At 53.5% G+C, this 57,671-nt stretch carries 55 protein-coding genes and 1 tRNA gene (2 of these 56 cut by a window edge); 33 read left to right on the top strand and 23 right to left on the bottom strand.

The window, feature by feature from the left end:
- Positions 1-509 carry the 3' portion of a GNAT family N-acetyltransferase gene (locus EX31_RS13400; protein ID WP_037035206.1) on the top strand. 46 nt of this gene lie to the left of the window's left edge, so 509 of the gene's 555 nt are visible here — the last part of the coding sequence; the start codon falls outside the window, past its left edge; it ends in the stop codon at positions 507-509.
- Positions 510-671: 162 nt separating this feature from the next.
- Positions 672-1,856: a sugar transporter gene (locus EX31_RS13405; protein WP_037035209.1), complete on the top strand. Its 1,185-nt coding sequence runs from the start codon at positions 672-674 to the stop codon at positions 1,854-1,856.
- Positions 1,857-1,931: 75 nt separating this feature from the next.
- Here the strand turns inward: EX31_RS13405 and EX31_RS13410 are convergent, their stop codons facing one another.
- Positions 1,932-2,348 carry a DUF2000 domain-containing protein gene (locus EX31_RS13410; protein ID WP_013574124.1) on the bottom strand — a complete coding sequence of 139 codons (417 nt, stop codon included), beginning with the start codon at positions 2,346-2,348 and terminating at the stop codon, positions 1,932-1,934.
- Between the two features lie 132 nt (positions 2,349-2,480).
- Here EX31_RS13410 and EX31_RS13415 point away from each other — a divergent pair, with 132 nt between their 5' ends.
- Positions 2,481-2,957 (top strand): Lrp/AsnC family transcriptional regulator, encoded by a 477-nt coding sequence (locus EX31_RS13415; RefSeq protein ID WP_037035211.1) that lies wholly within the window; start codon positions 2,481-2,483, stop codon positions 2,955-2,957.
- A gap of 55 nt (positions 2,958-3,012) precedes the next feature.
- Here the strand turns inward: EX31_RS13415 and EX31_RS13420 are convergent, their stop codons facing one another.
- The 4 genes from EX31_RS13420 to EX31_RS13435 form a co-directional block, all read right to left on the bottom strand.
- Complete coding sequence (locus EX31_RS13420) at positions 3,013-4,116, bottom strand: amidohydrolase (RefSeq protein WP_037035214.1); 1,104 nt, start codon at positions 4,114-4,116, stop codon at positions 3,013-3,015.
- 47 nt (positions 4,117-4,163) lie between these two features.
- Positions 4,164-4,631 (bottom strand): YjiG family protein, encoded by a 468-nt coding sequence (locus EX31_RS13425; RefSeq protein ID WP_013574121.1) that lies wholly within the window; start codon positions 4,629-4,631, stop codon positions 4,164-4,166.
- Positions 4,624-5,304 (bottom strand): nucleoside recognition domain-containing protein, encoded by a 681-nt coding sequence (locus tag EX31_RS13430; protein WP_015689416.1) that lies wholly within the window; start codon positions 5,302-5,304, stop codon positions 4,624-4,626. Before EX31_RS13430 ends, EX31_RS13425 begins: the two co-directional genes overlap by 8 nt.
- A gap of 365 nt (positions 5,305-5,669) precedes the next feature.
- Positions 5,670-6,809, bottom strand: coding sequence for a M20 family metallopeptidase (locus tag EX31_RS13435; RefSeq protein ID WP_037035216.1), 1,140 nt, complete (start codon positions 6,807-6,809; stop codon positions 5,670-5,672).
- Positions 6,810-6,937: 128 nt separating this feature from the next.
- Between EX31_RS13435 and EX31_RS13440 the strand changes: the two genes are divergently transcribed.
- Both EX31_RS13440 and argG read left to right on the top strand, forming a co-directional pair.
- The gene (locus tag EX31_RS13440; protein WP_037035253.1) at positions 6,938-7,843 is read left to right on the top strand and encodes a LysR family transcriptional regulator; all 906 of its coding nucleotides are present in this window, start codon (positions 6,938-6,940) and stop codon (positions 7,841-7,843) included.
- 150 nt (positions 7,844-7,993) lie between these two features.
- On the top strand, positions 7,994-9,355 hold the full coding sequence (gene argG, locus EX31_RS13445; protein WP_015689414.1) for an argininosuccinate synthase: 1,362 nt from the start codon (positions 7,994-7,996) through the stop codon (positions 9,353-9,355).
- A 71-nt stretch (positions 9,356-9,426) separates the two neighbouring features.
- Here the strand turns inward: argG and EX31_RS13450 are convergent, their stop codons facing one another.
- The 7 genes from EX31_RS13450 to xerD all read right to left on the bottom strand — a co-directional run bounded on the left by EX31_RS13450 (position 9,427) and on the right by xerD (position 16,662).
- Entirely contained in the window at positions 9,427-9,678 is a 252-nt protein-coding gene (locus EX31_RS13450; RefSeq protein WP_013574116.1) for a helix-turn-helix domain-containing protein, read from the bottom strand.
- A gap of 546 nt (positions 9,679-10,224) precedes the next feature.
- Positions 10,225-10,298, bottom strand: a tRNA-Gly gene (locus EX31_RS13455).
- 151 nt (positions 10,299-10,449) lie between these two features.
- The gene (lysS, locus tag EX31_RS13460; protein ID WP_013574115.1) at positions 10,450-11,979 is read right to left on the bottom strand and encodes a lysine--tRNA ligase; all 1,530 of its coding nucleotides are present in this window, start codon (positions 11,977-11,979) and stop codon (positions 10,450-10,452) included.
- 9 nt (positions 11,980-11,988) lie between these two features.
- A protein-coding gene (gene prfB / locus EX31_RS13465; protein ID WP_156106975.1) for a peptide chain release factor 2 occupies positions 11,989-13,087 on the bottom strand; the annotation gives its coding sequence in 2 pieces (ribosomal slippage) (positions 11,989-13,011 and positions 13,013-13,087; 1,098 coding nt in all).
- Between the two features lie 130 nt (positions 13,088-13,217).
- Positions 13,218-14,951, bottom strand: coding sequence for a single-stranded-DNA-specific exonuclease RecJ (gene recJ, locus EX31_RS13470; protein ID WP_037035218.1), 1,734 nt, complete (start codon positions 14,949-14,951; stop codon positions 13,218-13,220).
- A 6-nt stretch (positions 14,952-14,957) separates the two neighbouring features.
- Positions 14,958-15,677, bottom strand: coding sequence for a bifunctional protein-disulfide isomerase/oxidoreductase DsbC (gene dsbC, locus EX31_RS13475; protein ID WP_037035219.1), 720 nt, complete (start codon positions 15,675-15,677; stop codon positions 14,958-14,960).
- Between the two features lie 25 nt (positions 15,678-15,702).
- Positions 15,703-16,662, bottom strand: a complete 960-nt coding sequence (gene xerD, locus EX31_RS13480; protein WP_072012276.1) for a site-specific tyrosine recombinase XerD — start codon at positions 16,660-16,662, stop codon at positions 15,703-15,705.
- A 99-nt stretch (positions 16,663-16,761) separates the two neighbouring features.
- On the opposite strand from xerD, the gene fldB reads away from it, so the two are divergent.
- On the top strand, positions 16,762-17,280 hold the full coding sequence (fldB, locus tag EX31_RS13485; protein WP_013574110.1) for a flavodoxin FldB: 519 nt from the start codon (positions 16,762-16,764) through the stop codon (positions 17,278-17,280).
- 45 nt (positions 17,281-17,325) lie between these two features.
- Here the strand turns inward: fldB and EX31_RS13490 are convergent, their stop codons facing one another.
- Positions 17,326-17,778, bottom strand: coding sequence for a protein YgfX (locus EX31_RS13490; protein WP_013574109.1), 453 nt, complete (start codon positions 17,776-17,778; stop codon positions 17,326-17,328).
- Entirely contained in the window at positions 17,759-18,025 is a 267-nt protein-coding gene (gene sdhE / locus EX31_RS13495; RefSeq protein ID WP_037035260.1) for an FAD assembly factor SdhE, read from the bottom strand. Before sdhE ends, EX31_RS13490 begins: the two co-directional genes overlap by 20 nt.
- A gap of 278 nt (positions 18,026-18,303) precedes the next feature.
- Here sdhE and ygfZ point away from each other — a divergent pair, with 278 nt between their 5' ends.
- Positions 18,304-19,296 carry a tRNA-modifying protein YgfZ gene (gene ygfZ / locus EX31_RS13500; RefSeq protein WP_013574107.1) on the top strand — a complete coding sequence of 331 codons (993 nt, stop codon included), beginning with the start codon at positions 18,304-18,306 and terminating at the stop codon, positions 19,294-19,296.
- 48 nt (positions 19,297-19,344) lie between these two features.
- Here the strand turns inward: ygfZ and EX31_RS13505 are convergent, their stop codons facing one another.
- Entirely contained in the window at positions 19,345-19,875 is a 531-nt protein-coding gene (locus tag EX31_RS13505; protein ID WP_013574106.1) for a class IV adenylate cyclase, read from the bottom strand.
- Between the two features lie 184 nt (positions 19,876-20,059).
- Here EX31_RS13505 and pfkB point away from each other — a divergent pair, with 184 nt between their 5' ends.
- The 3 genes from pfkB to EX31_RS13520 all read left to right on the top strand — a co-directional run bounded on the left by pfkB (position 20,060) and on the right by EX31_RS13520 (position 22,618).
- On the top strand, positions 20,060-21,004 hold the full coding sequence (pfkB, locus tag EX31_RS13510) for a 6-phosphofructokinase II (protein ID WP_037035220.1): 945 nt from the start codon (positions 20,060-20,062) through the stop codon (positions 21,002-21,004).
- Positions 21,005-21,163: 159 nt separating this feature from the next.
- A complete protein-coding gene (locus tag EX31_RS13515) occupies positions 21,164-21,604 on the top strand; it encodes a DUF1198 domain-containing protein (RefSeq protein ID WP_013574104.1) in 441 nt (146 codons plus the stop codon).
- Positions 21,605-21,730: 126 nt separating this feature from the next.
- Entirely contained in the window at positions 21,731-22,618 is an 888-nt protein-coding gene (locus EX31_RS13520) for an AraC family transcriptional regulator (RefSeq protein WP_037035221.1), read from the top strand.
- A gap of 64 nt (positions 22,619-22,682) precedes the next feature.
- On the opposite strand, the gene EX31_RS13525 is transcribed toward EX31_RS13520, so the two are convergent.
- Both EX31_RS13525 and EX31_RS13530 read right to left on the bottom strand, forming a co-directional pair.
- Positions 22,683-23,018: a DUF2002 family protein gene (locus tag EX31_RS13525; protein ID WP_013574102.1), complete on the bottom strand. Its 336-nt coding sequence runs from the start codon at positions 23,016-23,018 to the stop codon at positions 22,683-22,685.
- A 126-nt stretch (positions 23,019-23,144) separates the two neighbouring features.
- Positions 23,145-24,341: an MFS transporter gene (locus tag EX31_RS13530; RefSeq protein WP_051931030.1), complete on the bottom strand. Its 1,197-nt coding sequence runs from the start codon at positions 24,339-24,341 to the stop codon at positions 23,145-23,147.
- A gap of 272 nt (positions 24,342-24,613) precedes the next feature.
- On the opposite strand from EX31_RS13530, the gene EX31_RS13535 reads away from it, so the two are divergent.
- Positions 24,614-24,919 (top strand): ElaB/YgaM/YqjD family protein, encoded by a 306-nt coding sequence (locus EX31_RS13535; protein WP_013574100.1) that lies wholly within the window; start codon positions 24,614-24,616, stop codon positions 24,917-24,919.
- A gap of 152 nt (positions 24,920-25,071) precedes the next feature.
- Here EX31_RS13535 and mngB read toward each other — a convergent pair whose 3' ends face one another.
- A complete protein-coding gene (gene mngB / locus EX31_RS13540; RefSeq protein ID WP_037035222.1) occupies positions 25,072-27,699 on the bottom strand; it encodes a mannosylglycerate hydrolase in 2,628 nt (875 codons plus the stop codon).
- 50 nt (positions 27,700-27,749) lie between these two features.
- Positions 27,750-29,678, bottom strand: a complete 1,929-nt coding sequence (gene mngA, locus EX31_RS13545; RefSeq protein ID WP_037035223.1) for a PTS 2-O-a-mannosyl-D-glycerate transporter subunit IIABC — start codon at positions 29,676-29,678, stop codon at positions 27,750-27,752.
- Positions 29,679-29,865: 187 nt separating this feature from the next.
- Here mngA and EX31_RS13550 point away from each other — a divergent pair, with 187 nt between their 5' ends.
- Positions 29,866-30,585: a GntR family transcriptional regulator gene (locus EX31_RS13550; RefSeq protein ID WP_037035224.1), complete on the top strand. Its 720-nt coding sequence runs from the start codon at positions 29,866-29,868 to the stop codon at positions 30,583-30,585.
- On the opposite strand, the gene EX31_RS13555 is transcribed toward EX31_RS13550, so the two are convergent.
- The gene (locus tag EX31_RS13555; protein ID WP_037035227.1) at positions 30,586-32,037 is read right to left on the bottom strand and encodes a MocR-like pyridoxine biosynthesis transcription factor PdxR; all 1,452 of its coding nucleotides are present in this window, start codon (positions 32,035-32,037) and stop codon (positions 30,586-30,588) included. It lies immediately after the preceding gene.
- Positions 32,038-32,160: 123 nt separating this feature from the next.
- Here EX31_RS13555 and EX31_RS13560 point away from each other — a divergent pair, with 123 nt between their 5' ends.
- The 6 genes from EX31_RS13560 (at position 32,161) to mgrA (ending at position 37,814) form a co-directional block, all read left to right on the top strand.
- Positions 32,161-32,592: a carboxymuconolactone decarboxylase family protein gene (locus EX31_RS13560; RefSeq protein WP_013574098.1), complete on the top strand. Its 432-nt coding sequence runs from the start codon at positions 32,161-32,163 to the stop codon at positions 32,590-32,592.
- 257 nt (positions 32,593-32,849) lie between these two features.
- The gene (gene nrdH / locus EX31_RS13565; RefSeq protein WP_013574097.1) at positions 32,850-33,089 is read left to right on the top strand and encodes a glutaredoxin-like protein NrdH; all 240 of its coding nucleotides are present in this window, start codon (positions 32,850-32,852) and stop codon (positions 33,087-33,089) included.
- A 10-nt stretch (positions 33,090-33,099) separates the two neighbouring features.
- Complete coding sequence (gene nrdI / locus EX31_RS13570; protein ID WP_013574096.1) at positions 33,100-33,504, top strand: class Ib ribonucleoside-diphosphate reductase assembly flavoprotein NrdI; 405 nt, start codon at positions 33,100-33,102, stop codon at positions 33,502-33,504.
- The gene (gene nrdE / locus EX31_RS13575) at positions 33,486-35,648 is read left to right on the top strand and encodes a class 1b ribonucleoside-diphosphate reductase subunit alpha (RefSeq protein ID WP_037035229.1); all 2,163 of its coding nucleotides are present in this window, start codon (positions 33,486-33,488) and stop codon (positions 35,646-35,648) included. The genes nrdI and nrdE overlap by 19 nt, the downstream gene beginning before the upstream one ends.
- A 21-nt stretch (positions 35,649-35,669) precedes the next feature.
- The gene (gene nrdF / locus EX31_RS13580; protein ID WP_013574094.1) at positions 35,670-36,653 is read left to right on the top strand and encodes a class 1b ribonucleoside-diphosphate reductase subunit beta; all 984 of its coding nucleotides are present in this window, start codon (positions 35,670-35,672) and stop codon (positions 36,651-36,653) included.
- Between the two features lie 117 nt (positions 36,654-36,770).
- Positions 36,771-37,814: an L-glyceraldehyde 3-phosphate reductase gene (gene mgrA, locus EX31_RS13585; RefSeq protein ID WP_013574093.1), complete on the top strand. Its 1,044-nt coding sequence runs from the start codon at positions 36,771-36,773 to the stop codon at positions 37,812-37,814.
- A gap of 47 nt (positions 37,815-37,861) precedes the next feature.
- On the opposite strand, the gene EX31_RS13590 is transcribed toward mgrA, so the two are convergent.
- Positions 37,862-38,422: a C40 family peptidase gene (locus EX31_RS13590; protein WP_037035231.1), complete on the bottom strand. Its 561-nt coding sequence runs from the start codon at positions 38,420-38,422 to the stop codon at positions 37,862-37,864.
- 194 nt (positions 38,423-38,616) lie between these two features.
- Complete coding sequence (locus EX31_RS13595; protein ID WP_013574091.1) at positions 38,617-39,972, bottom strand: 2-hydroxycarboxylate transporter family protein; 1,356 nt, start codon at positions 39,970-39,972, stop codon at positions 38,617-38,619.
- Positions 39,973-40,291: 319 nt separating this feature from the next.
- On the opposite strand from EX31_RS13595, the gene EX31_RS13600 reads away from it, so the two are divergent.
- From EX31_RS13600 to emrB, 13 genes are all read left to right on the top strand, one after another.
- Entirely contained in the window at positions 40,292-41,944 is a 1,653-nt protein-coding gene (locus tag EX31_RS13600) for an ATP-binding protein (protein ID WP_037035233.1), read from the top strand.
- Positions 41,937-42,650 (top strand): response regulator, encoded by a 714-nt coding sequence (locus EX31_RS13605; protein WP_037035235.1) that lies wholly within the window; start codon positions 41,937-41,939, stop codon positions 42,648-42,650. Before EX31_RS13600 ends, EX31_RS13605 begins: the two co-directional genes overlap by 8 nt.
- A 588-nt stretch (positions 42,651-43,238) precedes the next feature.
- The gene (gene proV, locus EX31_RS13610; RefSeq protein ID WP_013574088.1) at positions 43,239-44,435 is read left to right on the top strand and encodes a glycine betaine/L-proline ABC transporter ATP-binding protein ProV; all 1,197 of its coding nucleotides are present in this window, start codon (positions 43,239-43,241) and stop codon (positions 44,433-44,435) included.
- Positions 44,432-45,631: a glycine betaine/L-proline ABC transporter permease ProW gene (proW, locus tag EX31_RS13615; RefSeq protein ID WP_037035236.1), complete on the top strand. Its 1,200-nt coding sequence runs from the start codon at positions 44,432-44,434 to the stop codon at positions 45,629-45,631. The genes proV and proW overlap by 4 nt, the downstream gene beginning before the upstream one ends.
- Before the next feature lie 105 nt (positions 45,632-45,736).
- Positions 45,737-46,735 carry a glycine betaine/L-proline ABC transporter substrate-binding protein ProX gene (proX, locus tag EX31_RS13620; protein ID WP_037035238.1) on the top strand — a complete coding sequence of 333 codons (999 nt, stop codon included), beginning with the start codon at positions 45,737-45,739 and terminating at the stop codon, positions 46,733-46,735.
- Positions 46,736-46,759: 24 nt separating this feature from the next.
- Positions 46,760-47,755 (top strand): glycine betaine/L-proline ABC transporter substrate-binding protein ProX, encoded by a 996-nt coding sequence (gene proX / locus EX31_RS13625; RefSeq protein ID WP_013574085.1) that lies wholly within the window; start codon positions 46,760-46,762, stop codon positions 47,753-47,755.
- 188 nt (positions 47,756-47,943) lie between these two features.
- Complete coding sequence (locus EX31_RS13630) at positions 47,944-49,128, top strand: MFS transporter (RefSeq protein ID WP_037035239.1); 1,185 nt, start codon at positions 47,944-47,946, stop codon at positions 49,126-49,128.
- Between the two features lie 174 nt (positions 49,129-49,302).
- Complete coding sequence (locus tag EX31_RS13635; RefSeq protein ID WP_037035240.1) at positions 49,303-50,064, top strand: AzlC family ABC transporter permease; 762 nt, start codon at positions 49,303-49,305, stop codon at positions 50,062-50,064.
- Positions 50,054-50,392 (top strand): L-valine transporter subunit YgaH, encoded by a 339-nt coding sequence (ygaH, locus tag EX31_RS13640; RefSeq protein ID WP_013574080.1) that lies wholly within the window; start codon positions 50,054-50,056, stop codon positions 50,390-50,392. The genes EX31_RS13635 and ygaH overlap by 11 nt, the downstream gene beginning before the upstream one ends.
- A gap of 174 nt (positions 50,393-50,566) precedes the next feature.
- Positions 50,567-51,088, top strand: coding sequence for a transcriptional repressor MprA (gene mprA, locus EX31_RS13645; RefSeq protein ID WP_013574079.1), 522 nt, complete (start codon positions 50,567-50,569; stop codon positions 51,086-51,088).
- Between the two features lie 23 nt (positions 51,089-51,111).
- The gene (locus tag EX31_RS13650) at positions 51,112-52,566 is read left to right on the top strand and encodes an efflux transporter outer membrane subunit (RefSeq protein ID WP_037035242.1); all 1,455 of its coding nucleotides are present in this window, start codon (positions 51,112-51,114) and stop codon (positions 52,564-52,566) included.
- A gap of 25 nt (positions 52,567-52,591) precedes the next feature.
- Positions 52,592-53,767, top strand: a complete 1,176-nt coding sequence (gene emrA / locus EX31_RS13655) for a multidrug efflux MFS transporter periplasmic adaptor subunit EmrA (protein WP_013574077.1) — start codon at positions 52,592-52,594, stop codon at positions 53,765-53,767.
- Positions 53,768-53,784: 17 nt separating this feature from the next.
- A complete protein-coding gene (gene emrB, locus EX31_RS13660; protein ID WP_013574076.1) occupies positions 53,785-55,320 on the top strand; it encodes a multidrug efflux MFS transporter permease subunit EmrB in 1,536 nt (511 codons plus the stop codon).
- 75 nt (positions 55,321-55,395) lie between these two features.
- On the opposite strand, the gene EX31_RS13665 is transcribed toward emrB, so the two are convergent.
- On the bottom strand, positions 55,396-56,499 hold the full coding sequence (locus tag EX31_RS13665; protein WP_037035243.1) for a tRNA/rRNA methyltransferase: 1,104 nt from the start codon (positions 56,497-56,499) through the stop codon (positions 55,396-55,398).
- A gap of 244 nt (positions 56,500-56,743) precedes the next feature.
- Between EX31_RS13665 and trxC the strand changes: the two genes are divergently transcribed.
- Together trxC and EX31_RS13675 are read left to right on the top strand one after the other, a co-directional pair.
- A complete protein-coding gene (trxC, locus tag EX31_RS13670) occupies positions 56,744-57,163 on the top strand; it encodes a thioredoxin TrxC (protein ID WP_013574074.1) in 420 nt (139 codons plus the stop codon).
- 129 nt (positions 57,164-57,292) lie between these two features.
- On the top strand, positions 57,293-57,671 hold the 5' portion of the coding sequence (locus EX31_RS13675) for a tRNA-uridine aminocarboxypropyltransferase (RefSeq protein WP_037035245.1). 326 nt of this gene lie beyond the right edge of the window; 379 of the gene's 705 nt are visible here — the first part of the coding sequence; the start codon lies at positions 57,293-57,295; the stop codon falls past the right edge of the window.

Here is a 57,671-nt window from a genome sequence, read left to right on the forward strand (position 1 = left end):
GGCCGGAAGACACGGCTGTCGTTCATGCTTATTTTCGCGATAACGCCGCGCATCTCGCGCCGTGGGAGCCTTTGCGGCCAGCGAACTTTTACGCGCCTGAAACCCTGCGGGTCCGTCTGAGCAATGCTTTTGATGAAGCGGCCTGCGGTACGGCATTCCAGTTTGGCATCATCAGCCGTGAAACCGGTGACATGCTCGGTGCCTGCAATTTTACCGGCATCGCCCGCGGCCCCTTTCAGGCCTGCCATCTGGGATATTCGGTCGCGGAAAACCAGCAGGGAAAAGGACTGATGCATCGGTCGCTGACAACCGCCATTGATTACCTGTTTCGCGAGCAGGGTCTGCACCGCATTATGGCCAGCTATATTCCGGACAATCATAAAAGTGAGCGCGTACTACTGCGCCTGGGCTTTGAACGCGAAGGGTATGCGAAGTCATATCTGAAAATTGCCGGTTGCTGGCAGGATCACGTACTGACTTCCCTGATCAATCCTCACGACAATGCGTGAGGAACATCACAGTTACCATCACTAAAATTGTCGCCTGAAGATTTATCTGATAGGCCAATTTTCTGTTTCATTTTTCGAACAAATAAAACACACTATGCGTTCAACAGGCATCTGGCAGACAGATGCCTGATTTCAACATCTTCTTATAAGTCATAAATTTCAATGCAATCAGATACCGTTTCGCGCAGGACAGCATGGCTTCGCGTTGTGATGATGGCTATTGCCGCATTCATCTTCAATACCACTGAATTTGTGCCCGTCGGATTACTCTCCGACATCGCCGCCAGTTTCAATATGCAGACAGCACAGGTTGGCCTGATGCTGACCATTTACGCGTGGGTGGTCGCGCTGATGTCGCTGCCGCTGATGCTGCTGACCCGCAACGTTGAACGAAAGCGCCTGCTGATCATCATCTTTTGCCTGTTTATCGCCAGCCATGCGTTATCTGTCGTCGCCTGGGATTTCTGGAGTCTGGTGGCCTCGCGCGTCGGTATCGCCCTCGCCCACGCCATTTTCTGGTCGATCACCGCCTCACTGGCGATCCGTGTGGCACCGGCCGGTAAAAAAACGCAGGCACTCAGTATGTTAGCGACCGGCACCGCACTGGCGATGGTGCTCGGCTTGCCGCTGGGTCGTCTTATCGGTCAGTATCTTGGCTGGCGAACCACCTTTATGAGCATCGGCATCGTTGCGCTGATGACACTGATTTGTCTGATTAAACTGCTGCCGCCGCTGCCAAGTGAACATACCGGCTCACTGAAAAGCGTGCCGATGTTGTTCCGCCGTCCGGCGCTGGTCGGTATGTATCTCCTGACTGCGCTGATAGTGACCGCTCACTATACGGCATACAGTTATATCGAACCGTTTATCCAGAGTGTTGCCAACATGGGTGAAAACTTCACCACTTTCCTGCTGCTGATTTTCGGCGGCGCGGGTATTCTCGGCAGCATTGCGTTCAGTTTGCTTGGCAACCGTTTCCCGGCAGCCATGCTCAGCGGCCCGATCCTGCTGGTCACGCTTAGCATGCTGCTGTTGTTTGTGGCGGTGATGAATCCGGTCGCGATTTCAGTGCTGTGTATTATCTGGGGACTGGCGATGATGATTCTCGGCCTGGCAATGCAGGTGCGCGTGCTGGCGCTGGCGACCGACGCCACCGACGTGTCAATGGCGCTGCTTTCCGGTATTTATAACATCGGTATCGGTGCCGGCGCGCTGATCGGCAATCAGGTGAGTCTGCATCTGGAAATGAGCAACATCGGCTACGCCGGTGGCCTGATCGGCTGCATTGCGTTCGTCTGGTGTCTGACGATTTTCAAACGCTATCCGCAACTGAAAGCGACGAGCTGAATACGGATTAGCGCAAAACTCAGACCGAATACCATCCCTGTATTCGGTCTTTTTTATATCTGTATCTTCAACACATTAGCGCAATAACTTCAGGTTTCCCGTCAGCGATTTAATCCACTTTTCCGGCCCCACCAGCCCGACACCGTCGATCACTTCATCGTATAAATCCCGCAACGGGAACGTCATTTCGTATTGCTCAAACTGATGCATCGTGCGCGCAAATGCCGGGAACGGCACCACGCTGCGCTCGCCTGCTGCGTCCAGTGCTTTAAACATCAGCGCCTTAATGTGATCGGGCGTGGCCTGCAGAATCGGCAGCGGAGTTTTAGAGATAGTATCGGTCGTGACACCCTTTGCGTCAGTCAGCGAACTGCCCGCCAGCATCGGGAATTTTGCCGCTAATCCGATGCCAATTACGCCTGCCGTGTTCGCCAGTAATCCCGGCGGAAGTTCGGGATTGAGAATAATTGCCACCCGCAGTTTATCTGCCATTTTTGCGCCCTTTTCATCATTATTGATGACAAAAATGATAGCGCCTGGCCGCTGAAAGGTGCTTTCTTTTCCCGCCGTAAAATGCCCTAATCTGGTTATCTCTTTCTTAAAATCACATTTAAAAGGCAGATTATGTCCGTATCTGAAATTTCACCGGCAGACCTTCGCATTCTCAAACAACTTCAGGGTTCGGGCCGAATGACCAATCAGGAGCTGGCGGAAAAAGTGGGCATGGCCGCTTCTCCCTGCTGGCGGCGCATGAAACAGCTGGAAGACAGCGGCATAATCACCGGTTATCAGGCGAACATCGACAGGAAAAAAATCGGGCTGGGGTTGCTGGCGTTTATCCGGGTGAAAATCGACAGTCACAGCGAGGAAGATGCGCAACGTTTCGAGCAGGAAGTGGGGGCGCTGCCTTCGGTGATTGCCTGTTACGCGATTGCCGGTGATGCGGATTTTCTGTTGCAGGTGGTCGCTAAAGATCTCGACAGTTTTTCCAGTTTCGCGATGGAAGTGGTGCGTCGTCTGCCGGGCATCAAAGAGATGCAAACCTCGTTTGTGCTCAGGGAAGTGAAACCGCTGGATGTGCTGCCGCTGGAGGGAATGTAAGGCAATGCCCGACAAAAGCCGGGCATGTTTTTAAAACAATGACGCGCCGTAATGCTTATCCCAGCACTCTTTTCACGCAGCCTTTAAATACCCTGACACCAATCTCCAAAGCGTCGAGATCAAAGCGCATATCAGGATGATGCAGCCCGGGCGTGAGATTCGCGCCCAGTCCCCAGAACCCGGTTTTAATGGCCGGACGCTGGCGTGAATAGTGGAAGAAATCTTCACTGCCCGGTGTAAATTTCGGTTCAGTCAGGCCCTCTGCACCTAAAACTTCTGTAACAGATTCCGCGATAATCGCGGTTACGTCACTGTCGACTTCTGCCGCAGGCATCTCTTTCATCACATGAATTTCCGCGGTGGCACCCAGCGCCGCCACGCTGTGCTCAATCGCACGAAGCACCTTTGCTTTCAGTTCATCCATCGGTTCATTGTGCTGCGAACGCAAATCCCAGCACACGCGGGCTTCCGCTGGCACAGAATTCGTCACACCCGCATCGCACAGGAAACGGGTGGCTTTCACGCTGTATGTCAGGCTCGGTGCCAGATGAATAGTATTCACTGCCTGAACCGCCGCCACGGCGGCATCCAGCGCGTTAATGCCCAGGTGCGGGCGCGCCGCGTGAGAAGGAACGCCGGTGATAATCGCCTCCACCGTCGCACAGGCAGAGTAATACATCGCGGGCACCGCCTGCCCCATCGGGCATTCTTCAAGTGGCCGCACATGGAACCCCAGCAGCATATCCACATCATCAATGGCGCCCCCTTCCACCATGGCCAGGGCGCCGGTGCCCAGCTCTTCAGCGGGCTGGAACAAAATTTTCAGGCGGCCTTTTTTAACCATACCTTCTTGCATGATTTCCTGCGCCGCTGCGAGCACGACAGAGGAGTGACCATCGTGGCCGCAGGTATGGCGCGCCACCAGCTCGCCATCAATGATATGGCCGAGTGCATCCATATCGGCACGCAACGCCATGACCGGACCGGGCTTGCCGCTGTCGATTTCAGCAATAATTCCTGTGGTGCCGTTCACATGACGCGTGACGTTAAACCCCGCATCTTCAAGCGCCTGCGCGATATAAGCCGATGTTTTAAATTCGGTAAAACCCAGTTCAGGGATGAGATGTAAATGTTGATAATGTTCAATAGCTTTCGACACGGGTAAACACTCCGGTAAATTCATTTTCAAAACAGTGCAATCGAAAATCAGGCAAAAATTCGCATCAGGATCATCGAAATAATGGCGTTCAGTACGCTGGTCAGCATCAGCAGAGGCCAGTATTTTTTCGGCACATCCGCCACGCCAAGCAGGCGTCCCATGTATTGCAACTGAGAACCCATCAGGAAAATTGCCGGTGCCAGGATGGTAATCTGCGTCATATCCAGCGTGCCTTTGGTCAGCAAACTGATAGCTACACCCGTACCCGCCGAAGACGATAGCCATGATGTAAGCAGCACGGTAACGGCTTCACCGGGCAATCCCAGCAACCCCATGAGTGGCGCGAAAATGTGCCCCACCAACGTCATTACGCCGAGCAGATTGAGCATTTCTGAAATGACGTAAGCCATTACCACGTTAGGCATCAGATTATTGATAGCAATATTGAAACCTTTACGGGCACCGACCACGAAAATATCGAACGGGTTTGAGGAAACTCGGGTGGCATTACTCATTTTCAAAATCTCTTTTATAAACGGTGTTCAACACAAAGCGGACAAATACCGCGCCGACAAATTTCATCACGAACATCACCACCAGCGGAATAATCACCGGCATGGTTAATGATGCAAACATAGCGGAACCGATGGAGAAATAGTTGTTGATCAGACCGGCACCGGAATATTGCCATGCGCCCATGATCACCACATCTTTCTTTGTGACCTGTTTATTATCGTAAAGCTCTTTACTTAATGCAGCGCCGGCGTCAGTGCTTTGCAGATCGGTAATTAACGCCAGACCGGTGTGGCCGGGAATGCCTAATATCGGCTTAAGCAGTGGTGTTAATAATTTATGTGCAGCCCGGATAGCCCCGTAGTGCGTAAATATTTCTAATAATCCCAGTGCCAGCATGACCGTCGGCACCAGAGATAAGGCAAAAAGGAAACCGGCTTTCGCACTGACACCGCCCGCCCCGACAAACGTGCTGGTTTCACCTTTCATGGTACCGAACGAACCGCCCAGCGTGGTGAAGTCAAAGGCTCCCAGCCACGCCATGCCATCCACCTTTAAAAATGCACCAGAAAACAGCAGGATAACGACAATAAGCGACACGTATGCCCCCTTACCGACTTTCCACTCATCCACCTCAGGGGTGGCTCTCTGTTCTGATATTCGTGTGTCACTCATACTAACGTTCCTTCTCTGGTATCTGTCTGCAATAAAAAATCAGGAATACAATTCCTGTCAGTTTTCAATCAATGTCATGTGAGAAAACAGGTTATTCATTCAGCACCTGATTTCTGCTCATTTTTATTTTTAACCACAGACAAGAGAGCAGGAAACGTGCCAACTTTCACTTTTTAATAAACAGTAAAAATAGTTAAAAAACAGATAAAAAATAAAAACGAAAAATAGCCCTCATCGTAATAAAGGCTTTTTAATAAAATCATTCAATCGCGATGAAATAACCGGGAATTCATTGCACCATTTTGGTTTATGACGCACCAATAAAGGGCCCGGGTATTTTATTTCATGCACTGTTTATCAACATGTCATATGGCTACTTCCCCGCTGCCCAGAATTATTTCAGCAAGCAATGCTGCCCGCAGCGGAATATCATCAATAATAATATGCTCGTCCCGGGCATGAATGCCGGAGCCTGTCGCACCCAGTCCGTCGAGCGTGGGGATACCCAGCGCCGACGTAAAATTACCGTCGCTGCCGCCGCCGACCGCTTTGCCTTTCAGCGTAATTCCCAGTCGTTCAGCAGCATGCTGCGCCTGCAAAAAAAGCGCTAAATTCTGCGGTGTCTGTTCCATTGGCGGGCGGGACATCCCGCCGGTGACCACCACCTGCGCACCGGCAAGATGCGGCTGGCAATCCTTGATGGCCGCTTCCACGCGCGCGGCCTCTGCCATATTGGTCACACGTAAATCCACACCCAGTACGGCATGATCGGCGACCACGTTAATTTTACCGCCACCGCTTGCCAGACCGACGTTGACCGTCGTGCCAGCCTCTGGGGCATTCAGGCTGTGAAGGGCTAAAATCTGATGCGCCATTTCCTCAATCGCGCTGATGCCATCTTCCGGATTGTTGCCCGCATGGGCCGAACGACCGGTGATTTTCACTTCAAACCGGCCGGATCCTTTACGGGCAATTTTGGCCTCATGGGTGCGCGCCACAGCCGGTTCAGCCACCAGAACCCGTCCGGAATCAGCAGCACATTGTTCAATCCATTTACGCGATGACGGGCTGCCGAGTTCTTCATCCGAAGGACAAATAAACTGAATGCGATGCGGCGACAGCACGCCGGTTTGTACCAGCGCCCGCACCGCCCAGATTGCCTGCACGAGCCCGCCTTTCATATCCAGCACACCGGGCCCATACAACCGGCCGTCTTTTTCCACCATCTCCAGCTCACCGCATTCCCACACAGTATCGAAATGGCCAAGAATACTGGTCACCTGCGTCCCGTGACCGACACTGAACAGCAGATGATTGCCGAGTTTTTCCTGCGGGCAAACCTGCGCCTGCACATCCAGCCGCTCCGCCATGATGCTTTGCAGGACGTCTCCGCAACGGTCAACCGCCACTTTATTCAGCGAAGGGGATTCGGCCTGAACCAGGCGCTTTATATCACTGAGGATCAGCGAGGCATGTTGTTGCAGATAGTCATACACGGTTGGCATGAAATTTCCCGATGTCTGTTTTGTCGTCAATTTTGATTATCTACAACCCATCACATAATATAAATGTCGTTTCAATGACTATATTGTTGCCTTTTGGTCAACAGACACCAGGAACACCGATGAGCCAGATGTTTCACGAGAAGCAGATCAGTTATCTCTACGAGGTGGGGATCCAGGGCGGGATCCGCCGTGCGGCCGATATTCTTGGCGTCAACGCTTCGGTGATCAGCCGTCAGATCGCCCTGCTGGAACGCACACTGCAACTGCCCTTACTTGAACGCAGCGGACGCACAGTGGTGCTGACCGATGCAGGAAAACTGCTGGCGGATGATTTTTTTGAAAGCCGGATACGTCGCGAAAAACTGGAGCGACATTTAAAAGATTTGCGCTATATGAAAGGCGGCGCAGTCACCATTCGCGTCGGTGCCGGACTGGTTGATACCTTTGTCGAACACGTACTGAAAAACTTTGCGACATCCTATCCCAATGTTTTTGTGGAAATTGTCGCAGGGAATATGCAGGAAACACTGGCGTCGATTGTCCAGGGTGAGGCCGATATGGCACTGGCGTTTGGCCCGATTGGTAACCCGGAACTGAAGCGCCACAGTTTTCCGTGGGGGCCGATCTGCGCAGTGGTCAATCCGCAGCACCCGATCGCACATCTGAAAACAGTCTCGATCGAAGAACTGAACAAGCACCCGCTGATTTCGCTCAGTGAGACGTTTGGTTTGCAACGCCACATGAACGCGATGTTCCAGAGCAAAGGTTTTTTGTTCACCCCTGCCTACCGCTGTAACCTGTTCTCGACGGCCATGAGCCTGAGCATTTCAGGCATGGGGATTTCCTTTATGAGCGCACAGGCGGCAGGCGAACGCATCGAGCACGACATTCTGGTGGCGGTTCCCATTGATCACCCTATCGCCACCGAAGCCCAGTGCCATTTATTGCGCAATTCAGACCGGCGTTTCACGCCCGCAGCGCATCATCTATGGCAGTTACTGCTGAATTTTTTCCAGAAACAGAATGAGCGATAAGGCGTTTTGCAGTGCATGACAATTAGATAGTTATGCGGTAAAATTTACATAAATATGCAAAATGTCTTTTACCCAACGCCGGTTTTGCGATATCAATATAGGCATTGAAACTTTTAGCAGACAGACCCCCATTCATACAGGATTTAACCGATGACAACTATTCTCAAGCACCTTCCTATCAATCAGCGTGTGGGGATTGCATTCTCCGGCGGTTTGGACACCAGTGCAGCCCTGCTGTGGATGCAGAAAAAAGGGGCGATTCCTTATGCCTACACGGCCAATCTGGGTCAGCCTGATGAAGAAGATTACGATGCCATTCCGCGTAAAGCGATGGAGTACGGTGCAGAGAAAGCCCGCCTGATTGACTGCCGTAAACAACTGGTTGCAGAAGGGATTGCCGCCATTCAGTGTGGCGCATTCCATAACACTACGGCGGGCGTGACTTACTTCAATACCACGCCGCTGGGCCGTGCCGTGACCGGCACCATGCTGGTTGCCGCAATGAAAGAAGACGGCGTCAATATCTGGGGCGACGGCAGCACATATAAAGGTAACGACATTGAACGTTTCTACCGTTACGGTCTGCTGACCAATGCTGAACTGAAGATTTATAAGCCGTGGCTGGATACCGACTTTATCGATGAACTCGGTGGCCGTCATGAGATGTCCGAATTCATGATTCAGTCCGGTTTCGATTACAAAATGTCGACCGAGAAAGCCTACTCCACTGACTCCAACATGCTGGGCGCAACGCACGAAGCCAAAGATCTGGAATTCCTCGATTCCGGCGTCAAAATCGTTAACCCGATTATGGGCGTGAAATTCTGGGACGAGAATGTGGTCGTGAAAGCGGAAGAAGTCTCCATCCGTTTTGAGCGTGGTTATCCTGTCGCACTGAATGGCGTGACCTTTGACGACAGCGTGGAGCTGATGATGGAAGCCAACCGCATCGGCGGTCGTCATGGCTTGGGGATGAGCGACCAGATTGAAAACCGTATTATCGAAGCCAAAAGCCGTGGCATCTACGAAGCCCCGGGAATGGCGCTGCTGCACATCGCTTACGAGCGTCTGCTGACCGGTATTCATAACGAAGACACCATCGAGCAATATCACGCAAATGGCCGTGTACTGGGTCGTCTGCTGTATCAGGGCCGTTGGTTCGATCCGCAGGCTCTGATGCTGCGTGACTCCGCACAGCGTTGGGTCGCCAGCGAAATCACCGGTGAAGTGACTCTGGAACTGCGTCGCGGTAATGACTACACCATCATGAATACGGTGTCTGAAAACCTGACTTACAAACCAGAACGTCTGACCATGGAAAAAGGCGATTCTGTGTTCTCACCGGATGACCGTATTGGTCAACTGACCATGCGTAATCTGGATATCACCGATACCCGCGAGAAGCTGCAAAACTACGTTGAGACAGGCTTGCTGACTTCTTCCGCCTCTACCGGTTTACCGCAGGTGGATAACAATAATCTGCCACGCGGATTGCAGGTGAAGAATAAGTAATTGCTGTTAGCGTAAACGAGCGGGCAGGATCATCATCATTACTGATGCCCTGCCCGCTCAATAATTTGCACCTAATGATTTCGTGTACGGCGTTCAATTAACTGATGTGTTTTCGGGTTGTAATAACGGCTCGGCCAGATCACCGCAGGATGCACGCCAATTGCCTGACCAATCAGTATTTCCCCTTTCGGCCACGGACGTGAAAGCGCGTTCGATAACGTCGAAGAACTTAACCCCGCAGCCCGTGATACCGCCGCCAGTGTCGTACCCTTCTTGCGTAACGCCGCAATAATATCTGCCTGATGCCAGTCTTGATTATTCATGAGTTTGTGCTCCTGAGGTCAGGATCACAGGGGAATGGGGGAAAGGTAAAAAGGTGAATAACTGATACAGGTTCATTGAGAACTCCATCTAACTAAGCTGATGTTTTCGCACAACAGAAATTGTGCCGTTTCCAGTAGAGTTCGAGTTCTCACGCCCGGCTGCGGATTTTGCCGCAGCGACGCGACTATAGCGTAAAGCGCGTGACTAAACCAAGTGGCTAAGAACGAAACTGAGGTGATGATTCCAGATAAATTTAATGGTTTGCAAGGAGTTGCAGGGATTGCAGGTGTGCTCCTCCTCCTGCGAAGGGGGAGGCTGGGTGGGGGTTTAGCAAACCCTAAAACAGTCGATGTTTCCGCATTGCGATCTGACCTTAATACCCCACCCCAACCCTCCCCTTCGCAGGGGAGGGAGCTGATTTGCATCATTTTTAAACTTTTGAGTTCAAAATTTAGACATGCAGAAACGACGTACAGGAAATACGAATAATCGGGATTGGGTAGTGAATTTTTTGGGGTATTGAACAGATTTGAGGAAGAAGCTTTTGGAGCGGGTGAAGGGAATCGAACCCTCGTATAGAGCTTGGGAAGCTCTCGTTCTACCATTGAACTACACCCGCATCGGTGTGCGACTGGCATTATAACCGGTTACGACGGCGGAGCAAGACGTGATTGCGGATAAGCGCTGGAGTTTTAAGCAGTTAGCATATGCCGTGATCTGTGGCATGAAAAAGGGCGCCGGAGCGCCCTTCTGGTGTTTCTGAGGAAAACTTATTTCTGTGTCTGCGGACGCATTGCCGGGAACAGGATGACGTCGCGGATGGTGTGGCTGTTAGTGAACAGCATAACCATACGGTCGATACCAATGCCCAGACCGGCAGTCGGTGGCAGGCCGTGTTCCAGCGCTGTCACGTAGTCTTCGTCGTAGAACATCGCTTCGTCGTCGCCTGCATCTTTCGCAGAAACCTGATCAGCAAAGCGCTGTGCCTGGTCTTCTGCGTCGTTCAGCTCAGAGAAACCATTACCGATTTCACGGCCACCGATGAAGAACTCGAAACGGTCAGTGATTTCAGGGTTCACGTCATTACGGCGCGCCAGCGGAGAAACCTCTGCCGGATACTCGGTAATGAAGGTTGGCTGGATCAGCTGTGCTTCGGCGGTTTCTTCGAAGATCTCGGTCACGATACGGCCCAGACCCCAGCTCTTCTCGATTTTGATACCGAGTGATTCTGCGATAGCGGTCGCTTTTGCCAGATCGTCGAGATCAGCCACGTTAGTTTCCGGACGGTATTTGCAGATCGCTTCACGCATGGTCAGCTTGGCGAATGGCTTGCCGAAATCGAAAGTTTGGTCGCCGTACTGCACAACGCTGCTGCCCAGAACAGATTCAGTCAGGGTGCGGAACAGAGTCTCGGTCAGAACGATCAGGTCTTTGTAATCCGCGTACGCCATGTAGAGTTCCATCATGGTGAACTCTGGGTTGTGACGCGGAGAAACGCCTTCGTTACGGAAGTTACGGTTGATTTCGAACACGCGATCGAAGCCACCGACAACCAGACGCTTCAGATACAGTTCCGGCGCGATACGCAGGTACATGTCGATATCGAGCGCATTGTGGTGAGTGATGAACGGACGCGCCGCCGCACCGCCAGGGATCACCTGCATCATCGGGGTTTCGACTTCCATGAAGCCGTTTTCCACCATAAAGCTGCGGATGCCAGACATGATCTGAGAACGGATTTTGAAGGTCTTACGGGAATCTTCGTTAGCGATCAGGTCGAGATAACGCTGACGGTAACGCGCTTCCTGATCCTGCAAGCCGTGGAATTTGTCCGGCAACGGACGCAGTGCTTTGGTCAGCAGACGCAGTTCAGAACAATGGATCGACAGTTCGCCGGTCTTGGTTTTGAACAGTTTACCGGTCGCACCCAGGATATCGCCCAGATCCCATTTCTTGAATTGCTCGTTGTAGATGCCTTCTGCGAGGTCATCACGCGCAACGTAAAGCTGGATACGGCCACCGACATCCTGCAGGGTCACGAAAGATGCCTTGCCCATAATACGGCGGGTCATCATACGGCCACCCACGGTGACTTCGATGTTTAATGCTTCCAGTTCTTCGTTGGTCTTTTCGCCATATTTCGCATGCAATTCATCAGAGATGCTGTCACGACGGAAATCGTTAGGGAAAGCGATACCGGATTCGCGCAGTAAAGCCAGCTTCTCACGACGAGATTTCAGCTCGTTGTTAAGATCTGGTACGTTTTCTGCGCTTTGCGCTGCTGGTTGTTGCTCAGACATTTTGGTTCCTCATAACCCGGCTTTCAAACTTGCCTCAATGAATTTATCCAGGTCGCCATCCAGTACGGCCTGCGTATTTCGCGTTTCGACGCCCGTGCGTAAATCTTTAATACGGGAATCATCCAGCACGTAAGAACGAATCTGGCTGCCCCAGCCGATGTCAGACTTGTTGTCTTCCAGCTGCTGTTTGTCCGCATTTTTCTTTTGCATCTCATACTCATAAAGCTTCGCACGCATCTGCTTCATGGCCTGATCTTTGTTTTTATGCTGGGAGCGGTCGTTCTGACACTGGGTCACAATATTGGTCGGAAGGTGGGTAATACGTACCGCAGATTCCGTTTTGTTGACGTGCTGACCACCCGCACCGGACGCACGGTATACGTCGATACGCAGGTCGGCAGGGTTAATTTCGATTTCGATGTCGTCATCCACTTCCGGATACACAAACGCGGAACTGAACGAGGTATGGCGGCGGCCGCCGGAATCAAACGGGCTTTTACGCACCAGGCGATGAACGCCGGTTTCCGTACGCAGCCAGCCAAACGCATAATCACCGATGATCTTGATGGTCGCGGATTTCAGGCCAGCGACTTCACCGTCAGATTCTTCAATAACTTCAGTTTTGAAACCTTTGGCTTCTGCCCAACGCAAATACATACGCAGCAGCATGCTCGCCCAGTCCTGGGCTTCCGTACCACCGGAACCGGCCTGGATATCGAGGTAGCAGCTCGCGCTGTCGTATTCGCCGGAGAACATGCGGCGGAATTCAAGCTGTTCCAGTTTGGCGGTCAGTACGTCGAGTTCGGCAACCGTTTCGTTGAAGGTGTCTTCATCCTCGGCTTCAACAGCCAGTTCCAGCAGGCCGGTCACATCTTCCGCGCCCTGCAACAACTCATCGATGGTTTCAACAATAGCTTCCAGTGAGGAACGTTCTTTGCCCAGCGCCTGTGCGCGTTCTGGCTCGTTCCAGACGTCCGGCTGTTCCAGCTCGGCGTTTACTTCTTCGAGGCGTTCTTTCTTGGCATCATAGTCAAAGATACCCCCGAAGAACGACTGTCCGCTCGGACAGGTCCTGAATGCGGTTTTTAACCGGATTAATTTCAAACATGATTTTTCGCGTCTTACGTTAGATTCGGAGTTGGCCCAATGCCATTCGAACCGCAGATTCTAACGGAATTAGCGGTCTTTTTATAGCAAGGAGCCGTTTTTTTGCAGGGTTTATTACCGGCGTAAATCGCTTATTTCGGCCATAAATGTTCGATAATCAACTGAACGCTGCGATTTCCCCGAAATTCATTGATATCCAGCCGGTAGGCCAGTTGCACTTCGCGGATGCTGCTGTCCGGCCAGAAAGTCGGATCGATATTAAAAGCAATACCATCGAGCAACGGACCGCCGCCGACGGGTTCAATCATCAGCTTGAGATGACGCTCTTTCAGCAGTTTCTGTTGCAGGATACGGAACCTGCCGTCAAAGGTCGGTTCCGGGAACGCCTGTCCCCACGGGCCGCCGTCGCGCAGCATTTCAGCCGTATCAATCGTCAGTTCACGGGCCGACAGCTCGCCATCCGACCAGACCACACCTTCCAGATGCGAAGGATCCAGCCATTCACCGACCAGTGCAGCGAAACGATCACGAAATTCGTCGAACTTGCTCTCTTCCAGCGACAAACCGGCTGCCATCGCGTGTCCGCCGAATTTCATCATCAGACCGGGATTAAGCGTATCGAGACGTTCCAGCGCATCGCGCATATGCAATCCGGCAATCGAACGACCGGACCCTTTCAGAATGCCTTCACCCGCCGGTGCGAACGCAATCACCGGGCGATTAAAACGCTCTTTCAGACGTGATGCCAGAATGCCGACCACCCCCTGATGCCACTCAGGATGATACATCGCCAGCCCGAACGGCAGCGCGTCGGTACTGCTTTCCAGCTTGTCACACAGCGCCAGCGCTTCGACCTGCATGCCCTGCTCTATCTCACGGCGGGTCTGGTTCAGCGCATCCAGATCGCTTGCCAGCGCACGCGCCTGACCGATGTCTTCACTGAGTAACAGCGCCACGCCAACCGACATATCATCAAGACGTCCGGCGGCATTCAGCCGTGGTCCAAGCGCAAAACCTAAATCACTGGCGCACAGCGTACGGGCTTCGCGCCCGGCCACTTCCAGCAACGCGCGGATCCCCGCACGGCATTTTCCGGCACGAATGCGGTTCAGCCCCTGATACACCATGATGCGGTTGTTGGTATCAAGCGGCACAACGTCCGCTACCGTGCCGAGCGCCACCAGATCCAGATGCTCCGCGAGATTGGGGATCGCCAGACCGTTTTGTTCAAACCAGCCACTTTCGCGTAATGCACTGCGCAGCGCCAGCATCAGATAAAACGCCACACCGACACCCGCCAGCGATTTGGACGGAAACTCGCAACCGACCAGATTCGGGTTAATGATCGCTTCGGCATCCGGTAATATTTCGCCCGGCAAGTGGTGATCGGTGATCAGCACCTGAATGCCTTTTTCATGGGCGAGCGTCACGCCCGCGTGAGAAGAAATGCCGTTATCGACGGTGAGGATCAACTCTGCACCGCGCGACGCCGCCTGTTCAACCACTTCCGGGCTGAGACCATAACCGTCTTCGAAACGGTTCGGCACCAGATAATCCAGATTACCGCAGCCCATGCTGCGCAAGGAAAGCAACGTCAGCGCCGTACTGGTCGCGCCATCAGCATCGAAGTCGCCAACGATAATTATGCGCAGACGCTCAGCCAGCGCTTTTTGCAGCAAGGCAACGGCGGTATCAATGCCATCAAGCTGCTGATAAGGCAGCATACCGCGCACGCCGCGCTCCAGCTCGTGGCTTTGTGTCACACCGCGAGCGAGATACAGCCGGCGTAACAGCGGGGAGAGTTCGGCGGGAAGATCCACGCCAGTCGCCGCCTCACGACGGCGAAGTTGAGTCTGCAAGGTCACGAAAAATCAACCACCGGTTTTATGTGAAGGATCCTGCTGGTCGAGCATGGCAGCCATTTCTTTCGGCGGCTGATAACCAGGGATCAAAGTTCCGTCTGCCAGCACGATGGCCGGAGTGCCAGTTACGCCGAACTGAACGCCCAGCTCAAATTGCTTCGCAATATCACTGGTTTTACAGGTTGCCGGCGTGATGTGATCGCCGCGCATTGCCGCATCAAAGTTGGTTTTGCGGTTGCCTGTACACCAGATAGATTGCATGTCTTTCTCGGTTTTGGAATTCAGCCCCTGACGCGGGAAGGCCAGATAACGGATGGTTATGCCAAGATCGTTATAGTCCTGTATCTGCTGATGCAGCTTGTGGCAATAGCCGCAGGTGATATCGGTAAACACCGTGATCACATGCTTTTCATTTTTGGCTTTATAAATGATCATCTCGTTTTGTAACGCATCCATCTTCTTCACCAGCGCTTTGTTGGTGACGTTAACCGGATGGCTGCCGCTGACGTCATACAGCGGGCCTTGCAAAACGTGTTTGCCGTCGTCGGTAATGTAAAGGGTGCCGCTGTCGGTAGAAACCGCACTCAGGCCGGTTACCGGCGAAGGCTGGATGTCGGCATGGCTCATGCCCAGTTTGCCCAGCGTGGCTTTGATTGCTGCTTCATCAGCATGGACCGCGGAGCTCATACACGCAGCCAGAAGTGTCAGCAGCATTAAACCTTTTTTCATCATGTCGTCCTTTTTCTCCGGCCTGTTATGCACGGGGATGATGTTGTTGATGTAGCAGTTTGAGTCGTTCAGTCGCTACATGGGTATAGATTTGTGTGGTCGATAAGTCACTGTGACCTAACAACATTTGCACGACGCGCAGATCCGCACCGTGATTCAATAAGTGGGTGGCGAAAGCGTGGCGCAGAACGTGGGGAGACAACCGCTCCGCATCAATGCCCGCAAGAATCGCATAGTGTTTGATGCGATGCCAGAACGTCTGGCGTGTCATTTGCTGCGCCCGGTTGCTGGGGAACACGATATCCAGCGATTGTCCGTTCAGCAGCCACGGCCTGCCGTGTTCGAAATAATTTTCGATCCAGTACACGGCTTCTTCGCCCATCGGCACCAGCCGTTCTTTGTTGCCTTTACCGATAACCCGCACCACACCCTGGCGCAGGCTCAGATCACTGAGCGTCAGCCCGACCAGTTCCGAAACACGCAAACCGGTGGCGTAAAGCAGCTCCAGCATGGCTTTATCACGCAGTTCAAGAGGCACATCGACACTCGGTGACGCCAGCAATGCGTCTACCTGCGCCTCACTGAGATCTTTCGGCAGGCGTTGCGGTAATTTAGGCGAAGACAACAGCGCGGTCGGGTCATCCTGACGCACGGACTCACGGTTCATGTACTGAAAGAGGCGACGCATCGCGCTAAGTAATCGTGCCGAGCTGGTGGCTTTGTATCCGCCCTCAATACGCTCGGAGAGGAACAACTGTAAATCTTCGGCGCTGACGTGCAGGAGATCGGTATTGTTATGATGCAGCCAGCCCAGCAATGATTTCAGATCCTGACGGTAGGATGACAGCGTATTTTCCGCGAGATTGCGCTCAATCCAGAGCATATCCAGAAACTGCTCAGTCAGGCTCTGATCGGCCTCATTAACCGCTGGTGTCACCGGCTCAGGCGTAACATCCTGAGGATTCGCATTATCTTGTTTTGGCATCCCGACTCCTCTTACTCACGACGGCCATTATGCCTTTCATGCGCCCAAATCTGCTACACTGGCTGCCATTCGTATTCTGATAACGTTATGGCAGCAAGTATGAAGATCGGACTTTTCTACGGTTCCAGCACCTGTTACACCGAAATGGCAGCGGAAAAAATCCGCGATATTTTGGGCGAAGAACTGGTTGATTTGCATAACATAAAAGATGTTGATCCCGACAGAATGGAAGATTACAACATCCTGATCCTGGGCATCCCGACATGGGATTTTGGCGAAATCCAGGAAGACTGGGAAGCGGTCTGGAATCAACTCCCAACGCTGAAACTACGCGGCAAAATCGTCGCCATGTACGGCATGGGCGACCAACTCGGCTACGGCGAATGGTTCCTTGACGCGCTCGGCATGCTTTATCATCAGCTGGTTCCCCTTGGCGTGCATTTCATTGGTTTCTGGCCGACAGAAGGCTTTGAGTTTACCAGCCCGAAACCGCTGAGTGCGGACGGCAAGCATTTCGTCGGGCTGGCTCTGGATGATGTGAACCAGTTCGATCTCACCGAAGAGCGCCTGCAACAATGGTGCGAACAGATCCTGCTGGAAATGGACGCCCTGCTTTAACGCAGCATAAGAACACGGCGTCAGCCTTCCATGGACATGCCCCTCTCAGCCCGGTTTTACCGGGCTACGCGGAGTGCCACTGAGCAATATCTGTCGCAACCGCCGCCACTCTTCCAGACTCATGCTGTCCGACGCCAGCCATAACCGCTGCCTTGAACTGCGCATCGCCTGCGCCAGCCCGCCTTTACGTTTTTCGCGACGAAGCGAGAGCAGTACGCCGTGGCTTATCATCCATACCGGCTGTTTAATCTGCCATTCATGGCCGCGCCATAAAAGACGGTTATCCTCGAGCAGGATCATTTCACCTGTGCGTGCTGTAATACGCCGCTGGCTGCGGATGCATTCAAACAACACCAGCAAAAGCAACGTCATCCATACCGGCCAGTAACCCGCAGGCCAGGGTGCCAGCAAAATCAGCAACATCACTGCACCGTAACATCCCAGTGAAATAAGCTGACTGCGCCAGGACACCCTGAGATCACATCGCCACAGGGCCACGGGCTTTGTTTCGAGTCTGAATAAGGGCGACCATACGCTGCAATTCGGTGTCTTTCGGTTCGCCGTGATTCATCAGCCAGTTGAACAGATCCGGATCATCACAGGTCAGCAAGCGGACAAATACTTCTTTATCGGTCTCGCTCAGCGAATCATATTCATATTCGAAGAACGGCATGATGGAGATATCCAGCTCGCGCATGCCACGACGGCAGGCCCAGTGAACGCGGGAACGATTATTAATATCCAGTTGGTTTTTGCTTTCCATAACAAGACTCTTTTTTAGGATACAGAATGAGAATTCTTTTATATAGAAAGCGATTCTAACAGCCCGTTGCGCAGGGGCGTAACTTTTCAGTGCCCTGTTTTGTCAATCTCTGTGATGTGCTGGAAAACCTGATGCAAACCTGTCGTTTGTCTTACATTCTCTGGAAGGCGTCCTGGAAAAGGCACCAATAACTGTTTTCAAAGCGGATGGGCTCTTTTACCATGGGGCATCAGTCACATTTCATTGACCGGGATTAGAAAATGGCTAACGAATTTCCCTTTCCACCGCAAAAACCTTCAGCGTCTTCTCACCTGCCGCTGACATTGATTTCACTGGAAGACTGGGCACTGGTGACCATGACCGGCGCAGACACCGTGAAATACCTGCAAGGCCAGGTCACTGCGGATGTCGATGCGCTGGCCGCCGATCAGCATATTCTCTGTGCGCACTGTGATGCGAAAGGGAAAATGTGGAGTAATTTGCGCCTGTTCAAGCGTGGCGATGGTATGGCGTTTATTGAACGCCGCAATTTGCGCGACACACAGCTTACAGAAATCAAAAAGTACGCCGTATTTTCTAAAGTGACGTTCACTGCCGATGACGATGTGGTGTTACTCGGTGTGGCCGGTTTTCAGGCCAGTGCTGCTCTGACCGGGCTTTTTTCAACCTTGCCAACGGCTGAACAGCAGGTCGTACAACAAGATGAAACCACACTGCTGCATTTCTCCCTGCCAGCCGAACGTTATCTGATTGTCACCAGCCCGGAAAAAGCCCGTCAGGTGGTGGAAGAACTGGGTGAACAGGCACAACGCAACGACAGCCAGCAATGGCTGGCGCTGGATATCGAAGCCGGGTTCCCGGTGATTGATACCGCCAACGCCGTGCAGTTTATCCCGCAGGCCACCAATATTCATGCGCTCGATGGCATCAGCTTTACCAAAGGCTGCTACGCCGGGCAGGAAATGGTGGCGCGAGCAAAATACCGCGGTGCGAACAAACGTGCATTGTACTGGCTGGCAGGTAAAGCGAGCAAAGTGCCTGCCCCGGCGGACGATCTCGAACTGCAACTGGGTGAAAACTGGCGCCGGACCGGCACCGTTCTGGCAGCCGTTCAGCTCAGCGACGGCACGCTTTGGGTTCAGGCCGTGCTGAATAATGATCTGGAAGCCGATGCCAGTCTGCGGGTGCGCGATGACGCGACCAGCCAGTTGAGCATTCAGCCGCTGCCATATTCGCTGGAAGAAACGAAGTAACTTTCAACCTATTGCCGCCTTCCTGATATGAAGGCGGTGATTATAAATTTACTCGTGAAGGTGTTTGCCTTTCGCATTCAGCAAATCCACATACGCCTGATCCACCAGTTCCTGGCGGTCAATCCCCAACCTTTCCAGTAAGTCTTCTGCAATGACAATGCCCTGCTCAGGCGTTTCATCATCCGCAAGCACAACCTCGAATTCCAGATAATCGCCCAGCCCTTTTACCCTGTCGAGATGCAGACGGGTTTGTCCGATCATAAAAAGAGTCCTCTGTTTGATGACCCGTCCGGCAGCGCCATAGGCCAGCGTCAGGGTTTCGCGCAGACTGTCAGGATCATGCGTTTCTGAAAGTGTGTAGAAGCTGGTTTTCGGTCCCGCCTTGTCAGGACGCTGATAGAAAATCAGCTCGCCGCGATCGGGCGCTAATGTGCGCAATTTCAGGCGTCCGTGCGGACACACGAAAAAAGTGTCGTCCTGCTCAATGATGTCCGGCAATCCATCAGAAAGCAGCGCGATTTTTTCATACAGCGCAGAGAAATCATCTACCCTGGCTTTGATCTCAATGTTTCTGGCCATCTTTCACTCCTTAAAAGTTCATGCGTTTTTATACTGATTCAATGAACATGGAGTGACCTTACAGTGACATTATGTTGAACCGCAAGGGAGTTTGATCTCGCGCGTTAAATCGCCAATCAGGTGCTGCAAAAACAGGTCAGGATGCTAACCTGAATTCAGTTTTTGGAAAATTGAGGGAACGATAATGACCAAAATAGTCACACTCACACTGGCACCTTCGCTCGACAGTGCCACTCTCACCCCTAAGATTTACCCGGAAGGTAAATTGCGTTGTACGGCCCCTGTGTTCGAACCCGGCGGCGGCGGTATTAATGTAGCGCGTGCCATTGTTTATCTGGGCGGCCAGGCTACCGCATTATTTCCGACGGGAGGCCCGACAGGTGCACATCTGGTTCAGTTGCTGCACGACGAGGGGATCACCACAGACACGCTGGAAACCCAGGACTGGACCCGCCAGAACCTGCACGTTCACACCGAAAATACCGGCGAACAATATCGTTTCGTGATGCCGGGCGCGCGACTTACGGAGGCTGAATTCGCGGGCCTTAGCGCGAAAATCGAAAAGATCCCTGCCGGCTCAATACTGGTCATCAGCGGCAGTTTGCCACCGGGCACGCACATTACGGCACTGACAGAGTTAATCAGGAAAGCGCAGAAAGCCGGTTTACGCTGCATTCTTGACAGTTCGGGTGATGCACTGGCCGCGGGCCTGAAGCTCGGCGGGCTGGCGCTGGTCAAACCGAACCAGAATGAACTGGCCGCGCTGGTCGGGCATTCTCTGGAAAATCCGGGGGATGTTCTGGCTGCAGCTCAGCAAATTATCCGTGACGGTGGTGCTGAACGCGTGGTCGTTTCTCTGGGGCCACAAGGTGCGCTGGCCGTGGACGCGAACAGCTCATTCCAGGTTGTCCCACCGCCGGTGAAAAAAATGAGTACCGTTGGCGCAGGTGACAGCATGGTCGGCGCGATGACCCTCAAACTGGCCGAAGGGGCTGATTTACTCGACATGGTTCGCTTTGGCGTGGCCGCCGGTAGCGCGGCAACACTCAATATCGGTACGCGTCTGTGCTCGGATAAAGATACTCAGCAAATTTATCAGTATCTGTGCCAGCAAACACCGGCTCACTAGAGCCAAACCCCGCTTCGTGAAGGCTCAGCACCTTCACGAAGCGAAAATTCTTTGTCACTCCTTCACGTATTTACCCTGATTAGCAGATAAACTCGCAGCATCGGGTGTTGCATGCACCTTTCACATCACGCCAGAAAAGGCCGGAGGCCAGAGTCCAGAATGATATGGATTATGCTTGCTGCAATTGTTGTGGTTTTTATTGTGGGTTATTGGTTTATGACAGCAGATACCCGTAAAGCGAATGATTCTCTCGCCAGTCTGTTGAAAATAAAGCCGGTTTATATCGATTCCATGTTGCTGGAAATGGGCAAACGTCAGAGCCAGATGTTTATCCGCTCAATCAGCGGTGGCTATGCTGAAGAAATCCGCAAAGCTGCTTATGTTGTTTTTATTTATCAGACGTTTATTAAAGATCCCTCGGAAGAGAATATCGTCCGCTGGCGAAACATTTTAGTACGCGCGCATCTGCCGCCACAGTTAAGCAGCGAACACGCCGAGCTGGCGCTGTTCTATTTTGCCGAACTGGATATCGAACCCTTCGAGCTGGCGCAGTTTCGCCGCGACTACAACGAAACCTATAACCAAATCCATCTGGTTTAACGTTCCGGTTCGCCTCAGAAATGGCCCTTACCCGGGCCATTTTCTTTTCTGCTGCATTGAAAAAGCAATCTCAGTCAGGACAACCCCTCACACGGCGGGCAAAGTAAACGCCATGAAGGAGAGGAAATGAATCACGACAAAAGCCAGCTTTATCAGCGACGTTTTCAGCAGGTATTTACCTATATAGAACAGTATCTGGACAGTCCGATGACCGTGGAGCAACTAAGTGAAGTCGCCTGTTTCTCACGTTTTCACTTTCACCGGCAGTTCAGCCAGTTCTGTGGGGTCAGCGTCAGCCGCTACATCACGCTGATGCGTCTGAAACGCGCCTCGTTCCGGCTGGTACAAAACCCGCACGAGAAGGTGATTGGTATCGCGCTGGATGCCGGATTTGAAAACCCGGAGTCGTTTTCCCGTGCCTTCAGGAACACTTTTGGCCTGAGCCCCAGCGAGTTTCGCAAAAATCCTGTCTGGGTCGACTGGCATGTGCATTTTCAATTTCCCGGCAGGGAAAATCAGCAGAGGCTGGAAAATATGGAAGTCAAAATCATTGAAGTGGAACCCATGCAGGTCGCGGTGCTGGAACATCTCGGGGATCCGATGCGGGTGAGCAATACGGTCGCAACGTTTATCGAATGGCGCAAAGCTTCCGGGCTTTCGGATTACACACAGCGCGGCACTTACGGTATTCCGTATAACGATCCGATGGTCACGCCGGGCGAGGAATTCCGCTTCGATGTCTGCGGCGAACTTAACCCGCAGGCTAATGGCACCGTGCCGGAAAATCCGCAGGGAGTGATCGGCAAAACGCTGCCGGGTGGACGTTGCGCGGTGGTTCGACACGTCGGAGCGTATGACCGGATAAGTGACAGTGTTTATTATCTTTATCGCGAATGGTTGCCGCACAGCGGAGAGGAATTACGGGATTTTCCGGTTTATTTCCGCTACCTGCATCTTGATCAGGAATTACCGGAGCATGCGCAGCAAACCGATATTTTGTTGCCGCTGAAATGAGATAAAAACCTGAGGAAACAGCGCTGGTGAAATCAGCGCTGTCTGTTTCTGTTCCGTCGCCGGATTATCTGAACACGTTGTCCAGATAGCTCGCCAGGATCTGGCGTGAACTGAAACCATGGCAAATGCCATAGTAAGTTTCATTGTCGCTGGAGACATCCAGCGGGAAATTCTTGTAGGCTTCACTGCTGCGAAACGATGCTGTGGGTTCAGCAAAACGCTCACTGCGCTCTTTCAGCGCCGGGTGTATTACCAGGGCAGTCCGGCCAAACCGCGCTTCCCGGTTTACATACACATAATGCTCGCCCCGGCGGTAACCGTAAGCTTTATCATCAATAAAATCACGTTCAAACCCAGAGGTTTCTAAAACACGTGCCACTTCATCTGGCCGTAAATACATGGTTGCTCCTCGCTTCTTTAACCGCAAGGCGACCTTACCGCAATAACTCTGCCAGACAATGCGTTTATCCCCGATTTCGGCGTATTTAGGATTTATCTAAATGCCTTAACCCTGCAATTTTAAGGGCTATTCAGCAGGAGATTGCCGCGAAGTATTTACCCACAATCTGAGGGTCAGCAGCCAGGCAATCACCACCATAAATGCCGCCGCAAGATAAATAGACGGCGTCCCAAAATGCGAAATAATCAGCCCGGCTACCGGTCCGGTAATACCGAGCCCCAGATCCAGAAAGGCGGAATACAGCCCCAGCGCCGTGCCCTGATTTTGTGGCGGTACCTGTTTTACCGCTTCCACACCCAGCGCAGGGAAAATCAGCGAGAAGCCGGAACCGGTAAGAAAGGCGCCCAGTTGCACCGACAACGGATCGTGGCCCAGCCAGATCATCAGTAACCCTGCGACTTCAAACACAAAGGACACCAGTGAGACCCGCAGGCCGCCGAACCGGTTAATCATGTTGCCGAAGACGAGGCGCGCGCCGACAAATCCGAGGCTGAATAAGGTGAGCGTGAATGCCGCGCCGCTCCAGCCTTTATCAGCGTAGTAAAGGGTAATAAAGGTGGCGATAACGCCGAACCCGATGGTGCCGAATCCCAGCCCGAGGCCATACAGCCAGATGCGCCCGACCACCGCTTTGAATGCAATCCGCTTACCGGCGGTGACGGAAATCGCGGCTTTCATGCTGGCCAGTATGGCGGCAAACGCGGCAGCGACGATAATCAGTACCGCCACCCCCATCAGCCCGTAAGCATGGTTGAGTAACACGCCGAGCGGCGCACCGACGGCCATTGCGCCGTAAGTCGCCACACCATTCCAGGAAATCACGCGCGCGGTATGTTTCGCGCCTACCGCACCAATTCCCCACAGCGTGGTTCCGGTGCTGCCGAAGCTTTCACCGATACCCAGAAAGATGCGGCCAACACAGAGCATCAGCAGGCTCGCCAGCGGAAACGCCGAAAACCAAAACGCCATCGCGTAAAAAATACCGCTGATCCCGCAGCAAATAAGGCCAAAAATGACCACCCGTTTCGGGCCAAGGAGATCGGCATATCGCCCGGCGTGCGGCCGGCTGATGAGCGTCGAGAAATACTGAACACTGATCACCAGCCCCGCCAGCACCGAGTTATATCCCAGCGTGTTATGCACAAAGCCCGGCAACACCGCGAGCGGCAAACCAATGGTCAGATAAACAACGAAAGTGAACAGCATGAACGACAAAATGCGTTTGTTGAGCAGAGCGTTAGAACGCAATGTACTTAAAGACATGGGCGGACCCGAAAATGAGATCACTGAGAGTGGAATAAACAGTATAAACAGGTTTGGCCTTCAAAACGGGCTAAAAATGTTATCGGCTGTAACGCGGATTTTGTTTTGCAGAGAAATCTGAGCCGCATCACGCCAGCCCTCGTCCCGCCTGACTTCTGACACAGTACCATGGCCTTAAAAGGTCCAAAATCATAGGCATTTGTCCTTAAAGAACCATCCGGTACAACATTATGGTCTATGCTTAATACAACAGTCACACAAGGAGAGACGGAATGTTTAAGAGAACAGATAAAGTAGAAAAAAATATCGATCAGGACGTAACCCTGCTGGCGGACACGCTGGATGAAGTGCTTCAGTCTGCAGGTGATAAATCCAAGGATGAATTGGATAAAATCCGCAGCAAAGCACAGGGTGTATTGCGTGAAACCCGTGCGCGTTTCAACAGCGAAAAATTAAGTCAGCAGGCACGCGATGCGGCGGCGACTGCCAATGATTATGTGAAAGATAATCCGTGGTATGGCGTCGGTGCAGGTGCCGCAATCGGTATTGTTATCGGTGTTCTTTTGGGACGCCGCTAACGTAAAAGGCAATTTGCGATGTTTCACTCCTGTGTCGGGAATATGGCTTAAAAACCTGAAACATCCGCGTGGCTCCCTCATTGCCGCGCGATTGCTAAGAAAAGACGACGGAGCCTTCGGGCTCCGTTTTCTATTTTTGGATCCCTTTAACGTTAAAAATGAACGCGAAAACTCTTTGACTGACAGGGTTTAAACGTCCCCAGGTCACCTTTTTTATGTTGAGAAGATGCCTGCGTTTCATCCATGCGCACTTCCTGCCATCCGGTGACGACGGCGTTCACCTGCAGGCTGTCTTGCAGACTTTGCGTTTCCGACGGGTTATAAACCCGCACAATCAGCGCCTCTTCATCTTCGGCTTTTTTCAGCGCACTGAGCACCGAACCTGAAATGCATTTCTGCATCAGACTGAAGCGGGATGGCGTCTTGTTATTCGTCAGGTTTAACTTCATCGCGTCATACGGGATTTTGTTGTAAGTACGCACCGGCGTCAGGTAATCACGCGCATGTTGCATCACGCTGGCCTGAATGTGGTCGCCGCTGAAACCAAACAGTGCAAAACGATAAACCTGTTTGCCGGGCATCTGGGAATCGGGTGTCGGCATTTTAATGCCGGAAGGACGTCCCGGACGCAGCAACAGATTTTCCTTACCCAAAACACCAACGGCACGGAACAGTGTCAGCGCAAAGGTATCGTGCCGCTCCCCCACCACTTCAAACTCGCGTAACCCTTCGGTAAACAGTGCCAGCCCCTGATGGCCGTCCTGTAACGCCGCGAAATTCATCAGTTGCCACACCGGCACCGGCGCTTCTTTCCAGCCTTCTGCTTGCCAGTTTTCCATCGCCGGATCCCTTACCGGACGGGTGATACAACCAAACTGATTGTCAGCCACCACCGTCTGGCTGGCAAACGGCGTGGGGATCAGCACCCGCAGGCGGTGATCTTCAGCATGGTTTGCCAGCGCCATTTCGATCTCAATCCGGCGGCTGTTCTTTGCCAGCGTCACGTTGATGGTCACGGGGATTTCACTGTTGAGTGTTCGCATTGCGCGATCTTCCAGCGTACGCGGCAGCGGCATTGTCAGAGAAATGGTCGCGGTACTTTGCCACGGCTGATGCTGATAGCTGACCCCGGCCACCAGGTTGCCAGAGGTGAGCAGCCACTCATCGCGCGCCGGAGAATAGTCATATTCATCGCCATCATCCGAGCCGTTTTCCAGCTCCAGTACCTGCTGATAGCGGCGGAATGTCTGTTTATCAAGAATATCCAGCGTACCGTTCGGGTTAACCGTCACACGGTAATAATCGTTTTCCAGCGCGTCTTCTCCCTGCGGCGCAGGCAGCAAAATCCCCGGCTGGTGCGGCGTGACGTTTAACGTCACGTAACCCATCGCAGGCAGCGTGGCGCAAAGCTGAATGTCGTATTCCATAAACGGATCGTAATTGCCGTAATGCACAATTTGCCTGTCCACCAGCCCCGGGTCGATCTCCCGCGCTTCGCGGATGAAATACGGTACAACATGACCCTGGTCGTCGGTCAGGCTGAAAGAGGAGGCACGGATCCGCACGGTGGTATTGACCGTTTCCTGCCGCGGATGCAGGGAGAAGTTGAACAGCGCCAGCCGGTCAGCGGTGTGACCGTCGGGTTGCAGGTTGTCGATGATTTTGCGCATCGTGAACTGAATGAGGTTTTCGGCCATGTCGTCGGCGAGAATAAAGCGCGACATGATTTCCTGATGAACCTTGTCACTGCAACAACAGCCGATGCTGTCGTGTGCGTGGTTCTTCATGATTTCCTTCCACATTTTTTCGATCAGGCCGTGATGGTAATCAAAACCTAACTGCCAGGCGATGGAACACAAGGGTTCGAGCACGTTCACGATTTTGTTCTCAATCGCTGCGTTGGCTTGTTTGATGTCCATGCGGGTCGAGGAAATGGTGCGGTGAACGCGCATGTATTTGCCGTCGTTGAACTCCCCGCGCAACAGCGCCAGTTGCGGTTTGATGGCGTCGATACGTTCAAAAATGTCTTCAAAACGGCTGAGCTGGAAACTGCGTTGCGGATAGATCCGGCGCAGCATCTCCATGATGGTAAAGATATTTTGTTGTATCGGCATCTGGTCATGGCCGTTGGGCAGCAGGATATCGCCGGTCAGTGACGCGGCTTCCAGCACCGGCAAATACTTATCCAGTCGCTCGCGCAGTGCCTCTTCATCCTCTGGTAAATATTTGCCGATCGCATAACCCAGCGGCAGCACCTGCACGGTGACTTCGCTGCTGTCGTTACTCTGCCAGCGGAACTCGGTTTTATCCGTGCCGTGGCGTTCCGAGCACCCGCGCCAGAACATGGCATGTTGCAGGCCAAAACCATTAAAGATATGCGGTAGCTGAGAAGACATGCTGAAGGAATCGGGCAGATAGCCGATTTTCATGGGTTCGCCAAACTCGCGGCAATCACGCATGCCATACAGCAGATTGCGCAGGATGGACTCACCGCTGACCACCATCGTATCGGTTTGCGTATACCACGGGCCGATGATCAGCTTTCCGGCTTCGACCAGCGCTTTCACCCGCTGGCGGTTTTCCGGGCAAACCGCAAAATAATCTTCGAGGATCGCCGTTTGTCCGTCCATCACGTAGAACGGATAGTCAGCGTCATTTTCCAGACGAACGAGGATCTCCGCCATGTTATTGACCAGCAGGATCCGCGAGGCTTCCGTCGTGAAATACCATTCGCGATCCCAGTGCATATGCGGGGTCAGATGAACGCGGGAAACAGTCATAAAATCATTCCTTTCAAGCCCAACAGGGCACAATGTGAGTTAACCCAAAATTAAGAAGAAGGGATGTCTACGGTGAAATGTCCCTGTCGTACTGCATAGCCGCGCCAGCTCAGCAGAACCAGTGTAGAAATCACCGTGCCCGCCAGCGCCGCGCCCAGCCAGATGGCTGCCGACAGCCAGCCGCCTAATCCGCCGTCGTGCAGCAGGAACATGGAGAAAATGCCCGCGCCCGGCGTGGAAAGGCCGATCCCGGCCGCACCGACGATCGCACCAGTGACAACTGATCCCGCCAGGAAGGAGCCGATAACACGCAGCGGATCTTCAATCGCCATCGGGATCGCGCCCTCGGTGATCCCCGCCAGGCCCAGCAGCCAGGTGGATTTACCGGTTTCGATTTCAAACGATTTAAACAGGTGTGGCGCCAGCAGGGTTGAGGCGGTCACGGTAAATGCCGAGACCATTTTGGTCGCACCGAAAATGGCGTAAGGGCCGTACACGCCGTTTGCCATCGCGCCCAGACAAAATGCATAAGCGGCTTTGTTGACCGGCCCGCCCAGATCGAAGGAGCACATAAAGGCAATCAGTGCGCCAAGCACAAGTGCATTGCTGCCGGATAATCCGTTCAGCCATGCGGTCAGGCTGGTATTGAGCCACGCCACCGGTTCGCCGATGATGAACAGCATGATGCTGCCGGTGACCAGCGTGCCGAGCACCGGATAGAGGTAAAACATCAGGAAACCGTTGAAGCTGGCGCTCAGGCGGACATGCTTTTTCATCCAGCGCATGACGTAACCGGCAATCAGCCCGCCCGCCACGCCACCGAGAAACCCCGCGCCGATCATGTTGGCGCACAGTCCGGCGGCGAAGCCTGGCGTCAGCGCCGGTTTATCCGCCAGCGAATACGCGGTATAGGCCGACAACACCGGCACCATCAGAATACCCAACATGCCGCCGCCAAGCTGGCGGTACATCCACAGCCACGACTCTTTTTGCGCGTAAATTTCCTGCCAGCCAAACAGTTGTGCGATCAGCACGGTCACCGCCAGCAACGAACCACCGGCCACAATCAGCGGTACAGCAAAGGAAATCCCGCTCAGCAATGCCTGTTTTAAATCTGCCCTGATGCTGGTTTTCTGCGGTTTAACCGGCGCTGATGTCACGGTTTCACCGGGTTGACGCTGTATCGCCAGCGCCTGCTGCAGCACCGCTTCGGCGCGACGAATGGGTTCCGCCACCGGTACCTGGACGCGCGGGATCCCGTCAAAGCGCTGACTGTCTTTGACTGCCACTTCAGCGGCAAAAACGCAGGCCACGGCGCGGTCACACTGCGCGGCAGTGATCGGATCCTCAATGCCGCTGGCGCCCTGCTTTTCAACATGAATGCGGATACCCAGTTTTTTCGCTGCCTTCTCCAGATATTCTGCCGCCATATAAGTGTGCGCGATGCCTGCCGGACAGGCGGTCACGCAGACCACCAGCGGCGCATCGTCTGGCAAGGCCTGAGGATCCCGGCTTTCCGGCGCAGGTTCCGCGCCCAGTAATGCCAGCACGTCCTGCGCATTACGCGCCGCCAGCAACGCAGCACGCGTCTCATCATCCACCAGCCGCGTGGTCAGTGCCGTCAGTAACTGCATGTGAGTCGATCCCGCTTCCGCTTCAGGGATCGCCAGCAGGAAGATCATATTCACCGGCTCATCGCCATCCACACCCTGCCATAACAGCGGATGCTCCAGCGTTGCCAGCGCAAAAGCGGCGCGCCTCACGCTGGCCGATTTACCGTGCGGTACGGCCAGCCCTTTGCCCAGCGCGGTCGGACCTTCGTTTTCTCGTTCAGTCACTGCGTGCAGGAACGCCTGCGCATTGTCGAGGATCCCCTGCTGATCGAGCTGGCGAACGAGAAAGCCGATCGCCTGCTCACGGCTGGAAAAACGGGTATTGAGGTGTAACAGGTCGGGAGAGGTCAGTGATGTGAGATCCATAAGTTGTCCTGTCTGAATCGATGTAAAATCAATATTTGTATTACAGTTGTATTATATTTGTATTAAACACTAACTCCACCCAGGATGAATGTGATCCGGATAGAAGATCTTTCGTTCCGTTGTATTGTTTTTGCAGGGTCTGCGAACTGCTACACTCGTCAGAAAGTGCCAGACAGGAATCTGAAACGTGAGTAATCAGCCGCTTTACCGCCAGATCGCTTCGCAAATCCGCGATCAGATCCAGCGCGGAGAAATCAAAACAGGCGATGCGCTGCCGACAGAATTGCGTCTGCGCGAGCAGTTTGGCGTCAGTCGTGTGACGGTACGCCAGGCGATTAAGTTGCTGGTCGAACAGGATGTACTGGAAAGCGTGCAGGGCAGCGGGACTTACGTGAAGGAACCGAAGGTCAATTACGATATTTATCAGCTGACCAGTTTTGATGAAAAGTTACAGCCGCTGGATATGCCGTCGCACAGTGAGGTTCTGGCGTTCTCCGTCGTGAAGCCACCGATGGGTATCGCCGAAGCACTGGCATTATCTGAACAGGCGCGGGTGTATTACATCAAGCGGTTGCGCTTTATTGTCAGTAAGCCGGTGACGCTGGAAGAAACCTGGATGCCGCTGGATTTGTTCCCCGACCTGACCTACGAAGTGATGCAGGGGTCGAAATATGCCTGGATGGAGCAGACCAAGCATCTGGTGATTGACCGCAGCGAGCAGGAAATTATCCCGCTGATGCCGAACAAAGAGATGGTGTCACTGCTGGGTGTGCCCGCAGATCAGCCGATTTTGCAGAAGATCTCGAAGGGTTTTCTGGCGGACGGCACGGTGTTTGAATTCAGCCGCAATACCTTCCGCACCGATGATTATAAATTCACGCTGGTCGCGCGGCGGATGCCGCACTGATCAGCGGCTGTTTTCAAGCACTGCCGCCAGCCGCTGCACCAGCCCGTCCGCCTGTTGCTGCGAACTGATATTCACAAATCCCATCAACAGGCCGTTCGGACGTAAAGCCTCGCCCCTCACGTGGCGCTCAACCTGCCAGTCGGACAGCGCCTGCACTGCCAGCCCCTGTTCACGGGCATTTGTGGCGATCAGCGCATCATCCAGCGCGGCATTCAGTGTGGTGCAAAGCTGGATCCCGCCGACCTGCTGGCTCACACGTAATATGTCCGCCGGAAACGCCGCCGTCAGCGCCTTTTCCAGATAGCCGCGCCGCTTAGCATAAAGCTGACGCATCCGTTTCAGATGCCGGTAGAAATGCCCCTGCTCGATAAATTCCGCGATACTGCTTTGCACCAGAGGCGGCGTTCCGCAAATTCGCAGCGGGCAATACGCTTCGATTTTTTCCACCAGACTGTCCGGCACCACGACATATCCACAGCGAAGCGCCGGAAACATCACTTTGCTGAATGTTCCCGCGTAAATCACCCTTCCCTGCGTATCGAGGCTTTTCAGCGAAGGCAAAGGCTGGCCGTGATAGCGGAACTCGCTGTCGTAATCATCTTCGATAATCCACGCCTGTTGCTGCGCTGCCCAATCCAGCAAGGCCATACGCCGCGCTAAACTCATGGTCACACCGGTCGGACTTTGATGAGCGGGCGTCACCACGGCAAATCGTGCGTTCGCAAACTGCGCCACCGCCTGCGGAACATTCATGCCTTCATCATCAACATTCACCGCCATCGGCGTGGCACCGGCGGCACGGAAAAATGCCTGCGTGACCGGATAACCCGGGTCTTCCAGCCAGACGCCGTCGCCCGGTTGCAGCAGGCTGCCGATGATCAAATCCAGCACCGGCGCATAGCCGCCGCAAATAAATATCTGTTCAGGACGACAGGTAAATCCGCGGGAAAGTTGCAGATAACGGGCGACGGCGTGGCGTAAAACGTCCGTGCCTGCCAGCGGCGGATGGCCTAAATCATTCATGCTGGTGTGACGAATTTGCCGTGAAACAATGCGCGACCAGATCGCACGCGGGAACGCATCCAGTGCCGGAAGCCCGAGCTGGAAAGGCAGGGAAGAAACGGAAGGCAACATCGGGTTGACGGGTTTACGCCCGGCATCTTCTCTGACCGGCGAGGGTGCGGGCGCGGATAAACTTTCCGGCGCGCTGACCACCGTTCCGGCCTGTCCGCGGCTTTGCAGAAAGCCTTCCGCCATCAGCAAGCCATAGGCATTTTCAACCGTGGCGCGTGCCACGCCGAGTTCGCTGGCCAGCGCCCGCACCGACGGCACACGGCTGCCGCGTTTAAGCTGTCCTGCCATGATCGCCTGTTTCACCCGCTGATAAATCTGCCGGTAAAGCGGTGCTTTGTGTCGGGGATCGAGATGAAAGGCAAGGTCGAAGCGGTTCATTCATGACCTGCTTAAAGAGACATTTTATGGCCCTGTAGTATAGACCATACGCAGCGTAAAGTAGCGGTCATTGAGACGCACCCTGCGTCGCTGTTTAGCCCGAAACGCCCAGAGGAAATCATCATGACTGCACTTCGCCTGCCTTACTATTCCCTGTCTTCTTCGGTGATGGAACCGATGAAAGCCGCGCTCGGCGCACTGGAAAACGGTCCGCTGGATAACGTGATTATCGAGCTGGCGTTCCTGCGTGTGTCACAAATTAACGGCTGCGCCTATTGCCTGGATATGCATTCCAAAGCGTTGCGTAAAATGGAAGTCGCGCAGACCAAACTGGATCAGCTGGCGGGCTGGCAGGTCAGCCACGTGTATTCTGAGCGTGAACGTGCCGCACTGGCGTGGGCCGAATCACTGACATTCGTTGCCGCTACCGGCGCACCGGACAACGCCTTTGAGCCGCTGAAAGCGCAATTCAGCGACGTGGAAATCTCGGAACTGACCTTCGCCATCGGTCTGATGAATGCGTTTAACCGCCTCGCGGTGGGTATGCGCCAGTAATTTGACCGCTTAAAAATTGAACTAAAAAAAGTTTTTCCTCGCCAGCCCGCTTCCTGCGGGCTTTGCCGCTTTTGCAATAAGCAAATTTAGAAAATCTACATATTGTGTGGTTGAAAATCCAAATCACTACATCTAGTATTCAGTTCATCGGGACGCCACGATGGCACCGACTCTCGCGCCTTTCCCCCGGCTGAAGCAGCCGCACATCGGGAAGGCAAAAATTGTCTCTGATTTCTTACAAGATGGAAATACGAATCATGAGCATTATTATTTACAGTAAACCAGACTGTGTCCAGTGCAACGCGACCTACCGTGCATTAGATAAACAAGGCATCGCTTACGAAGTTGTGGATTTGACTCAGGATGAGCAGGCGCTCGGCCAGGTTCGTGCGATGGGCTATCAGCAGGTTCCGGTGATTGTGGCCGGTGACGATCACTGGTCTGGTTTCCGTCCGGACAAAATCAGCGCCCTGCGCCAGCTCCAGAACGCGTTCTGAGGGCCGGCGGATGAATCCGTTGGTCTATTTTTCCAGCAGTTCAGAAAACACCCATCGTTTCGTCGGCAGAACAGGATTGCCGGCGATCCGTATCCCGGTAGATCGTCAGCCTGAAAAATTGCGTGTGGACTTACCGTATATTCTGGTGGTGCCGAGCTACGGCGGCGGTTCGGCCAAAGGCGCGGTGCCGACACAAGTGATCCGTTTTCTGAACGACGAACATAACCGTTCACTCATCCGCGGCGTTATCGCCGCCGGAAACACCAACTTCGGCGCAGCGTATTGTATTGCCGGCGATATTATTTCCCAAAAGTGTCAGGTGCCTTACCTGTACCGTTTTGAGTTGCTGGGAACGCCGGAAGACGTTGCAAAGGTCAGACAGGGAGTAACAGAATTTTGGCAGCGACAGAACTAGCAATTACCGACCCCGGCACCCGCGGCCCGGACTATCACGCGCTTAATGCGATGCTGAATCTGTTCGATGCTAACGGCCAGATCCAGTTTGATAAAGACCGCCTGGCCGCGCGCCAATACTTCCTGCAACACGTCAATCAGAACACGGTGTTTTTCCACAATCTGGCGGAGAAACTGCGTTATCTGGTGGAAGAAGGCTATTACGAAGCCAGCGTGCTGGATCAGTACGCTTTTGACGATATTAAAGCGTTATTCAAACAGGCTTACGCCAAAAAATTCCGCTTCCAGACGTTTCTGGGCGCGTTCAAGTATTACACCAGCTACACGCTGAAAACCTTCGACGGCAAACGCTACCTTGAACGTTATGAAGATCGCGTGTGCATGGTGGCATTGACGCTGGCGCGCGGCGATATCCAGCTCGCTGGCCATTTTGTTGATGAGATCATCTCCGGCCGTTTCCAGCCTGCCACGCCGACGTTCCTTAACTGCGGCAAAAAACAGCGCGGTGAGCTGGTGTCGTGCTTCCTGCTGCGCATTGAAGACAACATGGAATCCATCGGTCGCTCGGTGAACTCGGCGCTGCAACTTTCCAAACGCGGCGGCGGTGTGGCGTTTATGCTGACCAATATCCGTGAAGTGGGCGCGCCGATTAAGCGCATCGAAAATCAGTCTTCCGGCGTTATTCCGATCATGAAAATGCTGGAAGATGCCTTCTCTTACGCCAACCAGCTCGGTGCGCGCCAGGGCGCGGGGGCGGTCTATCTGAACGCTCATCACCCGGATATTCTGCGTTTCCTCGATACCAAACGCGAAAACGCCGACGAAAAAATCCGTATTAAAACGCTGTCGCTGGGTGTGGTTATTCCGGATATCACGTTCGAACTGGCGAAGAATAATGAAGATATGTACCTGTTCTCGCCGTATCACGTGGAGAAAGTGTACGGCGTGCCGATGTCTGAAATCAGCATCAGCGAGAAGTATCGCGAGATGGTGAATGACAAGCGCATTCATAAAAGCAAAATCAACGCGCGTGAATTCTTCCAGGTGCTGGCGGAAATTCAGTTCGAATCCGGCTACCCGTACATGATGTTTGAAGACACGGTTAACCGCGCCAATCCGATCAAAGGTCGCATTAACATGAGTAACCTGTGTTCGGAGATTTTGCAGGTGAATTCGCCGACGATCTACGGTGAAGACCTGTCTTATCAGGAAACTGGCAAAGACATTTCCTGTAACCTCGGTTCGCTGAATATCGCTTCGGCGATGGATTCACCGGATTTCGGCAATACTGTCGAAATGGCGGTTCGTGCGCTGACGGCGGTGTCTGACATGAGCCACATCCGCTCAGTGCCATCTATTGATCAGGGGAATCAGGATTCGCACGCCATCGGCCTCGGCCAGATGAATTTGCACGGTTACCTGTGTCGCGAGCGTATTTACTACGGTTCGGAAGAAGGTCTGGATTTCACCAATATCTATTTCTGCACCGTGGCTTTCCACGCGATCCGCGCCTCGAACCAGATCGCCATCGAGCGTCAGCAGTCGTTTAAAGGCTTCAGCGATTCCACCTACGCCAGCGGCGCGTATTTCGACAAATATGTCGATGATGCACTGGCGGCAAAATGGCAGCCGAAAACCGGGCGCGTGCGCGAACTGTTTGCAGATGCCGGTATTGCCATTCCGACCACGGCGGACTGGGCGGCGCTGAAAGCCTCCGTGATGCAGCATGGTCTTTATAACCAGAATTTACAGGCGGTGCCGCCCACCGGTTCTATTTCCTACATCAATAATTCGACGTCGAGTATTCATCCGATTGTGTCCCGCGTAGAAATCCGCAAAGAGGGCAAAATTGGCCGTGTGTATTATCCGGCGGCGTTTATGACCAACGACAATCTGGATTACTACCAGGATGCCTATGAAATCGGCCCGGAAAAAATTATTGATACCTACGCCGAAGCCACGCAGCACGTCGATCAGGGGTTGTCGCTGACGCTGTTCTTCCGCGATACCGCCACCACGCGCGACATCAATAAAGCGCAGATTTACGCCTGGCGCAAAGGCATCAAAACCATTTATTACATCCGTCTGCGCCAGATGGCGCTGGAAGGCACCGAAGTTCAGGGCTGCGTTTCCTGCACGCTGTAACCGACTGAAAGGATTTAAAAGATGAGCGCAGTAAAACAATTGTTAGTGCCACAGCCGGTCAGCAAAGCCATTAACTGGAACAAAATCCAGGACGATAAAGATCTGGAAGTGTGGAACCGCCTGACGTCGAATTTCTGGCTGCCGGAAAAGGTGCCGTTGTCGAACGATATTCCGTCCTGGGCGACGCTCAGCGCAAAAGAGAAACAGTTGACGATCCGCGTGTTTACTGGCCTGACGCTGCTGGATACCGTGCAGAACGTGGTCGGCGCACCGACGCTGATGAAAGATGCGGTGACGCCACACGAAGAAGCGGTTTACTCGAATATCTGCTTTATGGAAGCGGTGCATGCGCGTTCTTACAGTTCGATTTTCTCGACGCTGTGCGCCACCGTCGACGTGGATGAAGCCTACCGCTGGAGCGAGGAAAATGTCGCGCTGCAAAACAAAGCCGCGATCATTTTGTCGTATTACGACGGCGAAGACCCGCTGATGAAGAAAGTCGCCAGCGTGTTCCTCGAATCGTTCCTGTTCTATTCCGGTTTCTATCTGCCGATGTACTGGTCGAGCCGCGCCAAGCTGACCAACACCGCCGATCTGATCCGTCTGATCATCCGCGATGAAGCGGTTCACGGTTACTACATCGGCTATAAATTCCAGAAGGCTCTGGCACTGGAAAGCGAAGAGCGTCAGCGTCAGATCAAGGAGCAGGCGTTTGATCTGATTCAGGATTTGTACGATAACGAGATCCGCTACACCGAAGAACTGTACGACGGTGTGGGCTGGAGCGAAGACGTGAAGAAATTCCTGCACTACAACGCCAACAAAGCGCTGATGAATCTCGGCTACGAAGCCCTGTTCCCGGCCAGCATGGCGGATGTGAATCCGGCGATCCTTTCCGCATTATCGCCAAACGCCGACGAAAACCATGACTTCTTCTCCGGATCCGGTTCGTCGTATGTGATCGGCAAAGCCGTCAACACCGAAGACGAGGACTGGGATTTCTAAACAGCTCCTTCCCCTCGTGAGAGGGGAAGGAGGAAAACGGATGTTGCCGTTATTTTTCTCAGCGTTAGTATAGAAACAGTGTTTCAAAACCCTACGCGATCAGAAAAAGGAAACATCATGACGCCCTATCAAGCCTCATCCTCCCGTTACGAAACCATGCAATTCCGCCGTTGCGGTCAGAGCGGTTTACAACTCCCTGCCCTTTCTCTTGGCCTGTGGCACAGCTTCGGCCATGTCAGTCCGCTGGAATCCCAGCGTGCATTGCTGCAAAAAGCCTTCGATTTAGGCATCACCCATTTTGATCTGGCGAATAACTACGGCCCGCCTCCGGGCTCTGCGGAAGAAAATTTTGGCCGTTTGCTGAAGCAGGACTTCGCGCCATATCGCGATGAACTGATCATCTCTACCAAAGCCGGTTACGACATGTGGCCAGGACCGTACGGTTCCGGCGGCTCGCGCAAATATCTGCTCGCCAGTCTGGATCAGAGCCTGCAACGCATGGGGCTGGATTACGTCGATATCTTCTATTCGCACCGGGTGGATGAAGAAACGCCGATGGAAGAAACCGCGGCGGCGCTGGCTTATGCGGTGCAAAGCGGTAAGGCGCTATACGTCGGAATTTCTTCGTATTCGCCGGAACGTACCCAGATCATGGCGGAGTTACTGCGTGAGCTGAAAGTACCGCTGCTGATCCATCAGCCGTCATACAATCTGCTGAACCGCTGGGTGGATAAGAGTGGTTTGCTGGATACGCTGGACCAAAATGGCGCAGGTTGCATCGCCTTTACGCCGCTGGCGCAGGGGTTGCTGACCGGCAAGTATCTCAACGGCATCCCTGACGGCTCGCGCATGCAGGTGGAAGGGAATAAGGTGCGCGGGCTGAATGCCCAAATGCTGTCAGAAGATAACCTGAACAGCCTGCGGTTGCTCAATGAGATGGCGCAGCAGCGCGGACAGACCATGGCGCAGATGGCGCTGAGCTGGCTGCTGAAAGACGATCGCGTGACGTCGGTGCTGATTGGCGCCAGCCGTCCGGAGCAACTGGATGAAAACGTGAAAGCGCTGGATAATCTGCGCTTCACCGCTGAAGAACTGACAGCGATTGATAAGCATGTGGCGGATGGTCAGCTGAATCTTTGGCAGGCTTCGTCAGATAAATAACCATCCAAAACAAACGGGCGGATCTCCTGAAAGGATCCGCCTTTTTTTTAGCTCATCAGTTCTAAACGACGTGCGGTTTCGTAATGATCAACCCAATACTGATTATCCAGTGATGAAATAGTGACGCCTTCAATTTTCGAGGCATGAATGAACTGATGATCCCCGACATACACGCCGACATGACGATCGCCCGGCGACGTTTTGAAAAACACTAAATCTCCCGGTTTCAGATTATTTTTACTCACTTTTCTGCCGTTCCTGATTTGCTGAAAGGTGGTTCTTGGCAGGCGTGTTTGCAGGGAATCATTAAACAGATGCTGCATCAGCGACGAGCAGTCCACGCCTTTGTGGGTGGTGCCACCCCAGCGATAATGCGTCCCCTTCCAGCGCGGATATTCCGCCAGCAGGGCGCTTTTAATATTGTCTGAGTTGCCCGTATTGACCGCAGTCACGGTAGAACCTTTTCCATCAAAAAGTTCGCTATGGAAAAATTTGTAGGTGTCCATAGACTCAAATTCTTTTGGCATATCAAAAGCAAAGGTGTGGATGCTAAACAAACCGGTAACGAGAAGCAGTAAGGCAGAAACAAGCGATTTAATACGGAACATGCGTGGATTCTTTCGTCAAAAAATAGTGCTCTTCCTTACGTGGGAACCTGCTCACGGGGCGGGTGACTCGTCTCTGAGTGCGCAAATAATAACCGCCGGACAATAAATAAGCAGGTTGAATTGAGTCCAAAATTGGACTGGGGATTTTTTCTCAGGAAAACCCACCCCTTAGGCTGAAGGGGTGGGTGAAGGTGTTATGAGAAGAACTTCGCCAGAACAAACAGACCGACAGAAACGTTGATAGCTCCCCCGATACGGGTAGCGATTTGCGCGAAAGGCATCAGCGTCATGCGGTTGCCGGAGGTCAGAATCGCCACGTCGCCCGTGCCGCCCTGCCCGCTCTGGCAGCAGGAAACAATCGCCACATCGATAGGGTGCATGCCAATTTTCTTACCCACATAAAAACCGGTGCCGACCAGCGCCAGCACCGTGGTCACAATCACCAGCAGGTTCTGCAGGGTGAAAGCGTTGATCAATTCCTGCCAGGGCGTGATCGCGACACCCACTGCGAACAATACCGGATAAGTTACCGCAGTACGGAAGAATTTATACACCGTCATTGAGCCGTGCTGAATAGTCGGCGAAACACCGTTCGCCAGTTTCACCAGCACCGCCGCAAACAGCATGCCGACCGGCGCTGGCAGGCCGATCCATTTCTGGCCGAGCATCCCGACCATGTACAGCAGGATGGCCAGCAGCGCACCACAGGCCAGCGCGTTGACGCCCGGATTGCCCTCAAATTCATCGGTGCCACTGCCCATCTGGCCTTTTTTCGACGGCATCAGTTGGCCTTCGCCGGTAAGATGCGGATAACGTTTACCGAGCTGGTTCAGCACGCCCGCCAGCACAATGGCCGTCAGGCCACCGAGCATAACAATCGGCAGAATGCGCCCAAGCGCCACGCCCTGCTCCATATGCAGGATGGTCGCGTAACCCATCGACAGCGGGATCGCACCTTCCCCGACACCGCCAGCCATGATCGGCAGGATCAGGAAGAAGAAGGTTTGCATTGGCGGTAAACCTAAAACAGTGCCCATCGCCATACCGGCAATCATGCCGACCACTTCGCCGCACAGCATCGGTACGAAAATACGCATAAAGCCCTGGATCAGCACCTGACGGTTCATGCTCATAATGCTGCCGACAATAATGCAGCAGATATAAAGGTAGAGAATATTGGTGGATTTATAGAATTTGACCGTGGAATCAACAACAACATCCGGCAGCAGGCCGTAATGCACCATCGCCGAAGGAATAAAAGTGGCACAAATCGCCGCGGCCCCCAGTTTACCCACCACAGGTAAGCGTTTACCCAACTCGCCACAGGCAAAACCGAAGAAGGCCAGCGTGGCGACCATCACCACGATGTCACTCGGCAACTTGCCATTCAGGCAATCGAGCAGGATCAGCACGCCCGCCAGCAGGAAAAAGGGCAGCGGGATAATGCCTATCTTGTAGTGATCAAGAATGTGCCACCATTTTTGTCTGGCCGAGAGGCCGGAGGTTTTCGTTTCTTTGACAGCGATGTAGGAATCGTCGGTTGTGCTCATGACATTGCCTCTTTCTTCTGAAGACTTTTCTTATTGATGGTCTGAGCATATGAAAACAGGCGGTCAGCCGGGTGTGAGGTTGTTCAAATTAAAACCGCAGGGATAAAGGTTGTTATGGTGTTTATGGTGTTAATGCACCCTGATTTATAAGGATTATAAGATTAGTAGTAAATCCCGCTATTAACCCTGTTATTACTGTGTGAAATAATCATTATTTTAATCTTCTGTTCACAACTCCGCTTCTCTGCGATTACGACTCACATTTCGCCGTGATAGGCTTATTGAATGTATATCTCAGGTTCGCCGTGCAGCAGGTCGTATGAAATTCAGGTTACCTTTTCAGGTAAAACTCTTTTTATCTCTGGTGGTATTTTCCTGCGTGTTGCTGGCACTGCTGGGGGCTATTTTATTTCATATTATTGACCGTCAGTTACATCATGATCTGGGCCAGCGTGCACGGGTTCAGGCCAGCGAGATCGCTCTGATGCCGGGGCTGGCGCAAAAGGTACAGGCCCGCGATATCCCCGGCATCGCGAAACTAATCCAGCCATTACGCGATAAAAGTGACGCCAGTTATATCGTTATCGGCGATACCCGCGAGCTGCATCTTTATCATTCCGAATCCCCGGAGCGCATAGACCTGCCGATGATTGGCGGTGATAACGCCGGTGTGCTGGCCGGTAAAACCATTATTTCCGTACGTCAGGGCGGCATCGGCGTTTCATTGCGCAGCAAAGCCCCGATTCTGGATGCCAGTAATCAGGTGATCGGCATTGTCTCGGTCGGTTATCTCACCTCTTATATCGATAATATTAATGGCCGCCGTCTGGCGCAGGCCGGTTTATACGGTTTACTGCTTTTATTACTGCTGTTTATTTTTTCATGGATGTTCACCCGCAACGTTAAAAAACAGATGTTCTGGCTGGAACCCAAAGATATTGCCCTGCTGGTCCGCCAGCAAAAAGCGTTGCTGGAAGCCATGTATGAGGGCGTATTTGCGATCAACGCCGAAAGGCAACTGATTTCAATTAACCGGGCCGCACGCGAGTTACTGGATATCCGCCAGCCCGAAAACGAGCTACTGGGTAAACCGCTGGCGGAGGTGCTTCAGACGCCGCCCACGTTCTTTATGCAACGTGGTGTCAGTGAAAACAACAGTCAGCATGATCAGATTACGGTACTCAATCAGAGACAGGTGATCGTCAACCGCGTACCCATCGAACTTGAACCCGGTGCAGAAAGTGGCTGGGTATTCAGTTTCCGCGATAAAAACGACATTAATACGCTGAGCAGCCAGCTGAGTCAGGTGAAGCGCTACGCCGATAACCTTCGCATTATGCGCCATGAACAACTGAACTGGACTGCGACGCTGGCGGGCTTGCTGCAAATGCAGCGTTACGACGATGCAATGCGCTATATTCAGGCACAGTCGGAAGGCGCGCAGGCCGTGCTGGATTTCGTCTCAGCACGCTTTACCTCGCCAGCACTTTGTGGCCTGCTGCTGGGGAAATACGTCAGTGCACGCGAAAAAGGGGTCGAACTGAGTTTCGATCCCGCCTGTCAGCTCACCCGCATACCGGCAGCCATCAGTGAAACCGAACTGATGTCAGTGATTGGTAATTTGCTGGATAACGCCGTGGACGCCACACTGAAAGCACTGACGCCCCCGGCACCGGTCGAATTGTATATTTCCGACCGGAACCGGGAACTGCTGATTGAAGTCGCCGATCAGGGCAGCGGCGTGGAAGATGCACTCAAGCCGCACCTGTTTGAACAAGGCGTCACCAGCAAGCCCTCCAGCGGGCAGGACGCCACGGGTGCAGAACACGGTATCGGCCTGTATCTGGTGGCCGGTTATGTCCGTCAGGCGGGTGGCAGCATCGAAATCTCAGACAACACGCCGCAAGGTACAATATTTTCAGTCTTTATCCCGTATCCGGCAGAAGCGTTAACAGGACAGAACCATGAATAACAGCAGCGCACTCGATGTCGTGATTGTGGAAGATGAGCCGCATCTCGCCGGTCTGCACCGTGATTTTATCGAGCAAAATTTCAACCTGCGCGTCGTCGGCATTGCGGCCACACTGGAGCAGACGCGTTCTCTGCTGCGCCTGCATCAGCCGCGTCTGATCTTACTCGATAACTATTTGCCGGATGGTCAGGGTGTCGATCTGATCGACAGCCCGTTGCTGAAAAGCTTCGATTGCTCGGTGATTTTCATTACCGCTGCCAGCGATATGCAAACCTGTAGCCAGGCCATGCGCAGCGGCGCGTTCGATTACATCATCAAGCCGGTGTCGTTCCATCGTCTGCGCAGTTCACTCGAGCGCTTTATGCAACTGGTGCAAACGCTGCGTAATGTGAAAGTGGTCGATCAGCGGGCGCTGGATAAATTGTTCAATCTGCCCGCCAGCGATACGCCGCCAGCGCCTTCTGCCAAAGGCATCGAGCCGAATACGCTCGAACTGGTTCAGCGGGTTTTCACGGCGAAACCCGACGTCAGCTGGTCGGTGGAACAGGTGGTTGAAGAGGTTGGGATCAGCAAAACGACCGGTCGCCGCTATCTGGAATATTGCGTGGAAATTGGCTTTATCGGCGTCGAGATGCAGTACGGAAATATCGGCCATCCGCGACGTCTGTATCGCAAAATAGCAGACGAAGAAAAATCCGTATCCTGAGGCCGAATTCCGGCCGTTTTGCGTGAAGAACTTCCCCCTCCCTGCCGGTGTCATCACCGGCGAATTTCCCGCATACCCCGCCTGTTCAGGTGATTATTTCATTACGTAGTCATCTTTCAGACAAGCGGTAAATTCACGGCTTTCACGCAAAGCTCAAATCTCTATTTACCCTTGCAAATCCCCTCCTCATAAAACGCATTAACTTCAGGGAAACACCTCAATAACTCCGTTCTAAAATCACACAAATAAAAAAGACAATAAATCCAATAAAATCAATAAATTACTTATATTTTTAGCGAAACAATCCGTCGTGAAATTAGGCAAAAACCCAAAGTATTCTGGCGGGATAAATTGTCATTAATTGTCAGTTTGAATTTACCGAAATTAAACACCGCAAATACAGATAAATACGCAACCAGAAACCCAATCATGAATATTCATCGGAAACATTGAGACTTGTCTCAGAATTTCGATGTGTTAGGGTATAACGCGTTCACTATTTCGTTACAGGCAAAATCCTATACGATCCAACACAAAAATTAGACATCGAGCCGATACGGCTATTTATATCCAAGGAATGCACATTGCATGGCAATTAAAATCGAAGTAAAGAATCTTTATAAGGTATTTGGCGAAAACCCGGATCGCGCTTTCAAGATGATTGATGCAGGCAAGGGTAAAGAAGAGATTTTTGAGAAAACCGGTCTTTCACTTGGCGTTAAGAATGCCAGTCTGGCCATTGAAGAAGGCGAGATTTTCGTCATCATGGGGTTATCCGGTTCCGGTAAATCCACCATGGTACGCCTTCTCAATCGTCTGATAGAGCCCACCCGTGGCGAAGTCCTGATCGACGGCGAAGACATCGCCAAAATCTCAGAAGCAAAATTGCGCCAGGTGCGCCGCAGTAAAATCAGTATGGTATTTCAGTCCTTTGCGCTGATGCCACACCTGACCGTGTTGAATAACACCGCGTTTGGTATGGAGCTGGCCGGTGTGCCGGTCGAAGAGCGCAATACCAAAGCGCTTGACGCGCTGCGTCAGGTCGGGCTGGAAAACTATGCCAATTCTTATCCGGATGAATTGTCAGGCGGGATGCGCCAGCGTGTCGGTTTAGCGCGTGCTATGGCCAACAACCCTGACATTCTGCTCATGGATGAAGCCTTCTCTGCACTTGACCCGTTAATTCGTACCGAAATGCAGGATGAACTGGTGAAGCTTCAGGCTCAGCATCAGCGCACCATCGTATTTATTTCTCATGATCTCGACGAAGCCATGCGCATCGGCGACCGCATCGCCATTATGCAGGGCGGCGAAGTGGTACAGGTCGGCACGCCGGAAGACATTCTTAATAATCCGGCCAACGACTATGTGCGCACGTTCTTCCGTGGTGTGGATATCAGTCAGGTCTTCAGTGCCAAAGACATTGCCCGCCGTCGTGGCGCGCTTATTCGTAAAACCCCCGGTTTTGGTCCACGTGCCGCTCTCAAGCTGCTCGAAGATGAAGACCGCGAATATGGTTATGTGCTTGAACGTGGACAGAAATTCATTGGCGTGGTGTCGATTGAATCCCTGAAAACCGCGCTCAAAACCAATCAGTCGCTGGAAAGCGCCTTGCTGGAATCTCCGGCAGCCGTGCAGGCAGACATGCCGCTCAGCGAACTGATTTCCCATGTCGCCGCCGCGCCTTGCGCTGTGCCGGTCGTCAATGAGGACAATAACTATATCGGCATTATTTCCAAAGCCATGCTGCTTCAGGCTCTGGACAAAGAAGGGGGTAACGAATGAGCACTTCAACCATAACGAACACCATTACACAGCACGCGCAGGCCGCTCAGGCCCAGGCTCTCGATCCTTCCGTGGATCCGTGGAGTGCCGATAACGCCAGTGGCGGTGTCGCGCCACAAGCTGACGCCGCCGCCCATGCCGCGCCAGCCGATGCAGGCAGCAGTGATCCGTGGGGCGGCAGCAGCGATGCCGCAACCAGCACACCAGACGCGACGCACCATGCCGCCGCCCAGACCAACGACTGGCTGAGCGTCGCGCCGGAACAGCATCAGCATTTTAATATTCTCGATCCGTTTCACAGCACGCTGATCCCGCTCGACCGCTGGGTGACTGAGGGGATCGACTGGCTGGTCGGTAACTTCCGCCCGGTATTTCAGGGGATCCGTGTTCCGGTCGATTTCGTCCTGAGCGGTTTCCAGCATGGTCTGGAATCCCTGCCAGCGCCGATTGCGATCCTGGTCTTCGCCCTGCTCGCCTGGCAGATGGCCGGTTTCGGCATGGGTGCTGCCACGCTGGTTTCGCTGGTGTTAATTGGCGCAATCGGTGCCTGGTCACAGGCAATGGTGACGCTGGCGCTGGTTCTGACCTCGCTGTTCTTCTGTATTCTGATCGGCCTGCCGCTCGGGATATGGCTGGCGCGCAGTCAGAGAGCGGCGAAAATTATCAGGCCGCTGCTTGATGCCATGCAGACCACACCGGCGTTCGTCTATCTGGTGCCGATCGTGATGCTGTTTGGTATCGGTAACGTGCCGGGCGTAGTGGTAACGATTATCTTCGCCCTGCCGCCGGTGGTGCGTCTGACCATTCTGGGTATCAATCAGGTGCCGGAAGACTTGATCGAAGCCGCGAAATCCTTTGGTTCCAGCCCGCGTCAGCTGCTGTTTAAAGTTCAGTTGCCGCTGGCGATGCCGACCATCATGGCCGGTATTAACCAGACGCTGATGCTGGCGCTGTCGATGGTGGTTATCGCCTCGATGATCGCTGTCGGTGGTCTGGGTCAGATGGTACTGCGCGGTATTGGTCGTCTGGATATGGGTCTGGCGTCAGTCGGTGGTGCGGGTATCGTTATTCTCGCCATTATCCTCGACCGTCTCACCCAGTCGATGGGACGCGACAGCCGCAGTAAAGGCGGTCACCGCTGGTTCACCCGCGGTCCCGTCGGTCTGGTGATGAAGCCTTTCACGAAGAAAGCCTGATTCACACACTGCATTTTTCCCGGCGGTTCGCTGCCGGGAACTCTCAAAAAGCTAAAACAACGCAGTCCACTCTTACGTATTCACAAGCAAGAATAAGGGTTCACCATGCGCACAACATCGCTCAACACACTCGTCCTCGCATTATCCATTGCGACACCCGCCGTTTTCGCTGCCGATTTACCGGGCAAAGGCGTGGTCGTCAAACCGTTGCAAAGTACCATCGCGGAAGAAGCCTTCCAGACAGAACTGGTTAACCGCGCGCTGGAAAAACTGGGCTATGACGTTCAGCAAACCGGCGAAGTGGATTACAACGTGGCGTATACCGCCATCGCCAGCGGCGATTCTACCTACATGGCGGTGAACTGGGAGCCGCTGCAAAAAGACATGTATAACACAGCCGGTGGCGACCAGAAATTTTACCGTCAGGGCACCTACATCAGCGGCGCGGCGCAGGGTTATCTGATCGATAAAAAAACCGCCGACAAATATCACATCCACGATTTGTCACAGCTGAAAGATCCGAAGATCGCCAAACTCTTTGATGCTGACAGCGACGGCAAAGCGGATATGGCGGGTTGTAATCCGGGCTGGGTCTGCGGCCAGGTGATCAACACCCAAATCAAAGCCTACGGTCTGAGCAATACCGTGACGCAAAACGAGGGGAACTATTCGGCCATTATCGCTGACACCCTCACCCGGTTTAAATCCGGTAAGCCGGTGTTGTACTTCACCTGGACGCCGTACTGGGTCAGCAACGAGATGAAACCGGGCAAAGACGTGGTCTGGCTGACTGTGCCGTTCTCGGCCAATCCGGGTTCGCAGAAAGATCTCGATACCACGCTGCCGAACGGCAAGAACTATGGTTTCCCGGTCAATAACGAACACATCGTGGCGAACAAAGCCTGGGCTGAGAAAAACCCGGCGGCCGCGAAACTGTTCGCCATCATGAAACTGCCACTGGCCGACGTGAATGCGCAGAACCTGCGGATGCATGAAGGTGAATCCTCATCAGAAGATATCCAGCAGCATGTTGATGGCTGGATCAAGGCGCATCAGGCGACCTTCGATGGCTGGATCAAAGAAGCTGCCGCCGCAGCAAAATAACGCATTATAAAAATCGAGGAATTTATGAAAAAGACAGGAATCTGGGCAGTTGCCGCCCTCACCACATTTGCAACAGCCACCACATTCGCCGCCGATCTGCCGGGTAAAGGCATCAGCGTGACACCCGTTCAGAGCACCATCAGCGAAGAGTCTTTTCAGACAGAACTGGTCAGCAAGGCGCTGGAGAAACTGGGCTATGACGTTCAGCCAACCCGCGAGGTCGATTACAACGTCGGCTACACCACCCTGGCTGCCGGTGATGCCACTTTCACCGCCGTCAACTGGTCACCGCTGCATGATGAAATGTACAAAGCCGCCGGTGGTGACAAAGTGTTTTACCGTGAAGGGACTTACGTGACCGGCGCGGCACAGGGCTGGCTGATCGATAAGAAAACCGCTGAGAAATACCACATCACTAATATCGAACAGCTGAAAGACCCGAAACTGGCCAAACTGTTTGATACTAACGGTGACGGCAAAGCCGATCTGACCGGTTGTACACCGGGCTGGGGCTGCGAAGCGGCGCTGAATGAACAGCTGAAAGCCTATGGTCTTGAACCGACCGTGACGCACAATCAGGGTAACTACTCTGCGATGATCGCTGACACCATCACGCGTTACAAAGAAGGGAAACCGATCTTCTATTACACCTGGACGCCGTACTGGGTCAGCAACGTGCTGATCCCGGGCAAAGACGTGTTGTGGATGCAGGTACCGTTCTCCGTGGTGCCAGGGGATAAAAACGCCGATACCAAACTGCCAAATGGCAAAAACTACGGTTTCCCGGTGAGCACTATGCACATCGTGGCGAACAAAGCCTGGGCTGAGAAAAACCCGGCGGCAGCAAAACTGTTTGCCATCATGAAACTGCCTCTGAAAGACATCAATGCGCAGAATGCCGCCATGCACGCGGGTAAAAATTCAGATGCGGATATCGCTGCACAGACGGATGGCTGGATCAAAGCCCATCAGGAAGAATTTGATGGCTGGGTAAAAGAAGCGGCTGCTGCGGCGAAATAACGCAGTCACAGACTCAGTAAGGCCAGCGGGCGGAGAGAAATCTCCGCCCGTTTTTTTGTGGGCAAAACGGCTATTACAAAACCAAATAGTTGCCATTAAAACTATTCATTGGTTTAATATTTCAACCAAAACGATAATCATCATCCGAATTTCCCCTGATTCTTCAATAAGATCTGTTAAATCTCATTATGAAAAAAACGACCACACATTCCCCACTCAGCCCGGCACTGATTATTCTGATGGCGGTGGCCACCGGGCTTGCCGTCGCCAGTAACTATTACCCGCAGCCGCTGCTGGAAACCATCGCCCGCGCTTTTAATCTTTCCGTCAATCAGGCCGGGTTTATTGTGACGGTGGCGCAGCTCGGTTACGCCTGTGGGTTGATGTTTATCGTGCCGCTGGGCGATATGTTTGAGCGTCGCGGGTTAATCGTGCTGATGACGCTGCTTTCCGCCGCCGGACTGCTGATCACCGCCATGGCGCCCACGCTGACCATCATGCTGGTCGGGACGGCGCTGACCGGGCTGTTCTCGGTCGTGGCGCAGATTCTGGTGCCGCTGGCCGCCACACTGGCGGAACCGGAGCGTCGCGGTAAAGTGGTCGGACTGATTATGTCCGGCTTGCTGCTGGGTATTCTGCTGGCACGAACCGTCGCTGGTGCGCTGGCGTCGCTGGGCGGCTGGCGGACGGTGTACTGGGTTGCCAGTGCGCTGATGATCGTGATGGCGCTGGTGCTGTGGCGCAAGCTGCCGAGACATCAGCAAAAAACGGATCTGAATTATCCACAACTGCTGAAATCCATTTTTACGCTGTTCATCCACACGCCGGTGTTACGTACCCGCGCGCTGATCGGCATGTTCTGCTTCGCCAACTTCAGCATTTTGTGGACGTCGATGGCGTTCCTGCTGGCTGGCCCGGCGTATCACTATTCCGAAGGGGTAATCGGCCTGTTTGGTCTGGTGGGGGCGGCGGGGGCACTGGCGGCCACCCGTGCAGGGAATCTGGCGGATAAAGGCAAAGCGCATCTGACCACGACCGCCGGGCTGGTGCTGCTGTTACTGTCATGGGCTGCGATTGCCCTGGGACAACACTCGGTGATTTCGCTGATTATCGGTATCATCGTTTTGGACCTTTCGGTTCAGGGCGTACACATCACCAACCAAAGTGTGATTTATAAAACCATGCCGGAAGCGCGTAACCGCCTGACCGCAGGTTACATGACGACATACTTTATCGGGGGTGCGGCAGGTTCACTGGTGTCGGCTTCAGCCTATCAGGTAGCGGGCTGGTACGGGGTCTCAGCAGCAGGCATCGTCATGTGTATACTGAATTTACTGGTCTGGTGGAAGGGTCATAAGTACACACTGGCCTGATAACGTACGAAACTACATCAGGCGGGAATCATCACCCCTCCTGATTAGCTTGCGAATAGTCATTTGGGAAATTTATTTGAACCAAAGGGTGTCAACAATACTTACAGTCTGGTAATGTTTACGCCATGAATTATTCGCCGGCAACCATCCGGTTTCACAATGTTTCAAATATCCATGCAAACCAATCCAGATCTCGAAGCACCTGACCCCGTCCGCGTTTCCACTTTCGCACAAGGTATTACCGATAGCCTTCCTATCGTGATTGGTTATCTGCCCATTGCTTTTGCATTCGGGCTCAGCGCGGTCAAACTAGGTTTCACTCCCGCTGAAAGTCTGCTGTTTTCCATTCTTATCTACGCTGGCGCCAGCCAGTTTGTGATCACCGCGCTGCTCAGTGCAGGAATGTCGTTATGGGTTTCCGCCCTGACCGTGATGGCGATGGATGTCCGGCACGTGCTGTACGGCCCGTCGCTGCGCAATCGCCTGGCGGGAAAGCTCAATGGTAAAAAAACGGCGCTCTGGGCATTCGGCCTGACGGACGAAGTGTTCGCTGCCGCCACCGCCAGGCTGATCCGTGATAAACGCAGCTGGAGTGAAAACTGGATGTGCGGCATTGCGCTGTCATCGTGGCTGTCGTGGGTATCGGGCACCGCCGTGGGTGCACTGTTTGGTAATGGTCCGCTGGAAAATTTCCCGGCCGTCGAAGCCGCGCTGGGATTTATGTTACCGGCGCTGTTTCTGAGTTTCCTGCTCGCAGCTTTTAAGCGCCAGCAGAGCATAGTGTTTGTCGCCTCGCTGGCCGGTGCGCTGGGCGGGCTGCTGTTCTGGTCGATCCCCGCTGCCATAGGCGGTGGTCTGGGCGCAGGGTGCCTTGCCGCCCTGCTGCAACGTCCTCAATCCTCTTCTGCCACGGAGATAACCTCAGATGAGCACTGATGTCATTCTGGTTTGTCTGCTCGTCGGCACCGTCAATTACCTGTTCCGGTATCTGCCTCTGCGCCTGGGTTCGCGGCAGAAATCGGGACTGAAAAATGGCCCGCTCTCCCGCGTGCTCGACAGCATCGGTATCGCGTCAATTTGCGCGCTGCTGGTGGTTTCAGGCACCCCCGAAATTCTGCGCGATCAACAAAAGCTGCTGCCGTCACTGGCCGGTTTCGTTCTGCTCGCACTGATTTTCTGGCGTACCAAAAGCATCATTATTGCCACCCTGACCGGTGCCGTAGTGTACGGCCTGGTGTTCAAGGTGATGCTGCTGGCAAGCTGAGGACCATTTTTACCGTAAGGCAACACCCGGGCAAAGTCTGCCTGATACATTAAACATCGAATAATTCACCGGAGTTATGAATAACACTAATTGCTAAAGAATTGGTGATTCATGACATTGATATTATTAATTACCATCGTTACTATGTCATTCGTAACTAATGAGGCTTCTCATATGGACAGTTCGTTCGCGCCAATTGAAAACATGTTGAATTTCCGGGCTAAAAAGCAAAAAGATTTTCCTTATCAGGAAATTCTGCTGACCCGCCTGTGTATGCACATGCAAAGTAAATTGCTTGAAAACCGTAATAAGATGCTGAAAGCACAAGGAATTAATGAAACGCTGTTTATGGCGTTACTCACCCTTGATGCGCAGGAAAGTCACAGCATTCAGCCTTCGGAGCTAAGCTCTGCGCTAGGTTCATCCCGCACCAACGCCACCCGTATTGCGGATGAGTTGGAAAAACGCGGATGGATCGAACGCCGTGAAAGCGATAACGACCGCCGGTGTCTGCATTTGCACCTGACGGCTGACGGTGAAGCCTTTATTCAGAAGTTACTGCCGCCTCAACATAAGAGCCTGCATTTTCTCTGGTCGACATTAGACGCAGATGAACAGAAGCAGTTAGAAACCCTGACGCGCAAACTGTTAACTCGCCTTGATCAGATGGATGCGACAGCACCACAACAATTCTAGATTTCTGTTCAGGTAAACCACACATGTCACTCCAAGCTCGCTGGAGGCTTACGCCGCTGTTTGCCGTTTTGACGTTGGCCGGCTGCGCCTCCAGTAATAATATTGCTCCTCAGTCGTCGCTGCTGGATACGCAACAGCTTCATCTGCAGCAGGAAAAAGTCAGTTCCCTGACCATCGGTCCTCAGTGGTGGCGCAGTCTTAATGACCCGCAACTCGATAATCTGATGACTACGACGTTGCAAAACTCGCCATCATTACGTCAGGCAGCCGCCCGCGTGCGCGAAGCGCAAAGTGTGATGGGAGAAGCTGATGCCGCCAATGGTCCTTATCTGGATTTGAACGGTTCAACGCGTCGTGAACGTGTCGCAAAAAACACGATCCCGCCGTTTTTGACCAGCTATCCCGAAGCGCCAATTTACGACAGCAGCAACAGCCTCGGGCTGAATCTGAGCTATGAGTTTGACTGGTGGGGGAAATACCGCAATCAGGTGAATGCCGCGAAAGCACAGGTGGATTCCGCCCGTGCTGAACAGGCTGAAGCCGCTCTGACGCTGACCAGTTCGGTGGCGTCAGCCTATTATCAGTTGCAGGCAAATCTTGCCTTGCAGGATGTTCTGCAACACGAAGTGGACAATAATCAGCATCTGGCTGATTTGCGTAAGGCGCAATATCAGGCAGGCGTGTACGGTGTTGAAATTCCGCAACAAACCCAGGCTCAGGCCGACAGTGCCAAACAGCAAATCATCAATCTGAAAGCGCAAACCGAACAGCTGAGACATCAGCTTTCCGCGCTGGCCGGACGTGGCCCGGATGCCATGAACGGGCTGCACGCCGTGGCATTGCCGTCGCCTGACGCGCTGGCACCGAAAGGTGAACTGACGCTGGATTTACTCGGCAAACGCCCGGACATCGCTGCACAACGTGATCTGGTGGAGTCCTATTCCCAGCGGGTCAGTGCCGCGAAAAAAGAATTTTATCCAAGCCTTTCCATCAGTGCCTTCGGCGGTCTGACAACCACCAACTACGGCGGCACCAGCCCGAATCTTTTTGAAGCAGCCAGTAAAGCCTGGAATATCGCGCCCGCCATTTCGCTGCCAATTTTCCACGCCGGTGCGCTGCGCTCCAAACTGGGCGAAGAGTCGGCGTTATATGACCAGTCTGTCGAGTCGTATAACCAGACCATCCTGAACGCCATCCAGCAAACTGCGGATGCCATTACTGTCTCGAAAAGCAGCGTTGAACAATTGCAGCAGGCGTCTTCTGCCGCTAAATCGCTGGAAGAGGTGTATCGCGTTTCAGATGCAAGATACAACGCTGGCGTCATCGGACGGGATGAGCTGTTAACCAGCCAGTCAGCGCTCCTGCAACAACAGCAGGCGCAACTCACTGCCAGCAGTCAGTTGATGCAGGCAAAAATCAGTCTCATCCGTGCGCTTGGGGGTGGCTATCAGGCCCCTGCCGCGGACCAAAAATCATAATAAAAGACTCAGTGTGGAGAAGACCATGAGCGCAAATGCCGACACTCAGGCAACGCCGCAAGCTCCGAAAAATAAGAAAAAGACGCGCAAAGTCGCGATGCTCTTGTTAACCGGAATTTTCATTATTATTGCCATCGCCTACCTGTTCTACTGGCTGCTGGTATTACGTCATTTCCAGTCTACCGACGATGCTTACGTGGCCGGTAATCAGGTACAGATTATGGCGCAGGTGTCGGGCAGCGTGACCGACGTCAACTTCGACAGCACCGACTTTGTGAAAAAAGGCGACGTGCTGGTGACCCTCGATCCGACCGATGCAGAGCAGGCTTTCGAGCGCTCTAAAACGGCGCTGGCGAACAGCGTGCGTCAGACGCATCAGTTGATCATCAACGGCAAGCAATATCAGGCCAATATCGCGCTGCGTCAGACCCAACTGCAACAGGCGCAGACTGACCTTAAGCGCCGCATTGTGCTGGGTAATGTCGATGCCATTGGCCGCGAAGAACTGCAACACGCCCGTGACGCCGTCGATACCGCGAAAGCGCAATACGATGTCGCCGTTCAGCAGTACAACGCCAATCAGGCGATGATTCTGGATACGCCGGTCGATAAACAGCCGCAAGTTCTGCAGGCCGCCGCGCAGGTTCGTGACGCATGGCTTGCCCTGCAACGGACTAAAGTGCGCAGCCCTGTTGACGGTTTCGTTTCACGCCGTGCCGTACAAATCGGCCAGCAGATCAGCCCGACAACGTCCCTGATGGCCGTGGTGCCCGCGCATCACATTTGGGTCGATGCCAACTTTAAAGAAACCCAGCTGGCGAATATGCGTATTGGTCAGGTGGCAACCGTGGTCAGCGATATGTATGGCGATGACGTGAAATACCACGGCAAAGTCGTCGGTATGGACATGGGCACCGGCGGCGCGTTCTCGCTGTTACCTGCGCAAAATGCCACCGGCAACTGGATCAAAGTGGTTCAGCGTCTGCCGGTTCGTATCGAACTTAACGATCAGGAAGTGGCTGAACATCCGCTGCGTATCGGTTTATCGACGCTGGTAACGGTTGATACTCAGAATCGCGATGGCCTGGTGCTGGCCGATAAAGTCCGTACCGAACCGTTGTATCAGACTTCAGCACTGACGCTGGATCTGGCACCGGTTAACGCCATTATTGCTGACGTTATTCATGCCAATGCAGGCTAAAACATCCGGAGGCCTCTGTGGCAAATAAACCGCTGGTAGGCGCCCCGCTGGCCTGGATGACGGTGGCTTTGTCTATGGCCACCTTTATGCAGGTGCTGGACTCGACGATCGCCAACGTGGCGATCCCGACCATCGCCGGGAATCTGGGTGCCTCGAACTCACAGGGTACCTGGGTTATCACCTCATTCGGGGTGGCGAATGCCATCTCGATCCCGATCACCGGCTGGCTGGCAAAACGCATCGGTGAGGTCAAACTGTTCCTGTGGTCCACAGTACTGTTTGCCCTCGCTTCATGGTTGTGCGGGATGTCCAACAGTCTGGAAATGCTGATCTTCTTCCGTGTGTTGCAGGGCGTGGTGGCAGGTCCGCTGATCCCGTTATCACAAAGTCTGTTACTGAATAACTATCCACCGGCCAAGCGGAGTACCGCGCTCGCGCTCTGGTCGATGACGGTGATCGTCGCCCCGATTTGCGGGCCGATCCTCGGCGGGTATATCAGTGATAACTATCACTGGGGATGGATCTTCTTTATTAACGTGCCGATCGGTCTGGCCGTGGTGTTCCTGACGCTCAGAACGCTGAAGGGACGCGAAACCGCCACGCAGATCCGTCCGATCGACAGTGTGGGATTAGTGCTGCTGGTGCTGGGAATCGGTGCTTTGCAGGTGATGCTCGACCGGGGCAAGGAGCTGGACTGGTTTAACTCGACGGAAATTATCGTGCTGGCGGTCGTGGCGGTGGTCGCGCTCTGTTTCCTTGTGGTCTGGGAACTGACCGACGACCATCCGATCGTCGACTTGTCACTGTTTAAATCGCGAAACTTTACCATCGGCGTGCTGTGTATCAGCCTGGCCTACATGCTCTACTTCGGCGCGATTGTGTTGCTGCCGCAGCTATTGCAAGAGGTTTACGGGTACACCGCCACCTGGGCCGGTCTGGCGTCCGCGCCGGTGGGTATTTTGCCGGTACTGATGTCGCCGATTATCGGGCGTTTCGCGCACCGTCTGGATATGCGAAAGCTGGTGACCTTCAGCTTTATCATGTATGCCTACTGCTTCTTCTGGCGTGCGTATACGTTCGAACCGGGGATGGATTTTGGCGCATCCGCCTGGCCGCAGTTTATTCAGGGCTTCGCGGTGGGTTGCTTCTTCATGCCGCTGACCACCATTATTCTGTCGGGATTACCGCCGGAACGGATGGCGGCGGCATCGAGTCTGTCGAACTTTATCCGTACACTGGCGGGGTCGATTGGTACGTCAATCACCACCACGTTATGGTCGAACCGTGAATCGCTGCATCACGCCCAGTTAACGGAAAACATCACGCCGTTTAATCCGGCGGCGACGCAGACTTATCAGCAGCTCGAAGGTCTCGGTATGAGCCACCAGCAGGCTTCAGGATGGATAGCGCGGGAGATCACCAATCAGGGATTAATTATCTCTGCCAACGAGATTTTCTGGTTATCCGGGGGGGCGTTCCTGGTGTTGCTGATTTTAATCTGGTTCGCCCGACCGCCATTCACCAGTGGCGGTGGCGCGGGTGGTGCGCACTGATTCAGATAAACCCTGAATGTCAGAAAGCAAAACGGACGCCTTATGCGTCCGTTTTTTATGGCTGAAACCGGGCGATTACGCCTGGTTCTGACGCCACCATTCTGCCAGCAAAATACCGGATGCCACGGAAACGTTGAGGCTTTCCACTTTACCGGTACCGCCGATAGACACGCTCAGGTCGCCCTGCTGCCATGCGCTGTCAGATAAACCATCACTTTCTTCGCCCAGCACCAGCACCATTTTGGCCGGTAACTGCGCTTTGCCCAGCGCCGTACCTTTATGGCTCGACGTGGTCACGATGGTGTATCCCGCTTTACGGAAGGTTTCCAGCACTTCAAGGAAGTTATCCGCGCTGATGGCTTTAACGTGTTCCGCGCCGCCTTCAGCGGTACGGACTGCTGCGCCGGATTCCAGCTGGGCCGGATCCTGAACCATCATCCCGTTGATACCAAAATGCGCACAAGAACGCATGATACCGCCGAGGTTGTGCGGGTTACCGACGTTTTCCAGCGCCAGCACACAGTCTTTCGCCGGAGCCGTTTGCAGATACGTTTCTGCATCCAGACCCTGACGTTTTTTGATCAGGAAGCACACGCCGCCATGGTGTTCGGTGCCGGAGGCTTTCGCCAGTTCGTCATCTTCAACCACATGGTAGGCTTTGCGGTTCGCCGCCATCCAGCGCAGCGCTTCGCGGAAACGCGGAGTCACAGACTGCACAAACCATGCACGCACAATCGCGTCCGGACGGCTGGCAAACAGTGCCTGACAGGCGTTTTCGCCATACACACGGGTTTCTTCCTGACGCTGACGACGCAGTTGTTCAGGATCGATAAAGCTTTTACCGCTGATACCGCCGTGATCCGGAACAGATTCATCTGCCGGCGGACGTGAAACTGTTTTCCACGGCGAAGAGTACGGGCCGTCGTCGTCACGCGCCGGACGACGCGGGCGATCATCACTACGGCGTGGTGCCGGTCCCCGGGAATCGCCACGGGAATCGCTGCTGCGACGCTCATTGCGGCGGGCATCGTCTGGACGGGAACCCTGGCGAGGTTTATCGCCCGGACGTCCTTTATTGTTAGAAGGACGTTTATCGTTATTGCGGTTATCGCCGTCGTCGTCACTGCGGACGTACATCACTTTGACTTTGCCGTTCTTGCCACTGAATGAATCGTTCATTTTTCTCTCCACCTACGCGCAGGGCGCGAAGATTACCTGATGTCTGTGAGCTAAGCCACAGGCTTTGGACCAAAAGCTAAAAACTATCGTAATCATTGAATAAACCACGTTGTTTACGTGACGTATCGACCCCATACTTACAACATATAAGTAACATATCAGCCGTGTTCTTTACCGCTTTTAAGGATAAAACCGGGGTTGTGGTTGATACCATTCTCACGTTAAGCAATGTAGAGGCTATTTTATGAATACGGTTTGTTCATCATGTCAGGCCACCAACCGCCTGCCTGAGGATCGTATCGACGACGGCGCAAAATGCGGCCGTTGCGGTCATGCACTTTTTGAAGGCGATGTCATTCACGCGACTGCCGCCACGCTGGACAAATACCTGCAGGATGATCTGCCGGTGGTTGTCGATTTCTGGGCACCGTGGTGTGGCCCTTGTGTTAACTTTGCACCGATTTTTGAAGACGTTGCACAGGAACGCGCCGGTAAAATCCGCTTCATCAAGGTTAATACCGAAGCTGAACCTGAACTGAGCGCGCGGTTCCGTATCCGCAGTATTCCGACCATTATGGTATTTAATGAAGGCAAAATGGTCGATATGTTGAGTGGAGCAATGCCTAAAGCACCGTTCAACAACTGGCTTAATGAATCATTGTAACGCATAAGCCGCTATAAAGCCCTGCTGAAGGCCCGTCACCGCACGGGCCTTTTTCTGTTCCGAACACAAGCCACTTGCCTGCCACCACCGGGCGATTAGAATAGCCGTTTTTCGCATACCGGAATGCCTATGTCAGACAATGCCGTCCTTCGCCTGCGTGAGCAGCGTTTAGCCCGATCCACCCGTCCTTTTCTTGCGCGTGGTTCACGGGCGATACGCTGTCAGACCTGCCTGTTGCCCAAACACCACTGCATCTGCGCCACGCGCGAAATTCATCAGGCCACCAGCCGTTTTTGTCTGGTGATGTTTGACACGGAGCCGATGAAACCGAGCAATACGGGTCGCTTAATCGCAGACGTGTTGCCGGATACGCAGGCGTTTTTGTGGTCACGCACGCAAACCGATCCGGCTCTGCTGGAAGCAATTGCGGACCCGCAGCGTCAGGCTTATGTGGTGTTTCCCGCCTCTTTCGCCGAACCGCCGCGTCAGGTGTTTACCGACGTTCCGG

It is taken from the genome of Rahnella sp. WP5 (assembly GCF_000745615.1).
Taxonomy (GTDB): Bacteria; Pseudomonadota; Gammaproteobacteria; order Enterobacterales; family Enterobacteriaceae; genus Rahnella; species Rahnella aceris.

Bases quoted from the DNA above. Each gene is read 5' to 3' on its own strand.
- EX31_RS13595 (WP_013574091.1), bottom strand. From the start codon at position 39,972: ATGAGCACAACCGACGATTCCTACATCGCTGTCAAAGAAACGAAAACC.
- EX31_RS13590 (WP_037035231.1), bottom strand. From the start codon at position 38,422: ATGTTCCGTATTAAATCGCTTGTTTCTGCCTTACTGCTTCTCGTTACC.
- EX31_RS13605 (WP_037035235.1), top strand. From the start codon at position 41,937: ATGAATAACAGCAGCGCACTCGATGTCGTGATTGTGGAAGATGAGCCG.
- EX31_RS13650 (WP_037035242.1), top strand. From the start codon at position 51,112: ATGTCACTCCAAGCTCGCTGGAGGCTTACGCCGCTGTTTGCCGTTTTG.
- EX31_RS13535 (WP_013574100.1), top strand. From the start codon at position 24,614: ATGTTTAAGAGAACAGATAAAGTAGAAAAAAATATCGATCAGGACGTA.
- EX31_RS13505 (WP_013574106.1), bottom strand. From the start codon at position 19,875: ATGGCCAGAAACATTGAGATCAAAGCCAGGGTAGATGATTTCTCTGCG.
- xerD (WP_072012276.1), bottom strand. From the start codon at position 16,662: ATGCCAAAACAAGATAATGCGAATCCTCAGGATGTTACGCCTGAGCCG.
- mprA (WP_013574079.1), top strand. From the start codon at position 50,567: ATGGACAGTTCGTTCGCGCCAATTGAAAACATGTTGAATTTCCGGGCT.
- EX31_RS13430 (WP_015689416.1), bottom strand. From the start codon at position 5,304: ATGAGTGACACACGAATATCAGAACAGAGAGCCACCCCTGAGGTGGAT.
- dsbC (WP_037035219.1), bottom strand. From the start codon at position 15,677: ATGAAAAAAGGTTTAATGCTGCTGACACTTCTGGCTGCGTGTATGAGC.
- nrdF (WP_013574094.1), top strand. From the start codon at position 35,670: ATGAGCGCAGTAAAACAATTGTTAGTGCCACAGCCGGTCAGCAAAGCC.
- EX31_RS13600 (WP_037035233.1), top strand. From the start codon at position 40,292: ATGAAATTCAGGTTACCTTTTCAGGTAAAACTCTTTTTATCTCTGGTG.
- EX31_RS13425 (WP_013574121.1), bottom strand. From the start codon at position 4,631: ATGAGTAATGCCACCCGAGTTTCCTCAAACCCGTTCGATATTTTCGTG.
- proX (WP_037035238.1), top strand. From the start codon at position 45,737: ATGCGCACAACATCGCTCAACACACTCGTCCTCGCATTATCCATTGCG.
- EX31_RS13405 (WP_037035209.1), top strand. From the start codon at position 672: ATGCAATCAGATACCGTTTCGCGCAGGACAGCATGGCTTCGCGTTGTG.
- nrdH (WP_013574097.1), top strand. From the start codon at position 32,850: ATGAGCATTATTATTTACAGTAAACCAGACTGTGTCCAGTGCAACGCG.
- EX31_RS13520 (WP_037035221.1), top strand. From the start codon at position 21,731: ATGAATCACGACAAAAGCCAGCTTTATCAGCGACGTTTTCAGCAGGTA.
- EX31_RS13435 (WP_037035216.1), bottom strand. From the start codon at position 6,809: ATGCCAACCGTGTATGACTATCTGCAACAACATGCCTCGCTGATCCTC.
- EX31_RS13450 (WP_013574116.1), bottom strand. From the start codon at position 9,678: ATGAATAATCAAGACTGGCATCAGGCAGATATTATTGCGGCGTTACGC.
- EX31_RS13630 (WP_037035239.1), top strand. From the start codon at position 47,944: ATGAAAAAAACGACCACACATTCCCCACTCAGCCCGGCACTGATTATT.
- argG (WP_015689414.1), top strand. From the start codon at position 7,994: ATGACAACTATTCTCAAGCACCTTCCTATCAATCAGCGTGTGGGGATT.
- proV (WP_013574088.1), top strand. From the start codon at position 43,239: ATGGCAATTAAAATCGAAGTAAAGAATCTTTATAAGGTATTTGGCGAA.
- EX31_RS13560 (WP_013574098.1), top strand. From the start codon at position 32,161: ATGACTGCACTTCGCCTGCCTTACTATTCCCTGTCTTCTTCGGTGATG.
- fldB (WP_013574110.1), top strand. From the start codon at position 16,762: ATGAAGATCGGACTTTTCTACGGTTCCAGCACCTGTTACACCGAAATG.
- EX31_RS13515 (WP_013574104.1), top strand. From the start codon at position 21,164: ATGATATGGATTATGCTTGCTGCAATTGTTGTGGTTTTTATTGTGGGT.
- EX31_RS13665 (WP_037035243.1), bottom strand. From the start codon at position 56,499: ATGAACGATTCATTCAGTGGCAAGAACGGCAAAGTCAAAGTGATGTAC.
- proW (WP_037035236.1), top strand. From the start codon at position 44,432: ATGAGCACTTCAACCATAACGAACACCATTACACAGCACGCGCAGGCC.
- mgrA (WP_013574093.1), top strand. From the start codon at position 36,771: ATGACGCCCTATCAAGCCTCATCCTCCCGTTACGAAACCATGCAATTC.
- EX31_RS13410 (WP_013574124.1), bottom strand. From the start codon at position 2,348: ATGGCAGATAAACTGCGGGTGGCAATTATTCTCAATCCCGAACTTCCG.
- EX31_RS13530 (WP_051931030.1), bottom strand. From the start codon at position 24,341: ATGTCTTTAAGTACATTGCGTTCTAACGCTCTGCTCAACAAACGCATT.
- ygfZ (WP_013574107.1), top strand. From the start codon at position 18,304: ATGGCTAACGAATTTCCCTTTCCACCGCAAAAACCTTCAGCGTCTTCT.
- nrdI (WP_013574096.1), top strand. From the start codon at position 33,100: ATGAATCCGTTGGTCTATTTTTCCAGCAGTTCAGAAAACACCCATCGT.
- pfkB (WP_037035220.1), top strand. From the start codon at position 20,060: ATGACCAAAATAGTCACACTCACACTGGCACCTTCGCTCGACAGTGCC.
- EX31_RS13415 (WP_037035211.1), top strand. From the start codon at position 2,481: ATGTCCGTATCTGAAATTTCACCGGCAGACCTTCGCATTCTCAAACAA.
- mngA (WP_037035223.1), bottom strand. From the start codon at position 29,678: ATGGATCTCACATCACTGACCTCTCCCGACCTGTTACACCTCAATACC.
- EX31_RS13440 (WP_037035253.1), top strand. From the start codon at position 6,938: ATGTTTCACGAGAAGCAGATCAGTTATCTCTACGAGGTGGGGATCCAG.
- EX31_RS13555 (WP_037035227.1), bottom strand. From the start codon at position 32,037: ATGAACCGCTTCGACCTTGCCTTTCATCTCGATCCCCGACACAAAGCA.
- proX (WP_013574085.1), top strand. From the start codon at position 46,760: ATGAAAAAGACAGGAATCTGGGCAGTTGCCGCCCTCACCACATTTGCA.
- emrA (WP_013574077.1), top strand. From the start codon at position 52,592: ATGAGCGCAAATGCCGACACTCAGGCAACGCCGCAAGCTCCGAAAAAT.
- lysS (WP_013574115.1), bottom strand. From the start codon at position 11,979: ATGTCTGAGCAACAACCAGCAGCGCAAAGCGCAGAAAACGTACCAGAT.
- mngB (WP_037035222.1), bottom strand. From the start codon at position 27,699: ATGACTGTTTCCCGCGTTCATCTGACCCCGCATATGCACTGGGATCGC.
- ygaH (WP_013574080.1), top strand. From the start codon at position 50,054: ATGAGCACTGATGTCATTCTGGTTTGTCTGCTCGTCGGCACCGTCAAT.
- trxC (WP_013574074.1), top strand. From the start codon at position 56,744: ATGAATACGGTTTGTTCATCATGTCAGGCCACCAACCGCCTGCCTGAG.
- EX31_RS13635 (WP_037035240.1), top strand. From the start codon at position 49,303: ATGCAAACCAATCCAGATCTCGAAGCACCTGACCCCGTCCGCGTTTCC.
- EX31_RS13525 (WP_013574102.1), bottom strand. From the start codon at position 23,018: ATGTATTTACGGCCAGATGAAGTGGCACGTGTTTTAGAAACCTCTGGG.